The sequence below is a fragment of the Bacillus sp. MT94 genome (genome assembly GCF_058792475.1).
The window spans coordinates 57,672-114,798 of sequence record NZ_JBXAEZ010000005.1; the positions used below are offsets into that span (position 1 = coordinate 57,672).

The following is a 57,127-nucleotide window of genomic DNA, read 5'->3' on the forward strand; positions in this document are numbered from 1 at the left end:
CTTATATATTCCGGCTCAACGTGCACAAATTGCTGATTTAACAAAAAAAGAGCAGCAAGCAGAAATTTTTGCTCTTCTACAAACGATGGGAGCAATTGGATCCGTAATCGGCCCTTTAATCGGTGCAAGTTTTTATAATACTCACCCAGAATATTTATTTATCGTGCAAAGTGTAACCCTTACGATATATGCCGTTGTTGTTTGGACCCAGCTCCCAGAAACCGTTCCACCTATAAGTAAGTCAAAACAAACAGTTGAGGCAAGTTCACCAAAGCAATTTGTTTTTAAACATTACGCCATATTCGGTCTTATGCTTTCTACACTTCCTATTAGCTTTTTTTATGCACAAACTGAGACGAATTATCGTATTTTTGCAGAACATGTATTTCCTAATCTCGTATTCATACTCGCATTCATTTCAACATGCAAAGCCATTTTGGAAATCATTCTACAAATCTTCCTCGTAAAATGGTCTGAACGATTTTCTATGGCGAAAATCATCCTTATTTCTTACGCCTGCTATACGATAGCTGCAGTTGGCTTTAGTTATTCAACGACGATATTGTCGTTGTTCTTCACCTTACTCTTTTTAGTCATTGGAGAAAGTATTGCTTTAAACCATTTATTGCGATTCGTTTCAGAAATTGCACCTCATGATAAACGTGGTTTATATTTTTCAATTTACGGTATACACTGGGATATATCTCGAACGTGTGGACCTGTTATTGGTGCAGTTTTATTAAGTAAATTAAATGGAAGTATGCTGTTTTATATTTGTGCTAGTTTCTTATTAATTGGAGGTATTGTTCAAGCACTGTTTGTTCAAAATTTAGAACGTAAAAAAATCATGAACCAGCCTACACATAATTTATAGGTTACTACTTTTTCAGTAGATCAATATTTCTTATTGGATGAATATTAAAAAACAAAAGTGAAGTATTTCGCATATGAAAGTATGTTTTATATGGCAGGAGACGTTCCTTATTTACAACTAAAAACACCTCACTTCAATAAAGTGAGGTGTTTTTGAAATCACTTAATTTCTTATCCTGCCATTTTATTAATACTATCCTCTGGTGAAAATACAGAAATATGATCTACCTTACCAGTCGATTTTGGAATGACAAATTTCAGCTCATACTGGTTATTTACTTTGTATACATATATTTTATCTTCACCATTCTCTTTAACTGAAGATGGTTTTCCTAATGCTTTTTCAATTTCTTGTAATGTAATCAATTTTAGTTCTGCATGATATGAGCGTACATCAAAAACTTGTGACCCTTTATTAAATCCGAAAACAACATTTTTATTTGTAAAAGTTGCGTACATTCCATTCCCTGCATATTCGGTTTTATTTGCTTGCCCCCACGCTTTTTCAATTTCTTCAATATCCCCTGTATGGGCTCCAAATGGCACATTAGGTACCTTTCCTTCTTTTGCTAGTTCAAACAAATCTTTAACGTGGTTAATTGATTTTTGATTAAGTGTTCTATTTTTCGAATCTGGCTCAGGTGATGGTTTTGTTGTTTTTTCATTACTTGGTTTTGCTTCAGGATTTTTCTGTTCTTCTGAAGAATTGCTTTGTTCATTTTTATTATTTTCCAAGGTTGGATTTGTTTCCTTTTTTTCGTCTGTCCCATTACATGCTGCTAGCGCAAACATACATGCTATAGCCAAAAACAACATAACTATTTTCAAATACCCTTTCATCATTTTACCCCCCTATTGCATCTTATTCATTTCGATAACCAACCCATTACACTACTTTTCAAATTATGTTTGTTCCAAAAAGTCAGTGCTTCATTCTCTCCAAAGGCTTGTACAAAATATGTTACAAAAGCTGTTCCTAAAAAGTAACCAAGTCTGTTATATCCGAAGTAACTACCTCCTGATAAACGGAACCATTCTTTCTCTTTTTCATCTGTCCATCCTTCAACATAATCTTTTAAAAAACGTTTCTTTATTTTCTCTTCATTTTCTTTATAATATTGTAGCCATAGATCACCGTCACTATTATATGAGTAGTAAACAGACTCATTTAAATCTTTAACGATTTTTTTTGATAAATAAGTTGCAACACCTTCACGATACAAACTTACCGACGCATCGGTCCATTCAGCCCTAGTCCAATCCATTCCAGTATTTTGTAGCATAACATTATGATATATATGACCTATTTCGTGAGCAGCAATAACACGAAGATGATTCAAATCTGGAGATAATTTTTCTGCCGCAAAAAATATGTCTCCAATGATTTCCCTTTCTACAAATGCATTTGAACCAAATCCTCCAACGAATACATGGAATTTCATATTTACATCAAAGTTATATTTATTACGATATTCATTTGTTACCTCTTGAATAATGATTGGTAATGATTCTGCAATAATATGAATATCTTCTATTTTTATGGGATATTGTTTAATGGCATTAGAAAGACGTTCTTTCGTTTTAGGACAATGATACTTAAAGTATTCTTCAAATACCTCTGAATGCGAAGTAAAGTATCGATTAAGGGCTTCTAATTCTAAATCGTCACTTTCCCATAATTTTAAAAAACTTGGAATTATATTGTTAATCACTGTATTCATCTCCTTATTTAAACCTTCTCTTCTCAATGATAATATCCTCTATCTATAACTTAAAACATGCTCTCACAACAACTCCTTGAAACAAAAAAAACAGTAGGAAGTGATTACTCTTTTCCTACTGGTTAAAATAAAATTATACGGTAAATCTTAGCTTCTTAAAAAATGTAGCGATAGTATTTTTTACAGTTTCAAAATTATAAGCAAACGTGTTATCTCCACTTAATGATGAAATACATGTTAAACCTGCAGCTTTAATAAAAGCTTTTACATCTACAAGCATAAAATTAGCCTCCATGAATTTAATTACAATCATTATAACAGGTGTTTTACGATGCTAACATGAAAGTAATAAATAAATTTCTATTATTAATTTATCCCGCTATTTGCCGGGCAGTAAGATCCCCACTTCGAAGCAAAGAAGTTAGATGGGGGTAAGGGCTGCCCGTAAAAGCCCGATTGGTAGGGCTAATAATCAGTGGGGATGAACCACCCACTGATTAAAGCTTCACTTTATTTAGCTCAAAGTACACCATTTCAATGTCATATAAAAAAGCTGCCCCAAAAGGACAGCTTTAAATATGTATATTACACTTCGATTGACTTACCGTCTTCAACAATATGATAAAGTAAGTGAGCTAAATGATGAATTGGACCATATTCTTCCTCTTCCTCATCTGTTTCACCTTGGTATTCCAGATCATTTAAGTATAGTGCTAAAAATTGATAGTATAGTTTTAAATCAAATCCATAACACGCAGTTGGTTCTTCATGATCTCCTTCATATTGTAACATTAAGTATTGATCATTTCCTTCTGCATCTTCTGCATCAAAGAATACGAAGAAGCCAACGTTTGTATCTAAATCAAATAAATGACGAGTACCTTTTTCAGTTGCTTTATTGAAGTCCTCTTCACTTAATTTATGTACTGTTGTCGCTTTAGCATTATCTTCTTGATGGAAATTTACTGTGAATGTTTTCAATGCTGACACCTCCTGATTGTATAATACTAGCATAACATATAAAAAGGACTGCTTACAAATGTAAACAGTCCTTACATTCATTTTCGCATTGCTCGTAATAAGAAGCTTACGATGAAAATTAAAATGATCGCACCGATTAAAGCTGGAATAATTGCATATCCGCCAATGACTGGACCAAAACTACCAAGTAATTTCGAACCAACCCAAGAACCGATAATACCAGCAATAATATTACCAATTACACCACCTGGTACATCCCTTCCAGTAATTAAGCTTGCAAACCATCCTAATAAACCACCAACGATTAAAGACCAAATCATATAATAACCTCCTTTATATTTAACCAATCAAAATATAATTAGAAACAATTGCTTACCATTAGTTATGTGACATTTTTCATAAGTTATTCATACTGCTCAACTATAAGATTTTTGAGAATAATACACACCGATAAACTATTTTTCGAACTAACGATTTATCCGACTTTTTATTACACACATTAAGGACAATCTGGCTTCAATATTGTTCGCATAAACTCTTCTTTAAAAGCAGGATAGTTAAAACCAACAGCAATTCTTTGAATCGGCCGATCATCAAACCTTGTTGGTTCAGCTATTTTTCTAAAGTCTGCTACACTTTGGCCCCTAGTCACATCATTTGTCGTACTAATCCACACTGCCGATTTTTTATATTCGAAAATACTATCGTTTATAAACGAGACAAACGGTAGTAAATCGTGTATGGGACTTCCACCAATACCTGGATATTCTTTTTTATAAAAATTCTCATAATAAAAATCAATCATTGGTTTAATGAGTTTCGCCTGTCCAGTTCCTTGTTTATCTATTATATTGGCCATTTCAGGCGTAATAAGCGCACCCTGTGTTACATTTAACGGGTATATAGTAGCGTTTTTCGCATATTTCATAACAATATTTGCTGCAATTGGATCACCATAAAAATTCGCTTCAGATACTGGTGTAACATTACCTGGAAATAGGAAAGCGCCGCCCATTATATAATACGAACAAATACGATCCATTATATTTGGATACAATAAAAATAACGTAGCAAGCGTCGTTAGTCTTCCTGTCGCCACAATTATAATATCTTCTGGACAAGGTTCGATTAATTTGATTAATTCACAAAAATTTTCTCGTTTACAAATTCTCATTTCAGGTGGAATAATAGGACCTAAACCATGATCCCCATGGATTTCAGGGAAAAACAAAGGTTCTTCAGCTGTCATCGGCCTACTCGCACCTTCAATAATTTTCACTTGTGTAGCATAGTACCTTTCTAAAAAATAAACATTTTCCGTAACGATATCTCGTGATACATTCCCGTACTCTGCAACAATACCTAGAATATCTAATTTACATGTTTTATTTGCATAAATTAACGCTACGGCGTCATCAATACCAAAGTCTCCAAAAAAGATGATTTTCTTATTAACTATTCTCACCCCTCTTCAGCATAATCTACTATTATTATTATGTGAAAAAGACAAGGCGGTGAAACAGTGCAAACTAAAAAAGCCGCCTATTTATTGGCGACTTCAATCTTTTTATAAGACAAATATGCTAGTACATTTTTACTTGAATCGTATTTCGGGTTATTTCCTTTTCTTGGCTCTCTCATATGTGTCTTTTCAAATCCAGGAATGTCTGGCATTTTCCCCATAAATTCAAGCATTTCTTCCTCAGTACCTTCAATGCGTACACGAATCATAATAACTATTCCTCAATTCACAGTTTCTCTGTACTAAGTATATCGTACTTCAGAAAGACTGCAACACATTTATCTTTTTAATGTTGTACTTTTTTTACATATAAACATAGCCATTTCAGTATAGAACGAATCTACTTTATTATTTTTAAGTTGAATATTAAAATATTCCTTCATTTCGTTTGGTGCTTTCATCATACATTCTGTTAATTTTTCACGCTTTTGTACAGGGACATCCATCATATTACACCACCAGTCAAAATCAAACTTCTTATCAAAAGTAAGACATGACTGCATTTGCAAACCGTTTTTTTCTAATAAAGTAAGCCATTCTGTCTTTTTTAGAGCTCGTTCATGACTTGGGTCCCGCTTCTTTTCTATAAAATTATAAAATGTATCATATTCATTATTTTCTGGCGAAACATTATCTATTAAGATGAATAATCCATTATCCTCCAACGTACGATTTACTTCATAAATAAATTGAGCCGGATTCGTAAAATGATGGGCTGCAATCCGGCATGTAATTGTATCAAAAAAATGGTCTGCAAATGGTAAATTCTCTGCATTTCCTGCTACAAAAGATACATTTTCATGACCATTCTGCTTTATAAAAACTTTTGCTTTTTCTAACATCTGTTCTGTTAAATCAAGTGTAACTACTTCTTCAAACATAGGTGCTAACATATTTGCCACATGCCCGCCACCAGTAGCAACATCAAGAAGACGATTATTATGACGAGACTCAACTTGTTGAACTACATATTGTAAATCCAGTCCTTTAGCATGTATTTTACTATTTACATATTTATCTGCATTGCTGCCAAACTGTTTTTTCACAAGCTCTTCTTTACTCATATTATCATCTTCTTTCTATTGTTATTTACATATACGACTCATATAATTACTACAATTCTCTTAATGTATTTTCAAATCCTCTTTTCATCTCACTTCTTATCATATTTACCTTTCATTAAAATAATATAATTTTTCACTTTATTATTAAACAAAAAAAAGACTATGGGAACTTCCCCCCTAACCTGAATAAATATTTACTACATTTTTATTTCTTCGTATATATCTATATAATATAAATCCTCTTTCAACTTCATAATAACATCTACTTCGTTATAAGTAGCCTCACGAGCATGTAAACCAAATTGATCCATACCAATCCATATCCACCCAGGTGTAAGATATAAAACATCTATATTAAAATAATCTAACTTAGTAAGCTCCGCTGTAATAAATTTATCTTTATTAGCGATTTGTTTATCTATTAAACCGTATTCTTTCCCATTTTCAAATAGCGATATAAATTTCCCTACAATCGGATGTTCACGAACAATAAAATGATATTCTTTTTCCTCTATATTTACCACAATCAAACGAGAAACAGATAAATCAGGCCCTGAATTCGACATATTTGTTTATTCACCTCCTTATATAGGCTTCTTAAATATGATAACAAATGAATATTCAAATTAAATTAATATAATGTAAAAAATAAAAAAGCTGATTTCCCTTTAGAAATCAGCCTTTATAATTTGATCAACTTTATTCTTTTACAAATTATTATAATGTTTCTTTTTCCTCATCATTTCCAGAAACTAAATTTCCTATAGCATCCGCTGTTACTTCCACTACAAATTCACAAATACCAGCTACAACTTCTCCAATTATTTCATCCATCTTTTTACCCCCTTATTTTATGTAACCTATTTGCATTATAGAAGAAACTGGTAAATACAAACTATCGAAAAAGGTGACATAAACCTTACAGAATTGTAAGCTCTTTCATCCCTTTACTTATCCCCTTTGAAACTCCAAGTATTTTTAGCAGACATATAGGCCATCATAATATGAAGCAAGTAATAATCTAGTGTCAGGAGGCGTTTAATATGTATTACGTAAAATTAATTAAAGGTCAATCTTTCTACGCTTTTGATCATCGTTTCTTAGTGTCTGAAGAAGAAGAGGTTTCAGAGAAAATTTATAATTACTTACGACGTAATGAATTTTTTGAAGTACGTAAAGAAGAATATTCTGCTTAATTACAAAAAGCATTAAGAAAAATATCATCTTATTGTGATATATTCTTAATGCTTTTATGTGAATTTCTTCTTTTCAATAATTATTGTTGACTCTATTAAATAATCTAGTATTTGTCCAAACTAATTATTCACTATTTTCATATTCTAGTATATGAGGAGGTGAAGAATATGACTCATATCATTGATTACCAAGCTACTCAGCCTATAAGTAAAACTGGTGAAACAACTTTTGCAATCCCAGCTTCTCCAAATAAAGCAATTTTAGCAAATTTGAAATTGCGAATTTCAAGTAGAGATTCACGTAATAATCGAGTAGAATTAATCGCTACAATTGGTGTAGAAGGTATAACTGAGACTTCACAAGTTTTATTCCGAATTTTCCGTGATAATATTGAAATTTTTAATGCACAAGTAGGTATTGAATCTACAGATTCTGAACAATTCTACGTACAAACATTTCAAGCTATAGATCAAAACGTTAGCAGTGGAACACACGAATATTCATTAACTGTAGAAAACCTTACTAGTGGTGCAAGCGCAGAAGTTGTTGGCCCACTATCTTTTAGCGCTTTAGCTATTGGACAAGAGCGTAAATGTTGCTAAGTGAATCTAATATTTAATTTTGTACTTGAGAAAAGCGAGGCGTAGTTATACGTTCTTGCTTTTTTATATGTACCCTTACTTTCTATTAGCTTTAATCATAAATTTTTTATGTTTTAATTCACTTATTTCATCAATTAACGCATCAAATTTTTGACAAATCAAAAAGATTGAAATTCAATTATGAAACACGTAATATAGACTCTGACTCTAAAAAAGTTCGTATAAAAATACTACATAAATAAGGAGGTTTTATATACGAGTTTTTCATTTTAAAAGACGGAGAGGTTTTATGTTATGTGGCGTAATAAAAACGTTTGGATTGTTTTAATTGGGGAGTTTATTGCAGGTCTAGGATTATGGCTTGGTATTCTTGGCAACCTTGAATTTATGCAAAAATATGTCCCTTCTGATTTCATGAAATCAGTTATATTATTTATCGGACTATTAGCCGGTGTTCTAGTTGGACCTATGGCTGGCCGTGTCATCGATCAGTATGAAAAGAAAAAAGTTCTTCTTTACGCTGGGTTTGGTCGAGTTTTAAGTGTTATTTTCATGTTTTTTGCTATTCAATTTGAAAGTATCGCATTTATGATTGCATTTATGGTTGCTCTTCAAATTTCAGCAGCATTTTATTTCCCTGCATTACAATCTGTAATTCCACTCATCGTACGTGAGCATGAGTTATTACAAATGAATGGTGTACATATGAATGTTGGTACAATCGCTCGTATTGCAGGTACTTCACTAGGTGGAATTCTTTTAGTTGTGATGAGTTTACAGTACATGTATGCCTTCTCAATGGCAGCATACGCCTTATTATTCCTCTCGACTTTCTTCCTACAATTCGAAGACAAGAAATCAACAACACCAAGTAAACAAGCTGCAAAAGATAATAGCTTTATGGAAGTATTTCGTATTTTAAAAGGAATTCCTATTGCTTTTACAGCACTTATATTAAGTATTATCCCTCTATTATTTATAGCTGGGTTTAATTTAATGGTTATTAACATTAGCGAAATGCAACATGATCCTACGATTAAAGGGTTCATATATACAATTGAAGGTGTCGCATTTATGTTAGGTGCCTTCGTAATTAAACGTCTATCTGATCATTTCAAACCTGAAAAATTACTATATTTCTTTGCAGTTTGTACTGCTTTTGCACACCTTTCATTGTTCTTTAGCGATATAAAATGGATGGCTCTTACATCATTTGGTTTGTTTGGGTTTAGCGTTGGCTGCTTCTTCCCTATTATGTCGACAATTTTCCAAACGAAAGTTGAAAAAAGTTATCACGGTCGCCTCTTCTCATTCCGTAATATGTTTGAGAGGGTTATGTTCCAAATCGTCTTACTTGGCACAGGGTTCTTCTTAGATACAATTGGGTTACAATATATGGTTCTCATCTTCGGAGTCGTTTCATTATTGATTATTTCTATTTCCCTTTCTAAGCAGAAACATTATGAAAAACAGCATTCGCAATCTGCGAATTTATAAAATAAACAAAGAAGTATGGATATAATATTGAATCCATACTTCTTTGTTTTATAATACGCCTATTTATTACGTTTATTGAAATTATCTAAAGGAGTAGCCCTCTTTTATTTCGAATAGATTATAAAGAGTACTCTTTATAAAAGGAGTGGTAAAATGTCTGATGGCATCCAAGTATTTATTGTCCTGCTCTTTGCAATTGCTCTGTTTAGCATCCTAAACTTTTTAGCCATTTCCTTATCTGGACATAGTTTTAAAAAAAGAATCGTGGCAGGTTTCATATTTTTACTACTGACTCCCATTATCTTTTTGACTATCGCAACATTTGCTTCTATATTCGATAAAGCAGGATTTGGCGCAGGTACGTTAGCCTTTATGATCGCAAGCGTATATATAATAAATGGAATAGTGCTTCTGCTTTCCTCTTTATATATCCTCAAAAAAGACATAACATAGGCTATAGTACTAGCATGAATCTGACTTTACACTAGATTCATGCTTATTTAATTTCTCCTAAATTTTTATATGAAATTAAATAATTCTTTAAAAAAATTTAAACTTTATTTATTATAATATCCCTATCGTATTCGCACGTTTATTCAAATTTAAAAGAAAGGAGCACAAAATGAAAAAGGTTCTACTTACAATTCCTATACTAATCATCCTACTTAGTGGATGCAGCAATAACGATATATACGGTTCTTGGGAAGTCGTTGACAATAAAAATGGTGAATGCCCTGTATATTATAAATTTGAAACAGTTGTCAAAAAAGAAAATAAAGAGGAAATTGTGCAAAATTTAGTAGAAATGCAAACCACAAAGAATAAAGACGATTTATATAAAGGCTCATTTGTCAAAAATTCTAATGTATATCACATTGATTATGGTAATTCATTTACATCAGAGCAAACTTTAAAAGTTGCCGACGGTACATTAAATGTATACTTTTTGACAGCTGAAAAATTATGCACGTATAAAAAGAAATGATTACATTTCAGAGGAAACGCAGAAAATATTTTCTGCGTTATTTCACTTTAGAAATCTTCCACAAATACTTAATAAAAACTATAAAATAACTTAAGTTATATAAAATGAATCCTATAATAGACATTTCAATTAACACGTCTACGTTATTTACATCGATACTTTTCAAAATAGGCTAATCCTTCCTCTAAATTTGTCAATCGTTTTAATTTTCATAAAAAAATGATAAAATATAAACATGTGTTTTCAGAATAATTAAAAACGCAGAATGAAAGCACTGTTTTAGGAGGGGTTTTGATGACTTACACGTTAGCAACTAGAATGAAAGCATTCCAATCTTCTATATTTAGTGAATTAGGAGCCTATAAAAAAGAAAAAATTGCAGCAGGTCATAACATGATTGATTTGAGCATCGGAAATCCTGATATGCCGCCCGCTGATTTTGTAAGAGAAACAATGGTACATACAGCGAGTGAGAAAGAGAGCTACGGGTATACATTATCAGGTATTCAAGAATTTCACGAAGCTGTAACTGAATATTACAACAACACTCATAACGTTTTATTAAATGCGGATAAAGAAGTTTTATTATTAATGGGTTCACAAGACGGGCTCGTTCATTTACCTATGGTTTATGCAAATCCAGGTGATATTATATTAGTTCCTGATCCAGGATATACAGCTTATGAAACAGGTATTCAAATGGCTGGTGCAACATCTTACTACATGCCTTTAAAGAAAGAGAATGATTTCTTACCAGACTTAGGAGTCATCCCTGAAGAAATTGCCGATCAAGCGAAGATGATGATTTTAAACTTCCCAGGGAATCCCGTTCCAGCAATGGCTCATGAAGATTTCTTTAAAGAAGTAATCGCATTCGCGAAAAAGCATAATATTATCGTTGTCCATGATTTTGCTTATGCTGAATTTTATTTCGATGGTAATAAGCCAATTAGCTTCCTCTCTGTACATGGTGCTAAAGAAGTTGGTGTAGAAATCAATTCTTTGTCAAAAAGTTATAGTTTAGCAGGTAGCCGTATTGGATATATGATTGGAAACGAAGAAATTGTTCGTGCACTTACTCAATTTAAATCTAATACCGATTACGGTGTATTTTTACCAATTCAAAAAGCGGCATCTGCAGCACTAAGAAATGGCGCTGTATTTTGTGAGAAAAACCGCGATATTTATCAAGAACGGAGAGATACTTTAGTCGATGGATTCCGAACATTTGGCTGGAATGTCGATAAGCCAGCTGGTAGTATGTTTGTCTGGGCTGAAATTCCACAAGGATGGACTTCTCTAGACTTCGCTTATGCATTAATGGATCGTGCGAATGTCGTTGTTACACCTGGTCATGCATTTGGACCTCACGGAGAAGGCTTCGTACGTATTGCACTCGTTCAAGATAAAGAAGTGTTGCAACAAGTTGTTGAAAACATTAGAAATAGCGGCATTTTCACTCTTGAAAAAGTAAATGAATTAGTTAAAAATTAGTTCCCACTCCCCTGCTTAAATTTAGCAGGGGTATTATTAATTGGAGGTACTTTCATATGCATATTAAAGACACTCTTCCCCATCGTTATCCATTTTTAATGACTGATAAAGTAACAAATGTAAAACAAGGTGAATCCGTTACAGGATATAAACTCATTACAAATAACGAATGGTTTATAAATGATAATCAAAAACATATGCCTCATATGTTAATTGTAGAAGCACTTGCTCAGCTTAGTGCATTTGTACATACAAGTGATTCTGAAGGACTAGGATTCCTCTCCTCTTTAGATGGAGTTGAATTCCAAGGAAAAGCATATCCCGGTGATAAACTTGATTTACATTATGAACTAACGCGCAATCGCCGAGGTTTTGTTCTTGGTAAAGGTATTGCAACTGTAAACGACCAGCCTATTGTAACTATAGAAAAACTATTAATATATCAAGCAGATTAAATTGTTCCTTATATCAGTTGGGAATATCTATTCTCAACCAATTAAAAATAAATAGGAAAACATATTACGTAGTTAGGAGCAGGAAAATGGAACGCACTATCGGTATCGATGCTGGAGGAACATTAACGAAAATAGCTTATTTTAACGAAAAAAGGCTATTAACTTTTGAAAAATTTTATTCGCATGAACAACATAAAATAATAGATTGGATTAAAAACAACAATGGCATAAAACAAATATGTATTACGGGTGGTAAATCGAAACTATTACAGCAACTGCTTACAGGTTCATATAAAATAATAGAGCTAAACGAATTTGAAGCTACTCTTGCAGGTGTCCAATACATATTAAAAGAAGAAAAACATGCTATACGCAATTTTATTTTAACCAATATCGGTACAGGTACTTCTATCCATTACGTTTATAATGAACAATATATTCGCGCTGGTGGAACCGGAGTTGGCGGTGGGACTATTATGGGACTTTCAAAATTGTTAACAAATATAGATCATTTTGAAGATGTAATCCCTCTAACAAAAGTAGGATCTAGAAAAGAACTAGATATTACGGTTGGAGATATTTATGGTGGTATTCTTTCCCCTATCGATAATAACTTAACTGCTAGTAACTTCGGAAAAGCAGCCATTACAGAATCAAATAATAGTAGCTCCGATATACTAGCTACTGTACAAGGACTTGTCGGTGAAGTCGTTACTGCATTAAGCCTTCAATTCGCTGAAACAAAAAACATTGAACATATTATTTATATTGGTTCGACTTTATGTAATAACGTACAACTTCAACATATTATTAGTAGCTACACCGAATATCAAAATAAAACACCAATCTTTTTACAAGATGGTGGTAATAGCGGTGCAATTGGTGCATTACTTCATGCTACGAAATAAAAAGCTGACTTTTGTCAGCTTTTTAGAAATGGCACTTCAAATTCAATAATTGATTCCCCGTTCTCTCCAATTCGCTCCACGCTTATTCTATCAATCACACAATTTAACTTCCCATGAAAACTAGGAATCTCCTTCACTACTTCAGCAGCTAACGCGACACTTTCTTTTCTTCCAACTGTTACATGCGGGATGTACGGAATGTCTTCTTTCAAAAATTGTAATAAAGGTCCTGTATATAGAATATTATGTAGTTCCTCTATTTGTTCTTTCCCCTTTTCAACTCGTAAAAACAAATATTCTCTTTCACTTGTAATTTGATTCTTAAATTCAATTTCTATATTCTGTATCGGTTTTGATACATTTATAATATGTAATTTCAGCTCATCATTTGAAATCGAACTTTCAAATGGGAATACAATTGTAATATGCGGTGGAATTAATCCAAATAAAGGATCATGTTTTTGCCTAATGTCCTCGATTTCGCTAATGAACATGTTGTTTAGAAAAAGTAAAATTGTACGCATTTTTATCCCCTCAACTTTTCCTCATTATAATATGTATCATATTCTATGACAGCCTGCCCTTCAACAACTTGTTTTGCTTACCTGTAAAAATAAAAAAACTTCTCAAATGAGAAGTTTTCATATAGCATGATTATTATTTTCCAGCCAAACTTTCCTAAACTTTATATAACAGGCAATTCTCCAAGGAAAAATATACGATACTGCAACAACGTAAAATAATAAACCAATCGTTTGTTGATCTAAATCAACGATAAATTGTCTTGAACCATATCTTAAAAAGACAAGTGCAATAAAAGTAATTAAAAAAGCTGCACTTTTTTTCGTATAAATATTCCCATCATCTCTTCGTTCATAATTTGTTAATACTATAAGCGGTACAGCAAAAAGTACACCAATGAATACCGCTATAATTACTTGTAATATAGCTGGATGTACGGGACCTAAAAACCATACAATACCTGGTGTTAAAAATAGTAATGGCCATAAAATACGTTTTCCCGATCCCTTTATTGGCTTATGCATGGAGCGATAACGACGCCAAAATATTAGTAGTGCAATGCATAAAAAGACGGTTATTAGTGAGGACGTGTCTCCCATATATTTTCCTTCTCCCTAAAAGAATAATCTATCACTATTTTAAACTGTTCGTTCAAATGATACTTTACGAATAAATATACTACTAGTTATGATATAAAGAATTGTTAATCCAATTGAAATAACAATAAAATAAGGGATATCTATTAAAGATACATCATTTGTAAATAACAATCCTTTTATCCCTACTTCTCCATACAGCACACTATTTGTTGAAAGGAAAAGCGACCCACCAATCATGAGACCAATCCATTGAAATCTTTGCTTAAAAATTACTACTACTTGAAAGAAACATGCTATCGTAACATAAAATAAAAATTGTAAAATAAACTGTTGTATTAATTGCTCTCCAAAGTTAACATTTACTAAGTTATATTTTATATCTTGTAAAAACAGTATTTGAAGGAATGAAAACAATGCGGATTGCAACACGATATAACAAATCGCTCCGATAAAATATTGTATTCTCGTTATACCAAATGAAACTGCTAAACGAAATACATCATCTTGAACAATGAAAACACTCCCTACTATAAAAATCATAATTGCAATTGAAGGATTATTGATAATTTCGGGTAAATAACCAACTTTCGCTTCATTTAAATGAGCAGCATATAAAGCTCCTTTTATTAATAAAGCTACAATCCAAAATATTAAAATTGCTTTATAATGAAAATTTATATGTAACCTCAATTGTTTCATTAACGTCGTCATTCCACTTCACTACCAGTCATGTGAATAAATAGTTTTTGTAATGTAATTCTATCAATTACTAAACCTTCTTTTTCAAGAGAGTAACAATCTTCATTAGAAAGCTCTTCCCATATAACAGCAATACCTTTATTCCCATAAATTTCTTTATTTATAACTTTTTTATTAATCAAGAACTCCTCCACTTTACCTTTTTGCCCTGAAATAATATGACCTTGTTGCAATAAATCTTCCACTGTTGATTGAACAACAAGTGCACCTTCTTTTATGATAATTACTTCTTCAATAACATGGGTTACTTCTTCTACCAGATGTGTTGATAATATAATTGTTCTGGGATACTCCCCGTAATCTTCTAGTAGTAAACTATAAAATAACTCACGATGTGCTGCGTCTAATCCCGTAGTTGGTTCATCAAAAATAGTAATTGTCGCTCTGCTTGCTGACCCTTTAATAATTCCTACAACTGTTTGCATGCCATGAGATAGTTTATGGTATTTCTCTGTTATATTAAGCTGAAATTTACCCGCCAGTTCTTCAGCAAACTTCTGATCCCAATTTTTATAAAACATGTTACATATCTTAAAAATTTCTTTTACGCTATAACTTAAATGAGACTCTTCTTTTACTCTAACGAAACAAATATTTTGCATCGCTTTACTATTTTCAAAAACATCTTCACCAAATATTGATACACTTCCACTACTTGAAGTAATTTGTCCTGCTAGTAAATTTAATAAAGTCGTTTTCCCTGCTCCGTTCCTTCCAAGCAAACCATATATTTTATTCTCTTCCAATGAAATCGTTACTTCATTTACAGCTATTTTCTTTTTATACTTTTTCGTTACATCTTTCGTTTCAAGTGCAATCATCCCTCTTTCCCCTCCTTCGTAATCTTTTGAATCATATCCATCAATTCATCTTTTGATATTTCTAGTACTTTCGCTTCTTCCCACACTTTAGGTAAATATTCAGTCATAAAAGTATTTTGTCTTTTTTTTAGTACAACTTCTTTTGCTCCTTTTGCAACAAACATCCCGATCCCTCTCTTTTTATATAAAATCCCCTCATCCACTAATACATTCACCCCTTTAGCTGCGGTAGCCGGATTTATTTGTAACATCTTCGCAAATTGATTTGTCGATGGAACTTGTTCTTCTTCAAGCAATATGTCTTTTAAAATATCAGATTCAATCGTTTCCGCAATTTGTATGTATATTAATTTATTTTGTTCTAGAGTCGGCTTCACATTTTCACCACCTTAGGTTCATAGGTTTATTACTTATGTAATTAACCATATCACATAGAATTATTTTTTCCCATAAATTTCTTTTACAAAAAAGAGAGTCATTCAATTAAGAATGTCTCTCTTTCTAAAAATTCGAAGTTTCAACTCTTGTTCTCAAATTCTTTTCATTTATACCATTTTGACAAAAATTAAACTGTTGTCCCTCAATACATTTTGTACGATCTACTACTTGCCCTAAATGATAGCTTGTATGCTCAACCAAATGTAATAGACTTTGAAGATCAATATGCCTTTTTTCTTCCCAGACCTGTATATATGCTTTGCCCCACTCATCAAATATTTCTTCAACAGTTTTTAACAAAGCTTCAGATCTTATTTGTTTCACTGGAAAATATTCTTCAATTCCATTTTCAAAAACTATATTTGGATCCTTATAACGCCTTGTATTTCTCTGTAAATGTTCACAAATATGTAGTACGATTCCACCAATTGAATTAACAGAGGTCTCTTTTTTCCACAAATCTTCTTCACTAACGAGCCTAATTGCCTGTACTAATTTAGGTAAATAATGATCCTGCATTCTATGATAAGAAATTTTGTATACTAACTCCATCTTCTCCCCTCCATTATTTCAACTGGCTCACTGGATATTTAGCAAATAAAGATTTCCGAAAATCTTTATCTTCCACAAGCATTTTAATTTTTTCATTATTATCGTTAAGAAACTTTACTACTTTCTTTTTATCCCATATATCATCTTCTTTTGGAAAATCATCAAATTTTCCATGCAAGATTGATAGGATTTCCTCCCTTTTCATCATAAATTTTATATTCTCTACCTGAAACTCGTAACTGTTTGCATTTGGCACTAAAACTACAAGATAAATAATGTTAAAGAGAAAATTCTTCTTCATCGTATCTTTCTCATCAAACCAATACGTCTCAATCATTTCTTCTGTAAGAGCCCCACTCTCTTTTGCGCCATAGTTCACTTTTATATTTTCATTTTCTAAACTTATACTTTGAACTGTTCCACCACCGGGTAAATGATTAATAATTGCAACCACATCTGAATTATTACCAACGTATGTCCCAGTATATTTCTTAAAATCATCTGAACTAACATCATATATATCTTTTATTCTTTCTCCATTAGAACAAGCCGTAATAAATAAAAAAATTGTTAGCATAACGATTATGTTATGATGCATATATTTCATTTAGCATCCCCCATTTTTATCGATATTTCGTTAATTACAATATTTACTTTCAAATCCCTTTTTAAATATACGCATTTTAATCAAAATTAAAAATTTTCATTTTTTATGTTTACAATTATCCATTAATTGTATATACTTACTAACGTAAGAAAAAAATTCTAAAAGGAGGTCGAAGGAAATGATGAAATTACAATTACATGCATTAACTTTAGCGTTAACTGCACCTGTGTTTTCTGGACAATTAAATATGAATTCGACCACCCTAATGGAGAATTGAAAATCGTACTTTATTTCATTTAATTCATAAATTCGCCACAGGAGGTCGTATACTTTCCTGTGGCTTTTTCACGCCCAGCCATAGGAGAACTGTATCTTCCTGTGGTTTTTTTGCGCGGTTTTTTAGTCTCTTACATTATTTTTCTAAGAAAGGAGCAACATTCAATGACTATTAGCGTATTGTTTTTAAGTATTACGATTCAAAGAAATACAATTTCCAAAGGGGAAATTCTTCATAATGAGCAAATTGAAAAAGCTATGAATGATGTTAAGGAGCGCCAAGCACTTTACTGTGATCACCTGTAATTCCTTTTCGAAAGGAGGAATTCATTTATGACTTTTCATATTTTCTTTTTTACGACTGTGCTTCAAAAAAATACTTTATCTGAAACTGAAATCAATCGTAAACAACAGTTAAAACAACTGACTGATAAAATAACTGACATTAAAAGTTCATACTACACTCAAATGTATTAAAAATATATTTTAAAGGGGCAATATATTCATGAAATTTAAAGCATTCTTTTTAACAATCACCATTCAAAAACGTAAGCTTTCACAGAAAGAGATTTTACGTGAGCAACACATCCAAAGCATTATGGACGAAGTAAAAGAGCGCCAATCTTCTTATTACACTCGTCTTTTCTAAATCACTTATAAAGGGGTCATAAATCTAATGAAATTTAAAGCATTCTTTTTAACTATCACTATTCAAAAACGTAAACTTTCACAGAAAGAGATTTTACGTGAGCAATACATTCAAAATATTATGGACGAAGTAAAAGAGCGCCAATCTTCTTATTACACTCGTCTTTTCTAAATCACTTATAAAGGGGTCATTATCCAATGAAATTTAAAGTATTCTTTTTAACCATTATCATTCAAAAAAATACATTTTCCGAGTCTGAAATGTTTCATGAGCGACAAATTAATCAGGCTATGGATCATGTAAAAGAAAGACAAAGTCATTACTGTAGTCATCTGTAATTTCTTATTACACTCGTTTTTTCTAAATCACTTATAAAGGGGCAATTATCTAATGAAATTTAAAGTATTCTTTTTAACCATTACCATTCAAAAAAATAAATTTTCTGAGTCTGAAATGTTTCATGAACGACAAATTAATCAGGCTATAGATCATGTAAAAGAAAGACAAAGTCATTACTGTAGTCATCTGTAATTCCAATTCGAAAGGAGGAATTCACATATGAAGTTTCACCTTTTCTTTTTAACGATTACAATTCAAAAAGAAACAATATCTCAAAATGAATTAAAACAAGAAAGACAATATAAACAAGTTATTGATGAAATTCGAGATCGTAGAAGCAAATACTACACTCACCTTTAATCGTTTAACTATATAGAATTGAAAGGAGTCGATTATGATGTTGATAGCACGCTGTAAGGAAATGATTTGGATAGTTCAGAGGGATTCCACATAGTTTTATAGAGCTTATATCACACAAGTTTATCACTGAATTTGATGTATAAAAAATATATAATAAAATTAAATCAACCCACTTTTAATTATTTATTTATAAACAAAAGATACACCACTTAAAAAGCGGTGTATCTTTCTCAGGTTTCACTATTTCCGATTACTTCTCTTTGTCTTAAACAATCTCACTAAGTTCGAAACAACAGTTTTTGTTACTGCATAAACTGGTACTGCTAAAATCATTCCGATGATTCCAGCAAAATTACCTACCCCTAAAATTAGGATAATAATTGTTAATGGGTGAATGTTTAATTTCGAGCTCATAATACGCGGTGAAATAATATTACTTTCAAACTGTTGTACAATTGTTACGATAATAATTACGTATAAGGCTTGCATCGGAGAAACGAACAGTCCTACAATAACAGCTGGTGCTGCCCCAATAAATGGCCCTAAGTTAGGAATGATGTTTGTAAATGCTGCAATAATTCCTAAAACGAAAGCGTACGGTAAATCGATAATTAAATAACCGATAAAAGTAAACGCACCTACAAATATACAAACGAGCGCTTGCCCTTGAATATATGCAGATAATGTTTCGTTCGTTTCCTTAATGATACGAAGCCCCTCTTCACGGTAAGACTCAGGTAATAAACTTACCGCTTTTCCTGGAAAGGCATGTCCATCTTTAAACATGTAAAATAAAATGAACGGTACTGTAAATACAACTAATGCAACGTTCGTGATAATACCAAATAAAGCCGTTGCACTCGACGTAATTGTATTTGGAATATCTTTTAAGTATTCAATCGCATTTTTTTCAATTGTTTCAATGGAAACGTAGTTTTGTGTAGATAACCATTCAAACAACCTATGATGTGATAATTCTTGTATGTATACTTTCCCCTCTTTTATGTAGCTTGGCATATTTTTTACTAAGTCCATTAGCTGTTGTGAAATCGTAGGAACAACTACTCCAACGCCAACCGCAGTTAATGTTATGATAAAAAGATATAACAGTAATATCGCTAAATTTCTAGGTACTTTTTTATTCTCCAAAAAGATTAATACAGGATTAAATATGAAGTATAAAAAAAGCGCGATTAAGATTGGGAAAAACAATGTTGATATGAAGATACCAATCGGTTGAAATAAAAATGATATTTTTGTGCAAATAAATATGATTCCTACAACCATTAGCACTTCTAATGTCCAAAAGTGCACTTTTGATTTCAAAAAAACGGCCTCCTTTAAACTAGCACTTCTATTCATTGTACCAAAATAAGCATGAATTTCACATAATATTTTCCTTTACAATATTCCAAAATACCGATAAATACACTACAATGAGATTACATACAAATTTGCAGGTAAAGGTGATAAAAATGACACAATGCATCATTTGCAGAAAAGATACGAAAGAACTTAGTGAACAATATGTCATTCCAGAAATATTATGTGGATATTATTTCACAAACTCAATTTGTGATACTTGTCATGAACAAATGACAACAAATATTGATCGTCCTTTAATTAGGCATAAATTGAGTCAATTTAAGATTGAACAAATGAAAAGACAAATTGATTCCCCACTCTATACGAATGAGCACGGTGAGGAACTTGCGGCTGCTGAGACTGATGTTGTCGAAGTAAGCGACGAGATTCTTTATTCTAATGCATTAATTATGAAACTATGTAAAAAGCACGATATTTCCTTACATAATGAAATTTGGAAAGAGGAACGTGTAACGAAAGTAGCGAGTTCTATTCAACGTGAATTACTATTAGATAACCGTAAATATAAAATGAGTGTATTAAAAATGGCTTATACATTCGCTGTACAAGCAGTTGATGGCTACTTTGAAGATCAAGATGCAATTGATATTTCTACCATTCTCTCAAATTCAGATTTCGTGGAACTAAAAGAAAAAAGCATTGTACGTGATTTAAGCAAAAGTTCTTTATGGAATACGCTAAATACAAGTAGTGAAAATCATTACTTTATTTTACTTAGCGATAAAGACGGCCTGTTTTGCTTCATTCGTTTGTTTGACATCTTTGATGTTGTCGTTCATTTATCAGAAAAAAGATTTGACCTTCCATCGCCGATTGTCGGTGTAAATAATGTGAATACGCAGAAATTTTATGTCCAAAGTTTAAAACAGTATATGGATGGGCTGTTTAAAGAAAAAGCACCTACTATATAACAGAGACCAGAACATACGGTCTCCTTTCTTGATGAAAAGACACTGTGTTATAATGAGTATGAAAAGAACAATACAATCACATAAACCAATTATAAATTGTATATAAATAAAAAAGACTAGTGTGCGGCTACACACTAGTCCACGTAACTTAGCAGATTGGATTGTTCATTTATCCTATTTGTTTCTTACAAACAAAACAACCCACATTCTATAGGCATAGGTGGGTTGTTATTTTTTGAGCTTGTCTATTAAAACGACGACGAACGTTAACAATGCAACGAGAAACAGTCCACCCTGCAGTAGCAACGCTATTTCACTCACGTATTATCACCCCCCTCCTACTCGGAGAAGTGATAATTGAACAACCAACCGCACCTTAAGTTACCCTTTAATTTTACCATATTTTCTAATAATTTACGATGAAAACCCGCAAGCGAATAACTTGCGGGTTTTTTATCCCGTGTTAACAGGCAGTAAACAAAATGAAGAAATAAATAAGTGAAACTTTATTTCTCACTATTTTTTTAATGCATATGCATCAGCAATCATTTCACCAACAATTTTATTTTCTTCTTTCTTCTCGTCTTTCAATAATGGGAATAACAATTCTGCCACTTCATACGCTTCTTCTAAATGCGGATATCCTGATAAAACAAACGTATCAATTCCTAACGATTCATATTCTTTTATCCTTTTTGCTACTGTATGCGGATTGCCTACAAGTGCAGTACCTGCCCCACCTCTTACAAGTCCGATTCCAGCCCATAAATTAGGGCTTATCTCTAACGACTCTCTCGTACCTTTATTTAAATGGGTCATCCGTTTTTGACCAACCGAATCATATCTTGCAAATGTCTTTTGAGCAAGCTCAATTGTTTCATTATCCACATATTGAATTAAACGTTCTGCCTCTTCCCATGCTTCTTCTTCTGTTTCTCTTACAATTACGTGTAATCTAATGCCAAATCGCACTGTACGCCCCTTCTCTTCTGCAAGTTTTCTTACTTCTTCTATTTTCTCTTTCACTTGCTCTGGCGGCTCTCCCCACGTTAAATATACATCACTATGTTCAGCTGCTACTTCTTTTCCAGCAGCTGACGATCCTCCAAAATATATAGGAGGATATGGTGTTTGAACTGGTGGGAAGACAACTTTACTATCTGTAACTTTAATATGTTTTCCTTCTAAAGAGATCGTTTCACCTTGCAATGTCGATTTCCAAACTTTTAAAAATTCATCCGCTGCTTCATATCTTTCATCATGATCAAGATATAATCCATCTCCTTGTAGTTCAACTGGATCTCCTCCAGCTACTACATTAATAAGCAGCCTCCCATGTGAAATTCTATCAAATGTAGATGCCATCCTCGCTGCAACTGTAGGGGACATTAGTCCTGGTCTCACTGCTACTAAAAATTTTAGTTTTTCTGTTTCAGCAGCAAGAGCTGAAGCTAACACCCAAGGGTCTTCACATCCTTGACCAGTTGGAAGTAAAACACCCGTATATCCTAAATAATCAGCTGCCGCAGCAACTTGCTTATAATAACCATATTCAGCTGCTCTTCCTCGTTTTGTCGTTCCTAAATATCGACCATCTCCATAAGCCGGAATAAACCATAATAATTCCATACCTGTACACACCCCTTATTTATTTTGAATCGTATACTAACACATTCTATATAAATTACCCCTAATAATTTATATGTTAATTCCCTGTCTCACCTTTAAAGTTATCTCGCCATCTTAAAAACTTCACTTCTAGTAAACGTACTAGAGAGTCAGAAAACTTCCCAACAAATGCAAATATAATTATGCCGACAAATACGATATCTGTATTTGAAAATTGCCTTGCATCCATAATCATATAGCCAATACCTTCTGTAGACCCCATAAGTTCTGCTACTACTAAACTCACCCATGCAACACCTAACGATAACCTTGCCCCTAGTAAAAGGTTAGGCAATGCAGATGGTAAAATTAGTTTCGTGATTAATTTTCTTTTACTAAACTCTAACACTCTCGCAACATCAAATAACTTTGAATCCACACCTCTAATACCTAAAAATGCGTTTACGTATAAAGGAAAAAATGCACCATCTGCAATTAATAACACTTTTGATGTTTCACCAAAACCGAACCATAATACGAAAAGCGGTGCAACAGCTAAATGAGGTACAGTTCTTAACATTTGCACAGATGGATCTAAATATTGCTCACTTCTCGTTGAAAATCCAACAATCGTTCCTAAAATGATTCCTAAGCCCCCACCAATAAAGAAACCAGCCGCAGCCCTAAATACACTAATACTTAAATGGCCGAATAACTCTCCTGTTTTAATAAGCTCTTGGAAAGCTAGAAAAATATCTAATGGTGTTGGTAAAACTGTTTTAGAAACAAGACCGAATACACCAGCTAACTGCCAAATTATTAATATAATAACCGGTATAGTAATCGCCCTTACTAAAACTTTTACATTTAACTTTCGCACCTTCTTGACGTTGTTTTTCTCAATCGTTATACTCGCTGGTTTAATAACAGCTTTCGTATTTTCCACTTTACAAAACCTCTTTTCACTTCGCTTTCAATGCTTTTTCTACGAAAGAATTATCCACAACTTTTTCCGTCTTAATTTCTTTCTTTATAGAACCGAGCTTATATTGAAAATCCGCTGTCTTTTGTTGTTCTGTTATTATTTCCTTCGTTACTGGAACTAAAATTGGTTTGTCGTGATTAAACACTTCTTTTACGATCTTCGCATCTATCTTTTTTACAGAAGTATATACTTTTATTGCTTCATCTAAGTTAGCATCTTGCCATACACGTGCTTTCTCATAAACTTTGAGGAATTTCTCAACTAATTCTGGATGTTCTTTCGCAAATTTTGTTCTCGTAATTAAAAATTCTGGTGAAGAGACATTTAATGTTTCACCGTCTGCAATCACCTTCGCACCTTTATTTAACGTATGTAATGATATGAAAGGGTCCCAAATCGCCCATGCATCTACTGATCCTGATTCGAATGCAGGCTGCGCTTCATCTGGTTGTAATTGAATGACATTTACATCTTTTGAATCAATCCCTTCTTTATCAAGTGCTCGATACAATAAATTAAAAGCACTACTTCCTTTTGCTACTGCAATTTTTTTACCTTTTAAATCTTTTACACTCGCAATCTTGCTATCTTTTTGAACGAGAATTCCAGTTCCTTTTCTCGCATAACTTGTATTGGCGATTTCGGTAAATCCAATACCTGCTGCTTGCGCTGAAATGACTGGAGAATTCCCTACTTCACCAAAGTCTAATCGGTTTGATGCGATTGCTTCAAAATAAGGAGGTCCACTTTGGAACTCTGTCCATTTCACTTTAACTCCTTCTTTTTTAAACTCCTCTTCAAACCACCCCTTTTTCTTTGCTAGTAATAGCGGGCTTAATCCTTGTTGTATACCAATTTGTATTGTTACATCTTCTTTCTTACTACTTACTGTACTTTTTTCACATCCTAATAAAAATACTGATATAGCTAAAGCAAAAGAAAGAATTTTAAATTTTTTATACATATAAAATCACCCTTTTCCTATATACTTGTTTGAATCAACCCTCCATATTCAAACTGCTGTAATACTTTCGTTCGAAGTTGTTGGAACGATTGAGAAGTTTTATTTCGCGGATAAGGCAAATTATTTTCAATCACTTTATGTATTTTCCCTGGTTTTGCACTCATAATGATAATTCGGTTTGAAAGATATATCGCTTCGTCTATATCATGTGTAACGAATATCATTGTTGTTTTCTTCTGCTCCCAAATATTCAGCAATACTTCTTGTAAATGACTTCGAGTAAAAGCATCCAGCGCTCCAAAAGGTTCATCAAGTAATAATACATTCGGATCTCTTAATAACGCTCTCGCTATCGCAACACGTTGTGACATCCCGCCTGAAATTTCTTTCGGATACGATTTTTCAAAGCCATCTAACCGAACGATTTCAACCCATTCTCTCACCTTATCTTTCACATACTTATCTTTTAACGACAAATCTGCCGCTATATTTTCTTCAACTGTTAACCATGGAAAAAGCCTATGCTCTTGAAAAATAAAACCTTGTTTCTTGCTCGTTTTTAAGATAGGCTCCCCGTCAATAATAACTTCACCTTCAAAATCATTATCTAGACCTGCAACAATTTTTAGTAATGTACTTTTTCCGCACCCACTCGGACCAATTACTGTAACAAAATCCCCTTTCTCTAATTGAAAATTAATATTCTCTAATACTTGAACAGTACCAGTTTGTTTCAAAAAATATTTTGATACCCCATCAATTGAAACAGTCATTTCTTCTCCTCCTTAAAATGATTCATATAAATGAACAGATTCAGTATTTGTGCAATAAAAAAACCAAAGGCATTTTATCAACAGATAAAATGCCTTTGGTTTCTCCAATCAGCAATACGTTATGGAATTAAGTACATATTATACAAATATTTCCGATAAGTCAACTAGGTTTTAGCGAACATTATTTATTTTTAAAGATATCAGCAGTCCCTTTTATTATTTTTGGAAGGAACGTTTTAATTGTATCCGTTAATAAATGAAGAGCTTCGTTCACATAACCACCTTCGAAATTTCCTAATGGTTCTGGTAATTCATCCTCATCTAATAGGAAGTATTCTCCATTTGGAAGTACCATAATATCGATGATTAAATCTTCGAAGGAAACCACTTCGTCTTTTATTTGTGTGTTTTTTACGATATTAAAATAGGAACCTAAATACTTCCCTTTTATATCTCTCCATACGTATAAATTGTACGGACGATCTTTCCAATAATATGCGATTGTATAACTTCCTTTTGGGATTGTTAACTTAGTATCTTTTGCAGTCATTGTAAATGAATACTGCACCTCGTGAAATAAAACGATACTTTGTGATTGCTTTTCAAGTAATAAACAATTGTGATCTACTATTGTTGAGTTATACCGGATTTTTCTTTCTATAATTTCACTTTTCGATGTAAGTAACTTATTCATTATTTTGTTTCCCCTCATACTAGTTCTATCCTCAATTACATACTTCTTTATATAATGATTTATACAAGTACACAAGAAAAACTCCTTCTTATTTAGAAAGAGTTTTTCACTATCCATGTTTCATATTTTTTCACTTCTAACGGAAACTCATTTGTTTTTATGTAACTAACAGCACTATTACTCATGTTTTAACTTTTCCTTAACCGCATCATAAAATTTTCGTTCTTCATCAACATTTAAGTGCACACGACTTACTGTTTTAGAAAATCCATATAACAACTGTGCTTTCACTGGCTCTTTTAATGTTATTTCAAAAGTAGCAGGTTCTTTTATGAACTCCATAACAGTTGCATCCAATACCTGTTTCCCTTCTTTTGCCGTTAGCAATTCATCCTTGTAAAACGCAATATTATCAATTTGTGTAAATGGTATAACAATTTTCTTTCCTAATCCAATTTGAATGATTACTTGTTCTTCTGTTACGATAAGTGGATTTTTACGCATCGCTTGTATTTCAGCTATAAAATAAATCATCGCGTATACATTTAAAATAAGTAAAATCCATGCTATTACTGGATTCCACTGGTGTAGCAAATAATGAAAACCAATACTTTCTATTAAGGTCGCATGGATGATCATGATATATACACCTATTGCACCAGTCTTTTTGTGATATGAGTATACGTATTCACCTTCTGGTACTTTTTCACGCCACGATAAAAATGCATAATAGATTAACTTACACTCCGTTACAATGATATCTATTAATTTATTTCTTTTCATAGTAGCGTCAAACGCAGCATCAATTGCATAAGAAAATGAAGAGTACTCACTTTTATATTCTTTATATTTTTTTATTATGGTAGGAAGCTTTCTAACAATTTTATATAGAAGGAATAACTCTAAACATACAAAAGCAATTTCTCCTGCAACTATAATATAAGAAACGTATGAAAAATCTTGTAAATAGTCACTTGGAATAATAAATCTTGCAAAAATATAACCAGCTATTACAACAGGAACTATATACGTTAACGAGTACCTTTTTCGAATAATGAAGAAATACGTGATGATTGGAATGACAAACATGCAATCTAATAATGACCCAAGTACAACTTCTTTCGGCGCAGCTGGTACTATTGGAAGAGCATACAATAAATAGTTTGATAGCATAATTAAAGAGACGAGTCCAATCCAAATACCTTTTCGCCTTCGCGATAGTGTAACATTCATACGTTCACTCCTTTATTTAAAAACCTCATTTAAGTGGTCTTTATAAAATGAAATGGCACGTTCAAATTCTTTTACTTCCTCTACTTTCACGACAGTTTCAAGTAATAATTTCATCGCTGACTCGTGATCGTTTACGTTATATTTTGCTAATGATAAAAATACTTTCATCGGATCGTTCTCTGGGAATTTTTTCACCCCAGCTTCTAATACTGTAATTGCCTTTTCATATTCCCCTATACAACGATATGTACTTCCTAGACCAATATAAGCACCGCAAAGGGATTCGCCATCAAGTCCATTTGCGATTGCCTGCTCATAATACGGAACTGCTTCTGTTTCTAGCCCCATTACATCATGTATCCACGCACACTGATACAGTACTTCTGCATCCTTTGTAAAGTTTGTTAATCCTATAAGCATCTCTTTAGACTGCGCATATTTCTTTTCGTTTCTAAGTTTAATAGCTTGCTTTAATAAATGTTCCATAGAATCCACTCCTCACCAATTATTCTGTGTATAGCTCTTGATTGATATACGCTTCACATTCGTGTAAAAGTAAAATTCCCACCAATTAAAGTTTCGCTTACTTATTACTATGCGGATTCATTCTTATCTAAAAACTTAATTTTAAAAAGCAGTGACACGATTACATAATACCTCTAAGCTTTTGACAATTTCTTTCGCTGTTTCATCTTTCCCATTACACAACTTCCCTTTACCATCTTGTCCAATTACATAATGCACAGCTCCGCGCGAATATAAAGAATGTGGTGAATTCGCAATCATTACATTCGCCCTTGCTTCTTTCATTCTATTTTTCGCTCTTTCAAACAGTTCTTCTTCATTTAAATCACTTTCAAGTTTAAAACCAATAAGTACTGTTTCTGGGTCCCATTCTTTTATTTGTTTTAATACTTTTGGAGCCTTTTGAAAGTGAATAATCGGTGCTATATCACTTGAAATTTTTCCGTTCATATTAAGAACATTACCATCTTGATCACAGATCTTCTCCACAATCCAATCTGATCCAGCCGCTGCCATAATAACCGCATCAACCTTTTCATGTGTGATGATACTTTTCATTTTATCTTGTAAATCAACAATCCCTTCAAATGGATGTAATTCTAACCCTCTATGTACATCGCTCGGTTTCTCCGCAAAATAACCGTGTAAATATATAACATGTGCCCCTTTAGCTAGAAGTTCTTCTGCGATTATCCTTCCGATTGTACCTTTAGCCATATTCGTATGCCCGCGTACTTGATCCCATTTTTCTAGACAACCACCGCTCGTAATTAATACCTTTTTCCCCTTCATTGTAACCATCCCTTACTAATTTTTCTTACGAAACCATTCTGTTCCAAAGTCAACTATATCACGCTGTTTCATTAGACGACACGTTGCATTACCTATCTTCCCGTTTTTTACAGTTCCTTTTCGCTCAAACTCCACACCAATTTCTACAAACTTCTCAGATTCGTAATCCATTTCAACAAACTTTTTCCACACTCTTTCACCGTTTTCTATAATAGGTGCTCCTACTTGTATTAACTCACATGCACCAGTACGCACCTCGGATAAATGAACAGACGTATTTGAATCATATCCAACACCAATTAATAATACGTACCCGTCTAAATCGTATATTTTTCTTAATGGAGATTCTTCTCCAAAGCTCATTGATAATGAATGGTTCATTGTTATCTCTACTGCATGTTTTCCCCATGCAGCAAAACTTCCTAACGGATGATTACTACGTACTACATTCGGATATGTACGAAAACATTCAACTATTTCACCCATTCCCCTTGTTGGGGTTATACGTGAATCAAATGCAGGGACGTTATCTCGGATAATTTGCCACCAGTCTTCCGGTACAGGTGGTCTTGACCAATGTTTCGGATCGGACAAATCCGAAGATTGCGTTGGCATTATTATCGTTCCTTCTTCCGTAACAACTTTCATTAATGCTTCTACTACGGCAACCGCACCACCAGATATCCATCCGATAGAACTTAGTGATGAATGAACGATAATTGTCATTCCTTTTTCGATTCCTAATGCTTTTAAATCTTTTGTTATTGTTTCGATTGTATTTGGAAATTGTGTGCTTGCTACTATTTCATTCATTTTCATATTGGTTCCCTCACTAGCCACGTAAATTTAAACTTTTATATAAATATATTATCATATTTTTCTTAATTTTTAACTTAATCATATTCATTACTACAAAAATATGTATATGGGTGTACTGAAGCCTCAAAACTCTATTAAAATCGTAGAGAATGATAAGCGAGAGTTTTATTAAATGAAGAAAAATGTAAATCTTATTTTTTCAAGCTATACTCCATATGCATATTTTTATACTATTTTTCCAAATAACAATGAAATCTTTCGATTCCCATATATTTTTCTCCTAAACTTTTAACTTGAAAACCAATTCTTTTATAAAATTCTACCGCCCCATCGTCTGTCTCTGCTTCTATATAAGTCAATTGATATATCCTTACCACTTCTTTAATCATTTGCAGTGCGATTCCTTTTTGACGATAATCTGAAGCCACTGCTATATGACATACTCGTGCTTTAGTTGCTCCGATTACTTCAATACCTATACAAGCTTTTTCTTCATATTTGTACAAAGTCCCTTTATTACTTTGATAAAATATTACTGCCTTCTTTAAGCTTATTTCATTTGGACCGACCGCATATTGTAGCACATTTAATATTGAATCTTTTTCAATTTGTTCAACACGCTGTAAATTCATATTTTCATCCCTTTCTATGAAAAAAGACTAACTCTTAATAAAAAGAGCTAATCTCATTACGCCGTTATTTTTTCTTCTTTTTTTACAACGACAGCCACATAACTATGAAGTATCATTCCAATAATAACGAGACTCATACCAACCCAAGATAAAGATGACGGAATTGGTGCAGATAACCATATCAGCTCTCCTACTAGCGCAAATAAAACTTCACCAGACTGCGTCGCTTCCACTGTTGCTAGTTTTTGTGGATCATCTTTTACAAGATCTGTTGCAAAGAAAAATAATATTGTCGCGATTAACCCAGAACTAACTGCTACAATAAAACATTGAAAAACTTGGTTACTTGACGGTAATCCGCCAGTTGATACTTCGTAACCAGATAATAAAAACCAAAATGGTAAACTTGCTAATGTCATACCGAGTACTCGCTGAAATACATCTAATTCCCCTTTACAAACTTGCATCATTTTTCGATTTCCAAGAGGATACGCAAATGCTGCAATAAGTACAGGAACTACACATAAAACGGTTTCACGAATACCTAATGAAGAAGCATGTTCTACTTGCATGAGAACAACACCGAATAAAATAATGCCCGACATAACTAATTCCTTCATCGGAAGTTTTTTATGTAGTGGATCCACCGCAAAAAATGGTGTTAACAAAATCCCTGCAACGATTGTAATTTGCCATGTTGATGCAACGAGCCAACCTGGTCCGAACGCTCCAGCAAAACTAAGCGGTGCATAAAAGAGACCAAATCCAACGATACTCCATACTAACCATTCTTTCGGATTGTTTTTCATATATTGAAAGAGTTGCTTTAAGTTCCCTCTATACATAACAATAAGTAATAGCATTGGAACCATAAAATAATACCGTAATGATGCACTCCAAATCCAGCTTCCACCTTCTAAGTCCATTGCCCGGTTTAAAACAAAGGTAAAGGCAAAGAAAAATGATGCCAGTATCCCTATAACAATTGCTTTCATTGTAAAACCCCTTGTATTTAATTTTTAATCTCTATAACATATATTTTAGTATACGCGATGAAAAATCTACATACAAACTTACATTTCACTTTCCATTCACTTGCAATGAAAAAGATAATAATACATTCATTTATTATACTTAATATAAAAACATTAAACAGAAATAATTTTAAAAATAAGTTACTTCTATGGATGTGATAACACTGAAAATATACAGAGCCTCTATACAATCTATTTTATTTGTTCTTTCTTTCGGAGTTTTTTTCCTTCTAATAAGTGTTTTATCTTTAATGGAAGAATTTGATTTACTAGGAATTATTTCAATATTTTTCTCCTTATGGCTACTAAAGTATGCCCTAACCTTATGGAAAACACGTGCAAACGATATAGGTTCCTATTGGGATGATGAAAGAATTGTAGTAGATTTGCATGGGAATAAAGTGTATTGGTATGAAATCAAGGATATTACATACCAAAATTTTCAAGGGTCAAAATCTACCTTAATCTCGACCCACTATACTCACCATGAAAATATACGAATCCGCCATAAAAGATGACTACCAACTATTGCACATTCAATTTACTGGTTTTCTATTGAAAAACCAAAAGATTATCATAAAAATTTAATGATAGCTTGGGAAGAAAAGCAAACAAATAAAAATAAACGCCTCCTTTAATTATTATTTAGGGGCGTTTGTTCATTCAAAAATTAAAGAATATGTAGTTTATATTCTCTATATAATTTCCTCAATCGACTTATATGTGCTTGATGATACCGATTATGATCTGCTATATGCCAAATTCCCCATCTTATAGTCGCATTTTCCCCTTTTTCATACAAAACTTCCCGCGTTAAATCAGTTTCTGTTAGTTTCATACATTCTTCATAAAACAATTTTTGCACTGCTTCATAATCTTGCATTAACTCTTGCAACGTGTATTTTCTTAAACTCGGTATTTCTCCTACTTCATTCAACATAGGACCATATTTATTTTCAAATGCTGTTGGAACATCTTCTCCCTTGAAACGATACACCCAATGTAAATCGACAACTGCTAAATGCTGAAGTAACTGCCCAATACTATTTTCATTATTTTCAGACCCTTTATAGGATAGTTCGTTCTCTTCAGTACCTTCTACTAACCTTTGCAATCTATTAAACGTATCAGCAACCGTCGCATACAAAATCGCTACTTGAGGGTCCAGATTTCTTTCTAAATGGAGATCTTTCATACAAAACTTCCTCTCTTAAAAGAACAACACCATATGTTCATCATCACTATACACACCATTCATTTTTATAGCCCTTTTTTCAATTCCGTACGTTTTAAATCCCATTGATTCATATAATCGTTTGGCTGGTTCGTTCGTTGACACAACCCCTAAATTCAATTGCTCTAGCTTCATCTCTTTTGCCCTTTCAATTGCTTTACGTATTAAATCACGTGCAAGACCACTTCTTCGATTTTCAGTATCTACATACATTGCAACGATATGCCCTTTATGCTTATATGCGTCCTTTTCTTCTGTTAATAAAGTAACAACCCCAACTAAACGATTTTCATTATTAAAAGCACCAAATGTAAAACTACTGTTGGATGAAAGATTACTAGCAACGCGTTCAAGAGGGTTTTCTTGACGTACTGCTTCTTCATAAGTCGTTACAAATGCTTCTGGATTTACTTGTAGTGCTTGTAAACGTAACTCCCAATATTGTTTTGCATCCGCTTTTGTAAGTAATCGAATCATTTTATCTTCCCCTTTTTAATTGACATAATATTTTTATAGGTTATTATTTTTTAATTCATACTCTTCTTTTAATATACTGTAACGATAGCGATGAATGAACTTTCCCTGTCTCAATCGATCATTTCTCATTAACCCTTCGCATACAAATCCGGCATTTTCATAACTCTTTTTAGCTTGTGTATTATCTTCATCTACACGTAACCAAATTTTCTCCAATTCAAACTGGGAAAAACCTATTTGTAACATGCTGTTTAGAGCTGCCATTCCAAATCCTTTACCCCAATAGTCTTTATTTCCAATCGCAATTCCTAGTTCTGCATTTTTATTTGTTTTATCAAAATTTTTAAGGTCTACCCATCCAATATGTATACCTTTCTCAGTAACGATCGCCCTTTGTTCATAACCATTTTTTCGGCTTATACAAGCTTCAATCCAGATTCTCGTATCTCCACGAGTGAACGGAGGATATTGGTCTGGTACGACTAAATGCTTTGTTACATCGCTATCTAACGACCATTGATAGCGATCTTCTACATCATCTAGTGTCAATTCTCTTAATTGAACATATGGTACATTCATTTTTCTCTCCCCTTTTTATTTACCAATAGAAAATCCTTCGAACACTCTTCCACCATACTGTTCTAACGTCATTTCTATAAAATGAATTAATTCATTTTTCTCTCCCGTTTTATAAAAATGATCAAAAGCCGCTACAAATTTGTTTGCATATTGCTCATCATATCTTCTTAGCACTCTAATAAACCATTTTGAACTCCCAAGCCACCTACCATTTACTCTTAATACATATTCATGTACTAAATCCGCTAATAAATTAGCGATAAACAATTCTTCTTCTCTTTTTGTTGCACCAATAAAGTCATCTAAAGTATCCGTAATAAAATATCGCTTCTGCTTAATCGTTTCTTCGGTCCATTTAGCTGGTCCTTTATGTAGTAAATCATTCGCTTCTTTTTTTAATTTCTCAACAATTTCCTTTTCCCCTTTTAATACAACCCCTTCTGAAACTAATTGTGGTAACGACGGTCTCCCTCGATCACAATCCATTTTGAAAAAGGTTTTATATGTTGTAAAATTATGAACAAACACCTCAACAGGCCATCCATTACTATAGAAAGATTCTCTATAACAAGAAGTTAAACTTTGGTCAACTATTACAATATCAAGGTCAGATGTTTTCGTCGCTTCTCCTCGTGCAACGCTTCCGCCGAGTAAAGCTACATCACAATTCGGAAATTGTGATGTAATTATGCCTTGTGCTGCTTCAATGGGTTTCATAGCCGTTCCTCTTTTCTTATTTCATTTTCTTTTTTCAGCTCTTTCTCTCGCTTTTTTTATATAGCTTTCTGCATCTGGTGTTTTACATGATGTTGTACCGTGATCAACCTCTACTTTTCCAATTTCACGTGCGATTTCAATCGCTTGTCGCTCTAAGTCTTCATTACGAATTCCTATTGCGATTAAAGCACTATTCATCGCTTCTTTTTTTCTATTTTTTTCATTATGTATATTTTCTTTAATCTCTTCTAAGTATGGAGAGAAGAAATCATCATGTAACGCTTTATTTTTAATCGATATATTTGCTAATAAAGACCAGCCAGCTCTTCCAATCCATTCATCATTAGACTTTGTCCACTCTTCCATTCTTTCTATTGCAATTGGCGAAGTACATATAGATGTCATAAAAACATCCATTAAACAGTAATAATCAACATCCTGAACCCAACTATTAAGCTGTTCTGCTGTTATATTCTTCGGGTCTAAAATATAAGTTGCTAATGTCATCGCGTCCATATTTTTTGTTTCCCACAATTCAACTGCTAAATCGTGATCTTTTTTTATTTTCTTTTTTAACAATTTTAGATTCGCAAAACTAACTCCGAATAATGGCTCTTTCGCTCCGTGGTTTTTATACGTTTTTCGATTTTGTTCTGTTCCATATTCCTCTAGTTGCTGCATTACTTCCTCAAGTAACATATACCCACCTCTTTATCTTTTATGTTGACTGTATATATGTATGTACGATATATTCTACATTACTTTTTGTTTTTCCTATATTTATTTTTAAAATACGGTATGTGAAATTTCTAAACATTGCACAGCTATACCATTAAAAAACTGTACATGTTAAACATACAGTTTTTTGATGGTATCAATTTTGCGTAGAATAAGATATAAACTACGAAAGAACTTTTAATGGTCCTCTCAATCACCTATTTTTTCAACTAAATTTTTTACATCTGACCACTCTTCTATTGACCCTGCGTCCGGAAAAACTGTAACTACATTAAAATTCGCACCTTTTTCTTTCCCAATTTGTTTAGCTGCTAATAAATTCGCTGCCGCAGAAGTTCCTATTTTTATACCAGTATCTTTGTAAAAACGTGCCATTTCATACAGGGTATCTTCATATGAATAAGTCCATTGTTTTTCTATCAAATTTTCTTCCTGTTCTATGAAATGTTGTTTCCTTCCTAAGCCGAACCCACCTGATCCAGCATATTTCTTTAAATCATTTGGTGGTTGTTCCGAACCATAAGGCAATTCAGCAGGCATTACTAAATGTAGTTCAACATTTTTTGTATAATTCTTTATTGCTGTATAGACTCCCATTAGAGTCCCACCAGTACCAGCAGATGCTACCCATGCATGTATTGGTTTTCCATTCATTTGTGCAATAATTTCTCGCCCTGTACCTTCTATATGACTTACTAGATTTGCATTATTATAATGTTGGAATAAAAAGTATAATTCTGTCTTTTGTTTGCTAATCTCTATTGTTTTCTCAATTACTGCGTAGAACCCTTTACATTTATCAACTAAGATTACGTTAGCACCATAACGATCAAGTTCATTTAATAGAGATTTACCGGTTCCAGAACTTAAAACTAACGTGCATTGAATCCCTAAATAATTACAAATACACCCAATTGACCTCGCTAAGCTTCCACCACTATACTCTAAAATATTTTGTTTTTTGTCCGCTTCTTGTAAATATTTATTAATCATTCCAAGTGCTGCCCTATCCTTAATTGACCCTGTAGGGTTATGCCATTCACATTTAGCATAGATAGAAAGATCCTTCGTTTCTTCGCATTTTAATTTCATGAGAGGTGTATTTCCAACATGTTTAGAAAACTCTTCAAAATGGTTTACTATCATACTTTTATACCTCCTTCATAAATTATGTTTATTACATTTGTTCTTAGCCAAAATACTTTCTACATTTTAATAACTCTCTCAATAAGATCTTCTTATATAAAAATCCCTACAAACACTGTAGGGATTTATGTCTAAATCATTTTGTTACACTCTATTTCATATGAAAATAGTTTCTTTATTCAGATGCATTCATAAGCACAATTCTCCAACCATCTGGATCCTCTATTGTGGTTCCTTTCTCTATCCAATACGGGTTTTCTGGTTCCACCTCATGATAGCCCATATTACTTAATCGATTCACTATCTTTTCAATTTCATCTTTATTAGGCATATAAAAAACTAGTAAATTATCTTTTGTCGGTGCCGGACATGGACTTCCATTAACATGTGTAGTAAACTCCAAATGATACTCTTCATCTGGTAAGCCAAACATAACCCCATCATATCCTTCATGATTGTGAAATTCCCCTATACGTTTTAAACCTAATCCTGTTTCATAAAAATTTATCACTTCTTCAAATTTATCTGTTGGTCTTGCAATTCTAAATTGAACCCAATTCTTCATGCAAATCTCCTCCTTTTCATTTTCCAAAGCTTTATAGTAATTAGTATAGGTTACATATATTCCCTTTAACATCCCTCATTAGTGTGAACTTCCTAAGTTGAAAGACCTATTAGTTAATAAACAATAGGACTTTAGTATAAAATTCATATAAAGTTAGTTATATAAATGTAGAGATGAATTACAAGCTATTACGTATGAAATAGTTCTCCTTGCAGGGCCTTTATATACCGATCAGCAGATCTTTGTACAGCTTTATTCGCATCTTCCACCACACCATGAAATGCATTATATAGTCGACTAAATTGGATATCTTTTACCTTCTCTGCCATATCTCTAACTTTATTCGCTGGTAATGGAATGAGATTGGGATAACTATACATAAAACTTACCCATTTTCGATCCGAAACTACTTGTATAATATCACCTGATAACAAAATGCCTTTCCCTTCATTACCGTCTTTCCAATGTATAACAGTTCCCCCCTTAAAATGGCCTCCTAAGCGATGCAATGTAAGTTCTTCCGATAATATCAGATGCTCCCCAGACCAAAATTTAATTTGCTTACTCGGACGAACCACCCACTCTTTATCATCTTCATGAATATAAATAGGTACATTGAATGTTTCCGCCCATTTAACTTGTGTAGAGTAATAATGTGGATGAGAAAGTGCTATTGCTTGAATACCACCTAAATCATATATACGTTGTATCGTTTTATCATCTAAATAACTAATGCAATCCCACATAACATTTAGAGTTTTACTTTGTATTAAAAATGCTGTTTGTCCAATCGCAAATTTAGGTTTAGTAGTAATGCTATACAAACCGCTTTCTTCTTTTATTATTTCGTTTTTGTATAAATTGCTATTTTGCATCGTTTCTAATGTTGTCCATGACTGCCCAATTGGATTAACATATTGTCTTTCCTCATTACAAATTTTACAGCGCGAAGGTGCTTCTTCATTTTCGGGATACTGTACTCCACATGTAGTGCAAATATAATTATCCATATTCCCACTCCTTTTTTCATGTAATTGTTTCTTTACCAATATTTTAATAAAAAACAAAAATATTCGAATCAATAATTGGAACGAAAATGAAATGATACGAAAGTATGATTAGTCTCCTTTCGTTTTAAGACTTTAGCCTAAGTACTATATTTTTCATTTCTTCTTTCTGTGAAAGTTGCATATCGTTTTTAATAGAAATTCCAAGTAAATTAAACTTTTACCCATTAAATAAGTGAATACATCTTTTCAAAATAAATGAACCTATTCATAGATTTCGTCACACCTTTGACACAGTTGCACTAAGCGATACACATTAGGGGTATAGTATATTTAAAGTAACGATAAAAGAATATTCAATAATTTTATCTTCCTTATCGTTACTAGATTCAATTCGTAACAAATAAAGGAGAGGTTTTAATGGAAATCGTTATTATGCTCTATGATGGAATTACTGCATTAGATGCTATTGGTCCATACGAAGTATTTGCTGCAGAAAGCAACAACAACATAAAATTTGTTGCTAAAACGAAGGGATTAATAAAATTAGATTCGAAAATGGGCTATTTACATGCTGATTACAATTTTAATGAAATTACTTCAGCAGATATTCTTATTATTCCCGGATGTCGTCCACCAAACTTTACACAACTTATGAAGGATGAAGAAACTCTTAATTGGATTCTCCAAATACATAAAACGACAAAGTGGACTACAACTGTATGTACGGGCTCCTTAATCTTAGGTGCTACTGGTCTACTAAATGGTGTTAATGCTACTAGTCATTGGAGCTGTTTTAACTTACTTCGTTCTCTCGGAGCTGTTCCAACTGAAGAGAGATTCGTGCGCCATGAAAAAATAATAACAGCTGCTGGTGTATCTGCAGGTATTGATATGGCCCTTCAGTTAATAGCTTGGGAATTTGGAGATGAAAAAAGCAAAGCAGTTCAACTCATGTTAGAATACGACCCTCAGCCTCCCTTTGATACAGGTTCTCCTAAAAAAGCGCATGCATCCTTATTAGAAGATTTAAATTTGATGATTGAAAGTTTAAATAATAAAGTTTAAATTCATCCTATTTTTCAAAACTGCAATTGATATACAATCTTGCATACTTTTGAGTAAACTTTTTTACACTTGTAAAAAAGTTTTTTTGCATTTCCCTACCTATAATTGCTAATATAGTAGAGTAGAACTTTTATAGAGAGAAGGAAAATTATGCACAATGGAATTCGAATGACAACTTTAGTAAAAAGGGCTATGTTAGTTTGTGCGGGGGTATTATTCACATACGAAGCGGCTTTGGGATCAGTACATACTGCTCTAGCTAGTACAGAGGATGAAGCAAAATCTGTTCAACTTGTAAGTGAGATTCAAACATCTCTTGCTCCGAAAGAAGCTCCTAAACATTATAACGGGCAAGTTAGAAAAGTCGCTTATTTAACATTTGATGATGGTCCTGGAAAATACACAGCTGAGCTTTTAGATATGTTAAAGAAAGAAAATGCAAAAGCAACATTCTTCCTAATTGGTTCAAACGTAAAAGCTTTCCCTGATCTTGTAAAACGCGAAGATGCTGAAGGCCACTACGTTGGGATGCACAGTATGACTCATAACTACAAGAAACTTTACACAGAAGGTCATTACGTAGATGAAATGAAGGAAGACCAAGGCTTAATCGCTGGTGTTTTAGGTAAATCACCAGTATTAACTCGTCCATCTTACGGCTCTATGCCAGGATTAAACGAAGCTCTTCGCAACAAAGTTGTAGAAAATGGCTTAAAAGTTTGGGATTGGACAATTGATTCTTTAGACTGGAAATACAACAAAATGCAAGTTGATGCTGCATCTGCTAAAATTGTAGAGAACGTGTTACATGGTGCTACAAATCCAACAGAAGTTATCCTTATGCATGATATTCATCCACAATCAGTAAAAGCAGTACCTGGAATTATTAAAGGACTGAAAGAAAAAGGATATGAATTAGAAGCATATAATGAGAACGAACATTTCCCATTAAACTTCTGGCATGATAATCGTATGTAATGAAAAGACTTGATTCCCTTTAGCTGGGAATCAAGTCTTTTTGTCGTTTTGGGAATTTCTCTTCGTATATTCGACTCAAATTCCCCCTTCTCTAATATCAATAAAAATTCAAAATCACATGTTATACTAAAATTTAGTTTAAATAAGTAGGTGCCATATGATCGTATATACAGTACAAACTGAAGAAGCTTGGAAACAATTTAAGAAACTTGATTATTTAGAAGGTAATAAAGAATTCATCGATCCAGACGATTTATATTCATATGACTGGATGGTGCGCGTTGCTAAAACAAGATTGCCTCATTACGAAGGTAACTATCCTATTTGGGTCTGGGAAGCAAATAATCACCCAAATCGAAATCATAAAGCTTGGGGTAGAACAAATTCAAAAATGGTAATTTTAACACTAGATGTACCGAAAGAATGGGTACTATGGAGCTATTTTGACTATTGGTGCTGCGCTATGACTGATGGATCAATATATTTACATACAAAAAATAAGTGTACTTTAGATGAATGGTATACATATATGGATAAAAAATACGAGATAATATTTGATTTCGATTATTTATTATCTCATCCTGATTGGTGTCTAGGTAAAGAGGATTCGTTAGAAAAACAAGGTGTTATCGGCAACATCCCCCTTTCCTTCGTAAAAAAAGTAAGGCGTTTTCGCGCTAAGGAAGATACATCTATTAATGAAATCAGAAGTGATAACTGGGATAGTAGAAAAGAAAACCGTATTAAAAAGATGAATCGAAAATTAAGAAAAAGAATCGAAAAACAAAAAAGATTGCAAAAGCGACTTATACGAAATTAAAACAGATTTATCAAAATATATTAAGAAATTATGGATTGAATATAAAATTTCAACCCTTTTTATATTATCAACACTTTAGCACATATTAACCATAAGGAGTGATATGTATATGGAGTTTCTCTCATCTGAATATTTGTCTGCCTTGCTTGCCATCATTGTAATCGATTTAGTGTTAGCCGGAGATAATGCCATCGTAATTGGATTAGCAGCAAGAAGATTACCGAAAGACCAACAAAAAAAAGTTATCATATGGGGTACTGTCGGGGCGATCGCTATTAGAGCCCTCGCTACCTTAGTTGTCGTTTGGTTATTAAAAATACCTGGTTTACTCCTAATTGGCGGTATACTTCTTATATGGATCGCTTACAAGTTGATTGCTGAGGGTAAAAATCATGATATTAAAGCCGAAGAAGGATTTTGGTCTGCTATTAAAACCATTATTATCGCTGATGCGTTAATGGGCATTGATAATGTACTCGCTGTTGCAGGAGCTGCCCATGGTAACTTTTCTTTAGTAATCATTGGATTATTAGTGTCTATTCCTGTAGTCGTATGGGGCAGCACATTGATTTTAAAATGGGTGGATCGTTTTCCTGTCATCATTACGATTGGAGCAGCCGTTTTAGCTTATACTGCTGCAAAAATGATTGTAGATGAGAAATGGTTTGCTGGATTTTTCGAAAGTAACCCTTTCATTAAATGGGCATTTATCATTATTATCATCGTCGGTGTAGTTTTCTTCGGAAAAGCAAAACAAAAAGCAACAGCTAGTTCTGTCTAATAATGATGGTATATTTACAAATAAAAAGCGCTATTCATATGAATAGCGCCTTTTATTATTTAGCTTCCCCTTCCGGAGTCGTTTTTACCTTCGTTTTGTTTTTATCACGATTGTTATAGTTATACTTCGAACGATCTACTGGAGTGAATCCTTCCGGTGTGTAGAATCGTAATAAGTCACCATTTACGACTTGGTCAGAGTATTTTAGTGAGTTTTGAACCATTTGTTCATTTTTCTTTATTTCATCTGTAAATTCTACAGGTTTTCCAGTTGTTGTATCATAGTATTTGCCGTTTAGTGCAGTAACAGTTGGGCTTACGTAGTTACCGTTACGGAACGCAACGACTTGTTTATGCTCTGGTGATAATAAATCTGAACCGAATTGAACATAGTTTTTCGTATCTGTACCTAGTAAGTGTAATAACGTAGGAAGAACGTCAATTTCACCGCCATATTGATGTTGTACGCCACCTTTCACCCCTGGTACACGAACGATTAAAGGCACACGTTGTAACTGTGCATTTTCAAATGAGTTCATTTCTTTACCCATTACTTTTGACATTGCTGCATTATGATTATCTGAAATACCGTAATGGTCTCCGTACATAACGATAATTGAGTTATCATATAAACCAGATTGTTTCAAGTAATCGATGAAGCCTTTTACAGATTCATCTAAATAGCGTGCTGTTTGGAAGTACGTATCTACTGATGAATCACCTGTTGTTGCTGGTTCAATCGTTGCTTCTGCCTTATCGATTGGATAAGGGAAATGGTTCGATAACGTAATAAACTTCGTATAGAAAGGCTGTTTCAACGTTTGTAATAACGGAATAGATTCATTAAAGAACGGTTTATCTTTTAATCCGTAGTTTACTACATCTTTTTCATTCATATCGTAGTATGACGCATCAAAGAATTTATTAAAACCAAATGATTTATAAATATCGTCACGGTTCCAGAATGTTTTGTAGTTACCGTGGAATACTGCTGATGTGTATCCTTGTTGTCCTAAAATAGCTGGTGCTGATTGATACGTATTATGAGATTTCGTTGTAAAGACAGAACCTTGCGGTAAACCAAACATTGAATTCTCTAACATAAACTCCGCATCAGATGTTTTCCCTTGTCCTGTTTGATGGAAGAAGTTATCAAAGTATAGTGTATTCGCATCTTTTGTAAATGAGTTTAAGAACGGTGTAACTTCTTGACCATTTAATTTGTAATCAATTAAGAAGTTTTGGAATGACTCTAAATGAATATAAATTACGTTCATTCCCTTTCCTTTACCGAAATACTCAGGATTTGGACTTGCATAAGTTGAGGTTAAATAATTTCGTACTTCTGTCATATTATCGCCATCAGCTAATGCTCGTTCTGTCGATGCTTTCGCACTTTGAATTCCATCATAAATTGTGTAGTTGTATGCCCCTAAATATTTCACAATATAATTACGGTCAAACGTTCTTGTTAATAATTCAGGACGGTCAGACTCTGCAAGACCTAAGTTAACACTGAATAATAAAATACCTGCTACAAATACTAGAGATAATTTATGCTTCGCAACACGAATTGGTTTTGGATTTGCAAATTTTGTTGCGACTAACACAATTAATATAATCGTGTCTAAAAAGTATAGTGGATCATAAAGATGTAGCAACGCAAGAATACTACCACCTAAATCTCCAAAGTTATTCGTTTGTGTTAATGTCGGGAACGTAATAAAGTCACTGAAAAAGCGATAGTATACTACGTTTGCGTATAAAAGAATCGACAATAACAAGTTGATAACGATTAACCAAATATAAGATCGTTTCCCTTTTGCAAATAATGCAAGTCCTAAAAATAGAACTGCTGAACTAAGCGGGTTGAAAAACAGCAAGAATTTTTGGATTGTGTTTGAAATTCCTAAATTAAATTCCGTTACATACGCGGCATATGTTTTGAGCCAAAATAAAATAACGGCAAACAGAAAGAATCCAAAATGATTGCTTAACACACTTTTGCTCTTTAATAAGAACTGTTTCATTTCTCCACCTCTTTTAATCATCCAAGGCTTATTTTTTATAAGTCTGTCTCTCTATTCAAATTTTCTTCTTCAAATAGATTATCTTTATTTAACTATATGAAGAATATTAGTAATTATAATTTGAAGCTAGTATTTATTCAACTATTTCTTTTTAAACATTTTGACCTTGGTTTCTATTTAACAAAATAAATTTGTAACATTTCCTGTTTTCTCCCAAGATTAATCCACTAATTATGACATCCCATACTATATACCTTTATAAACTCATTCGCAAACTATTCTATCTCCAATTTTGGTACATATTTCACATGACAAAATAATGTTATTTAATTATATTGCTCACCTTACATTCCCCTGCTTCAACTAAATCTTAAAGTCATTACATCTCTTCCGTACATGAAAAATCCTCATGTTCACTAATATTATATTTGAATAATTATTCATTTGCCCCACCAGTGGTGTTATGTTTTCTCGACAAAAAAACTCGCTCTAAAAAGAGCGAGTTTTTTCATGATATATTATTGACCTTTGTACATTGCATCTACTTGTTTTTGAAGTTCTTCATTTTCTAAGTACTCATCGTAAGTTGCCTCTTTATCGATTACACCGTTTGGTGTTACTTCGATAATGCGGTTTGCAATTGTTTGTACGAACTGATGGTCATGAGATGTGAATAACATTGTACCTTTGAAAGCAATTAAACCGTTGTTTAATGCAGTGATAGACTCAAGGTCTAAGTGGTTCGTTGGATCGTCAAGTGTGATTACGTTCGCACCACTTAACATCATTTTAGATAACATACAACGAACTTTTTCGCCTCCAGATAATACAGAAACGTTCTTCTTAACTTCTTCACCTGAGAATAACATACGGCCTAAGAAACCACGTAAGAAGCTTTCTGACTCATCTTGTGGAGAGAATTGGCGTAACCAATCAACTAAGTTATAGTCACTGTTCTCAAAGTATTTAGAGTTATCTCTTGGGAAGTAAGATTGAGATGTTGTAACACCCCATTTGAATGAACCGCTATCTGGCTCCATTTCACCCATAAGGATTTTAAATAATGTTGTCATCGCGATATCGTTACGACCGATAAATGCAACTTTATCACCTTTATTTAAAGTGAAGTACACATTATCTAACACTTTTTCGCCATCAATTGTTTTAGAAAGGCCTTCAACAGTTAATAAGTCATTTCCTATTTCACGCTCAGGTGTGAAGCCAACGAATGGGTAACGACGTGATGATGGTCTAATATCATCTAATGTAATTTTATCTAATAATTTTTTACGAGAAGTTGCTTGTTTCGCTTTAGATGCGTTTGAGCTAAAGCGTGCAATGAAGTTTTGTAACTCTTTTACTTTCTCTTCTTTTTTCTTATTAGCATCTTGTGTTAATTTTAAAGCTAATTGGCTTGACTCATACCAGAAGTCATAGTTACCAACATAAAGTTGAATTTTACCGAAATCAAGATCAGCCATGTGCGTACATACTTTATTTAAGAAGTGACGGTCATGGGATACAACGATTACTGTATTTTCAAAGTTCATTAAGAAGTTTTCTAACCATTGAATCGCTTTTAAGTCCAAGTGGTTGGTAGGCTCATCTAGTAATAGAATATCAGGTTTACCGAATAATGCTTGAGCAAGTAATACTTTTACTTTCTCTGCACCAGTCAATTCTGATAATTTTTTGTCATGAAGATCTTCACCAATACCAAGACCTTTTAGAAGGATTGCAGCTTCTGACTCAGCTTCCCAACCGTTAAGCTCAGCGAACTCACCTTCAAGTTCTGCAGCACGCATTCCATCTTCATCACTAAAGTCTTCTTTCATGTAAATAGCATTTTTCTCTTGCATTACTTTGTAAAGTTGCGTGTGACCCATAATTACTGTTTCTAATACTGGGAACTCTTCATATTCGAAGTGGTTCTGTTTTAATACTGCTAGACGCTCACCTGGCGTAATATGTATATCACCTGTTGATGGTTCAATTTCTCCAGATAAAATCTTTAGAAATGTTGATTTACCAGCACCGTTTGCTCCGATTAAACCGTAGCAGTTACCTGGCGTGAATTTTATGTTAACATCTTCAAATAATTTGCGATCCGCGAAACGCAAACTAACGTTACTTACTGTAATCATTTGTGTCCTCCTACTAATACCGCTTATTTCAGCGTTTTCTCACCGATTGTCTTAAAAAATCGCATATTACGACTCAATTATTGTAGACTATAGCTATTATATAGTAGAAGCTGGATGAATAGCAACGGTTGATTACTATTCATCCCTTTTCTATCTTGAATAAAATGTACGTTTTTAACGAAATAATATTATATAGAAGCATATTTCATAATGAACAGAGATATGAAAGATGAAAAATTCGCAAAATATAAAGATGTGATGGACAAATTTATTAAATAAGAAGAATCCCCTTTTAAAAGGGGATTCTTTACTTTCTTTTACTTAATTTTTTCGTATAATTCTTCATTTTATTCGTTAACCCTATTAACGCAGGTATCAATATTGGCATCACAATAATAGCTAATAATAACAGTGCAACACCAACAACAGATGCTACTTGTATAAGCGTCAATACACCTGAAGGGATTAATGCAGCAAATGTACCACCTAAAATAAGTGCCGCTGATAATACGACTCCTCCTATGTGACGAGATGCATTTACAATTTTCGTTGCTGGGTCCCCCTCTAGCTCATTGTATCTCATCATTACGAAAATGCTATAATCCACACCTAAAGCGACTATCATTATAAAACTAAAGAATGGTACATTCCAGCTCAATGACTCTACGTTTAGTATGTGTGTACTAATTTGTTCACTTATACCAAGTGATGCAAAATAAGCTAATATTAAAGATCCAATAATGAAGATTGTATTTAAAAATGACCGTGTAATAACGAGTAATACAACCGCAATTCCAATTAACATAATTGTAGCTGTACGTAAGAAATCTTGGCCCGTTACTTCTTTTAAATCAACGTTTCTTGCTGTTGTACCGCCGATCGCTTTTTTTGTTGATTTTAATTCTGTACCATTTAATGTACCGTCTATCGTTTTATTAATTTCTTCAATGATTGGCATCGCTTCTTTTGAATACGGATTTACGTCTAAAATGATTGTCATTTTAGCAGTCTTTCTATCATGTGACATGTACGTATTCAATGCTTTTTGGAAATCTTCTCCCTCTAAAACTTCTTTTGGAATATAAAATTTCTCAGAGCTTTTTGATTCATTCAATTCTCCTAAATATTTCTGAGCATCCCCTAGTCCGTTACTTACCTTTTCGAGCCCTTCTGTACTTTTAGATAATCCTGATTGTAATTGCCCCATCTGTTCTTGCAAGTCTTTCAGCCCGGTTAATAACTGGCCTTGCCCATCATTTATTTTTGTTAATCCGGTTTGTAACTCAGATGACTTGTTCGCAATTTGTTTAGAACCTGAAGCACCTTCATCTAATCCATTTTTAAGATCAGCTGCTCCTTTTTGTAATTTAGTAACTCCATTGTTCATTTCTTTTAAACCGTTATCCACTTTCAATAACGATTGATTCGCTTCTTTAAATGAGCCCATCGCCGCTTTATGATGCGTTGCTAATTGATTTAATTCATTTGAAAGCACACCTAATTGCTTCTGAGCCTCTTTAGCAATTCCTATCGTTTGTAGTATGTTCGGATCATTTGCTAATTCTGGTTTCGTTTGAATAAAATTGGTCATTAACACTTCAATTTGTTCATAACCTTTTTTCGCACCATCAATTGCTTGAGAAATACTTCCAAAGTATTGATCGTAAGAGCTTAAACCTTTTTCTAACTGTGCATAACCAGCATGAAGTTGTGAAGTTGCATTAGATAAAACATTTATATTTTCATTTACTGAAGTTAATCCACCCTCAATTTGTTGCGCACCTTGTGCTCCGTCATTTATACCACTTGATAGTTGATGTAAAGCTGTTCCTAATGCCGTTACACCGTTTTTCGCTTCGTTTGTTCCATCAATTAACTTTTGAACGTTTGCAAGACTATTTGAGTCTTTACTACCCATTTTATCTTTCGCAGCAGTTAACCCATCATTAATGTCCTTTATACCACCATTGGCATCTCCTAACCCCGTATTTAGTTCTCCAGCTTGTTTATTTATATATAGTTCTTTTATCCTTTCCCCAGTTGGACGCGTCGGTGAATATACTTCTGACACACCTTTCACTTTCAAAATCTTATCAGTTAGTTCATCTAAAGTTTGAAGAGAACTCGCCTCGTCTAACTTGTTATCCGATTGAATGACTAACGTACTTGGTGAAGAAAAACCAGGTGGAAAATGTTCTTCTATTACGTTAATCCCCTTTTTCGATTCATATTTATTATCTACTTCAAATAAATCATTGTAATTTAGTGTGTTAGAATATTTCATTAGGAAAGGAATCGATATCACAAATACAATGATTAAAGCTGCGAATGGTCTTACTACTGAGTTTTTCGCAAGAAATCCCCATAAACGACTATCCTCATGACCTTTAAATGTTTTTACTGGATAAAACATTCCTTTTCCTAAAAGCACCATAAAAAATGGATTTAACGTAGTTAATACGAGTAATAATACTGCGACACCAATTGCTACGGCTGAAGTAGATTGATATAATTTAAAACTCGCTAAAGCAAGAGATGCAAAACCAATTAGTACTGCTATCCCACTATATAAAACGGTTTTCCCTGCCGATTTAAACGTTTCTTTCGTAGCTAAAAATGCATTTTCTTGTTTACTTAATTCTTCCTTAAACCTTGTATATAATAAAATGTTATAGTCTGTTCCAACCCCAAACAGGACAACAACTACAAACACTTGTGTAAAGTTAGAAAACGGAAAATTAAATTGATCTACTAGATGGGCAATAATCCCCATTGAAACTAAATATGATACACCCACTGTAAGCAGAGAAACGATTGGAACAATTGGTGAACGAAATACAATGATTAATACAACTAAAATGAAAATGATAGAAATAACTTCTGTCTTTTTCACTCCCTCTTGAGAGGATGTAAGAAAATCACCCGCTATTAAATCACTTCCTGTTAAGTACGTTTTAACTCCCTTCGGTTTAATTTTATTATGAAGCCCATTTGCAATTTTTGATATTTCACCATGTTTTTTATCTACAGAAATTTGCGTTAAAATGGTCGTATTGTCTTTAGATATCAATTGTTTTTCCAAGTCTTTATTATCTAAATGTGAAACAACTTCCTTAATTCCTAATTGCTCTTTTTCATTTTGTAAAGCGTTGATTGTTTTTATTATTTCATCTTTTTGCTCAGTTGTTAAAGCTGCTTTACTTCCACTATTAAAAACAGCTATAACATCATATTTTTCTGTCCCGTCTTTATCCATCTCTCTTATCATTTTGTCAGCGATACTACTTTGCTCTGTATTCGGAATCGTAATATGCCCTTTTTCTTTCACTAATTTATCCATATTAGGCATCGTTACGATCATTGTAATAGTAATAACTATCCATAATAGAAAAGATAAACTTCTCCAATTTTTTAGCTTACTCATTTTAATCATCTCCCGTTTTGAAAGTATAATGTTAGTTCCGGAATGAATATTCATTCCTATCATTCTATTGATTTATTCTATAGACCCTATTAAACTAATCTTTTCCGGAATGAATGTTCATTCCTTTGGTTGCACAAATACCCTCTCCTACTTTCATTTTTTAAATCTATTTAGGAATGAATATTCATTCCTGTCCTTATAAAGCTATAGAATCAAATGATTCTAATAGCATTCCAAGAGCTTTCTTCCAATTCTTTTACTAACTCTTTCGAGTATTCTAATTGCCCTGTTGCAATTACTTTCGTTAATGCTTCTAGCGGCTGATATACAATAATAATTAAAGCAACTGGAGGCAATGGACGAAGAAAACCTTTTGCGATTCCATCTTCAATAATATTCATAAAGAAGCCTATAAAATCGTCAAATATTTTCTTACTTTGTTCATCAAGAAAATAACTGTCACAGTGAGAATTTGTAAATAAAAAAGCGTCCACATTGTTTCTCGCAAATTCAAATAAACGGTTGTACGTATGACTAAACTGTTCACGAATATTTGCTTCAACAGGAAAATCTGTTTTTATCATTTCAGAAAGCTCTAACATACTTTTTGAAAATAATGAGTTAACTAGTGCCTCTTTATTTTCAAAATAGCGATAAATAGTACCCGCACCGACTTTTGCCTTTTCAGCGATCATTGGAATTGTCGTACCATCGTAACCACGCTCTGCAAAAAGTTGCATCGCAGCATCAAAAATATCCTCTTGTTTGTTTTTAGCCATTTTTTCCACCTCTATTTTTAGGAATGAAAATTCATTCCGTTTTTAATTATAAATTACAAGGACTAAAAGTCAAGTGCGTAACTACGTATAGTTGCAATTTTAATCCCTTGTTTGTGAATCAATTTATATCAGCGGTTTTTAGAATACATCCACTTACCGACAAAAACGAGAACCAAAGAGAAAACCGTCCCAAATTTTGTTTGGGACAGCCCCATTTCCTATTTAAAGCTTAAAAGAAATCATAAATAAAAGCTTTACGTACTGGAACTATATTCTCAAATGCTTGTATTTCCTCTTCGCTTCCGCTAATGAATTCTAGTTCATTAAGTTCTAACGGACGCTTGTAGCCAAACATTATTGTAGATAATGCGTTAATATCCAGCTTAATTCCTTTATCTATTGTTTCCTCTTTCATAATTGTTATTTTATGATTCGCAAGCCTCACTGATACGTTGTTCCACGGAGCAAATGCGTCTGTAATGTGTAGAATCACTTCTTGCTGTACATTGTTCCAGCTCAACTCATATTGTTTTAAGAACTGCTCTACATCTACAATTCTTCCCATAAAATATGGTTTTATTTCTGTCTTCACGCGTGGCTCTTGCAATGAATATAGCAACGGTTCGTTTTCACTTACTGTCATTTCAAGTTCTTTAATCATAGAATCATGCTGGCAAATAAAGTTCCACAGACCATTTCGTGCTTCATTATGCAGTGGTACAAATTCTTCTACTGTCATTTTATAGTTTTCTATTTTGTATAACATGTAACCGGCTGCCTTTTTATTTTCATCATAGTAAATCGCTAATGTTAAATCATCATAAACCGCTTGAAACCACCAGTTCTTCTCTCGAACTAACATACCTGAAAAACGTTCTGCAAATGCTTCATAGAGCTTCTCGACTTCTTCTGGATGATTTTCTTTATTGAAACGTTTCACAGTGCCATTTACTTGTTTTTTCATCACTAAATCGCTCTTAGTCATATGACATGTGACTAAATTCGCACAAAGTTCCCAGCCGTATTTACGGTAAAATGAAACCGCAAATGGATGTAACATAGAGACTGTATAGCCATCTTTTTTCATCGTTTGAAGTGAATATTGAAGTAGCTCTTTTACATACCCACTTCTTCTATACTCAGGATACGTCGCTACCCCTGCAACGCCACCCATTTTAAATTTTTCTTTACCTATGTAAATATGAAACGGAATAAGATGTAGTTTTGCTGCTAAGTCTTCCCCTTCCATAATGCCGTATATTTCATGACTTTCCTTCATCTTTGTAAGTTGCTGCTGTAATCGTTCCTCATCTACTTTATATTGAAAAGCGTATTCTGATAAACATAATGCTTCTCTGAACTTATCTTCTTTTAATTGTATGACATTCATATAATTCTCCTCCATTCCCTGTTTGAATTGTATCACAATTCTTTCTATTGTAGTTCGGTAAGTGAAATTAGAAAGACGTTTTAACAAAAAAAGCAGATACATCACGTATCTGCTTTCCATCCTTATTATTTAGCTAACTTTTGAAGTTCATCAAAGAATGTAGGATATGATACACCTACTGCTTCTGCATCTTCAATAATTGTTTTTCCTTCTGCCAGGCAGCCAGCAATCGCAAGCATCATTCCGATGCGATGATCACCATAACTATTTACTGTATTGCCTTTTAGAGCTGATTTTCCGTAAATGATTATGCCGTCATCAGTTGCTTCTATGCGAGCTCCTAGTTTCGTTAACTCAGCAACGACTGTATCAATACGATTTGTTTCTTTTACTTTTAATTCGTGTGCATCTTTAATTACTGTAATTCCTTCCGCTTGCGTTGCCGCTAATGCGATTACAGGAATCTCATCGATTAATCTAGGGATAATATCTCCGCCAATTTCAATTCCTTTTAATGAAGATGTTTCAATTGTAATATTTGCAGCTGGTTCTGATGCCCCTTCGTTAATTAGATCTACAGTGAACGTAGCACCCATTTTCTCTAAAACATCAATAATACCTGTACGAGTTGGATTCATTCCTACATTTTGTAATACTAGTTTACTATTTGGGATGATTGCACCTGCTACTAAGAAAAATGCTGCTGATGATACGTCACCTGGCACTTGAATGTCTGTTGCTGTTAATTTTTGTCCACCTGACAGCTTCACTGTTTTCCCTTCGCGAGTTACTTTAACACCAAATGCTTCAAGCATTCTTTCCGTATGGTCGCGTGAAATATGTGGTTCTGTAACAGCTGTTACACCTTCTGCACGAAGACCTGCAAGTAAAATAGCTGACTTTACTTGTGCACTTGCAACAGGAGAAATATATTCAATTGCTTTTAAATCTCCGCCACGTATTGTTAGCGGTGTAAATGTTCCTTCTTCTCTGCCGTCAATGTTTGCACCCATTTGTTTTAATGGGTTTGTTACACGCTTCATCGGTCTTTTTGCGATAGACTCATCACCTTGTACGCAAGAGAAAAATGGTGTGTTAGCTAATATACCTGACATTAATCGAATTGTTGTACCAGAATTACCAACATCTAATACAGCTTTCGGTTCTTGTAAACCTTCTAATCCTTTACCAACTACAATAACTTCATCACCGTTTTGCGTAATTTCTACTCCCATTTCTTTAAAACATGAAATAGTACTTAAACAGTCTGCACCGGGCAAGAAACCTTTAATTGTTGTTTTCCCTTCTGCAATCGAACCGAACATAACAGCACGGTGTGAAATGGATTTATCACCTGGGATTGTAATATTGCCATTCAATCCGTTATTAACAGGTTGTATTGTTCTTTCTTTCACGTTTTTCACCTTCTCATTTAAATTGTTTCATAAGTTTGGTATTCTTCTTCTCCAAGCGCTAGCTTTGCTTTCATACGATCTTCTTCCCTTTGGAAACTAATACGTAATACCCCAAGCAGTCCTTCACGCGCTTCTAATATTTGCAAGTTCGTAATACTAATTTCCTCGCGCGCTAAAATACTCGTAATATGAGCCAATGCCCCCACCTTATCTAATACATCAACGTATAAGTCGTGATAGGCAGGAATTGCACCACTCTTTCTTACTGGTAAAGAATCACGGTATTCTTTCGCATCTGCAAAATAGTTTTGAATCTCGCCTGCATCTCCGGTAGAAACTGTCTTATATAAACCTTCCATTTCAGAGATCCACTCTTTTAATAATACCATTAAATGCTCTCGATTTTGCTTTACAATATCACTCCACATTTTAGGACTACTAGATGCGATACGTGTAATGTCTTTGAAACCTCCAGCAGCGAGTTGATGAATGAGCGGATTATCTCCTGCATGTTTCTCAACTTGCTTTACTAAACCTGCTGCGATAAGATGCGGGAAATGACTAACAATCCCTGTTACATAATCATGTTCTTCTGTATTTAAAACAAGAAAATGAGATCCTGTTCCTTTTAACCATACTTTAAGGTCTTCCACTTGTTCATTTGGTATATGATTCATCGGTGTTAAAATGTAAAATGCATTTTCAAATAAATGCGCCTTTGCGCTTTCAACTCCCGTTTTATGAGAACCCGCCATCGGATGTCCCCCAATGAAAGAAACTTCCTTTGAAAATAAAGTTTCCGCTTCGTTCATAATAGACCCTTTTGTACTACCAACATCAGTCACTATAACATCTTCTCGTAAACGGAATGACGCAAGTTTGTGTAATAGCTTCTTCGTTTCTTCAACTGGAGAAGCAAAAACAATTAAATGTGCCTCTTCACATGCACGCTGTAAATCAACTGCTATTTCATCTACTACGTGTAATTCTTTTGCACGCTCTACTTGCTCTTGAAATATATCGTACCCTGTTATCGTTACATCGTGCTCTTTCTTAATTGCTAAGGCGAGAGAGCCTCCTATTAAACCTGTTCCAATTAATACTACCTTTTTACGCATTTGTCTCATCTCGAGACTTACTTTTTTTGTTTTCAAAGTGTTGTTTTAACACTGAAATCACTCCTTCATTTTGCTCCCTTGTTCCAACTGTAATACGGACACCATTTGGGAATGGACGAATAATAAACCCTGCATGTGCACAAGCTTCATAAATCTCTCCAGCATTCTCTACCGGTAAGAAGATGAAATTAGTTTGTGACGAATAAAATGGTATTTCGTTTTCCTTACAGAAACTCTCGTATTGCTGTAATCCTTCTGTATTCACGTGAACTATTTCTTCAATAAACTCGTTATCACCAAAAGCAATCGTCGCTGCTTTTTGCGCTAATGAAGATACGTTAAATGGTAAACGTACGACATTTAATTTCTCAATTAGCTCTTCCTGTCCGATCGCATATCCAACGCGGAAAGAAGCTAATCCGTATGCTTTAGAAAACGTTCTAAGTACAAGAATGTTTTTATGTTTTTCTAAAAGCGGTAATGTCTCAGGGAAATCTTTTGCTGTTACGTATTCATAGTACGCTTCATCAATGACAATTAACGTATTTTCACTAATGCCTTCAATAAATTGAGTTAATTTTTGCTCATTCACATATGTGCCCGTCGGGTTGTTCGGATTACAAATCCATACGATTTTCGTATTATTATTTACCGCTGACAAAATTTCGTCTAAATCGTATACACCATTATTTAAAGGAATTTCTTTCACTTCACAGCCTTCAATAATCGCATGATGACGGTATTGCGGGAATGTTGCACCTGCTGTTACAATGTTATCTCCCGCTCGTAATACGGCGCGACTTATTATTTGAATGATTTCATCTAAACCACTACCACAAAGTACTTGTTCCATTTGCACATGCAACTTATCCGCGATTGTTTGACGGAGCGTCGTAGCACCTCCGTCAGGATATAAAGCATGTTCCAACCAAGATTTTTGCAACTCTTCTAAAACTTTCGGTGAACAACCGAATGGATTTTCATTCGATGCTAATTTCACAAACGAATGATCTCCGTACACTTCTTTCATTTGTTCTGGTGATTTACCTGGTTTATATGGTTGTAATGATGATAGTTGATCTTTTACTTGCACGTTAAACCCACCTTTTTATTAAAATTCTTTTGCGTAGTTATTGTGTTGCATAATGTTTTGTTTTAATAATTCCATACGATCTTTTCCGAATTGTTCGACTAGTGCATCTGCAAGTTCCCATGCTACAACAGATTCAGCTACTACACCCGCTGCTGGTACTGCGCAACTATCAGATCTTTCAATACTCGCTTGGAATGCTTCCTTCGTATCAATATCAACGCTTGCTAACGGTTTGTATAATGTAGGAATTGGCTTCATAACGCCTCTTACGACAATTGGCATACCTGTTGTCATACCGCCTTCTAAACCGCCGGCATTATTCGTTTTTCTCGTGTATCCTTTTTCTTCATCCCACAGAATTTCATCATGCACTTTACTTCCTGGTTGTCTTGCCGCTTCAAAACCTACGCCAATTTCAGCACCTTTAAATGCATTTATACTCATAATTGCACCAGCAAGTTTTGCATCTAATTTACGATCGTAATGAACGTAACTACCAACGCCAATTGGCATACCTTCTGCAATAACTTCCACAATACCACCTATTGAATCTCCGCTACTTTTTGCGTTGTCAATCGCATCCATCATTTCTTGCTCTACTTCTTTATCTAAACATCGAACTGGTGAGTTTTCAGTTATCGTTTGAATTTCTTCAATCGGTAAGTTTGAAATATGTTTTGCTTTTACTCCACCAATTTCAAGAACATGTCCTGCAATTTTCACGCCTAATTCGCTTAAAATTTGTTTTGCAACTGCACCAGCAGCTACACGAACTGTCGTTTCTCTTGCAGATGAGCGCTCTAATACGTTTCTTATATCACGATGACCATATTTAATTGCTCCATTTAAATCCGCATGTCCTGGACGTGGTTTTGTAATTGTACGTTTCATGTCTTTACTTTCTTTTTCAGAAATTGGCTCAGCACCCATTACTTTCGTCCAATGTTTGAAATCATCATTTTTTACGATTAACGTAATCGGTGATCCAAGTGTCATCCCGTGACGAACACCACTTACAATTTCAACTGTATCTGTTTCAATTTGCATGCGTCTTCCGCGTCCATGACCTTTTTGTCTTCTTAATAATTCTTTATTAATATGTTCCGCCGTAAGTGTCAAACCTGCTGGTACACCTTCTAAAATAACTGTTAACTGCGGTCCATGTGATTCTCCAGCTGTAATGTATCTCATTTCTCTTGCCCCTTTACTATTTTTTTGTACAAAAAAGTCCCTACTGAGCGCTCAGTAGGGACGATGTTTATCGCGGTACCACCCTAGTTGTAGACAACTGTCGTCTACCTCTCTTCTTCTTTAACGATCGTTTGACCGTCTTCCCCTCCATAAGTTGTCGAGAAAGATGCTCCAAGGCTGTAATTCATGCTTACCTTTGTACTGATTCACACCAGCCATCAGCTCTCTTTAACAGTGAGATAAGCACTACTGTTTCCTCTTCAACGCATATATAATATGGAATTAAGATAATTTATTTTTGAAACCTTTTAACTCATCCATGAATCTATGGAATTCTGGAATGTCCATTTGTTGTGCAGAATCTGACAATGCAACTGCTGGATCTGGATGAACTTCAGCCATTACTGCATCTGCGCCAATTGCAAGTGCCGCTTTCGCTGTTGGTAATAATAAATCTCTGCGTCCAGTTGAATGTGTTACATCAACGATAACTGGTAAATGTGTTTCTTTCTTTAAAATTGGTACTGCAGAAATGTCTAATGTGTTACGTGTTGCTCTTTCGTATGTGCGGATACCACGCTCACAAAGAATAATTTGATCGTTACCTTGCGCAATGATGTATTCCGCTGCATTAATGAACTCATCAATTGTTGCTGCTAATCCACGTTTTAATAATACTGGTTTGTTAACTTTACCTACAGCTCGTAATAAATCGAAGTTTTGCATGTTACGTGCGCCAACTTGAATTACATCAACGTAGTCTAATGCCATTTCAACATCGTTCGGATTTAAAATTTCACTAATAATTGCTAAGTCGAACTCGTCTGCTACTTGGCGTAAAATTTGTAGTCCTTCTA

General features: G+C 33.6%; 69 protein-coding genes and 1 other annotated feature (2 of these 70 only partly in view). Of the genes, 22 read left to right on the forward strand and 47 right to left on the reverse strand.

Annotated elements, in window-relative coordinates:
- On the forward strand, positions 1–874 hold the 3' portion of the coding sequence (locus AC1Q51_RS18430) for an MDR family MFS transporter (protein ID WP_090977774.1). 341 nt of this gene lie to the left of the window's left edge; 874 of the gene's 1,215 nt are visible here — the last part of the coding sequence; its start codon lies off the left edge, out of view; the stop codon is at positions 872–874.
- Positions 875–1,044: 170 nt separating this feature from the next.
- On the opposite strand, the gene AC1Q51_RS18435 is transcribed toward AC1Q51_RS18430, so the two are convergent.
- The 9 genes from AC1Q51_RS18435 to AC1Q51_RS18475 all read right to left on the reverse strand — a co-directional run bounded on the left by AC1Q51_RS18435 (position 1,045) and on the right by AC1Q51_RS18475 (position 6,727).
- Positions 1,045–1,716 carry a YjgB family protein gene (locus AC1Q51_RS18435; RefSeq protein WP_002094054.1) on the reverse strand — a complete coding sequence of 224 codons (672 nt, stop codon included), beginning with the start codon at positions 1,714–1,716 and terminating at the stop codon, positions 1,045–1,047.
- A gap of 23 nt (positions 1,717–1,739) precedes the next feature.
- A complete protein-coding gene (locus AC1Q51_RS18440; protein WP_199717223.1) occupies positions 1,740–2,594 on the reverse strand; it encodes an aminopeptidase in 855 nt (284 codons plus the stop codon).
- Positions 2,595–2,727: 133 nt separating this feature from the next.
- On the reverse strand, positions 2,728–2,874 hold the full coding sequence (locus tag AC1Q51_RS18445; RefSeq protein WP_000959548.1) for a hypothetical protein: 147 nt from the start codon (positions 2,872–2,874) through the stop codon (positions 2,728–2,730).
- Positions 2,875–3,179: 305 nt separating this feature from the next.
- Entirely contained in the window at positions 3,180–3,575 is a 396-nt protein-coding gene (locus AC1Q51_RS18450; RefSeq protein ID WP_025118014.1) for a hypothetical protein, read from the reverse strand.
- A 77-nt stretch (positions 3,576–3,652) separates the two neighbouring features.
- A complete protein-coding gene (locus AC1Q51_RS18455; RefSeq protein ID WP_025118015.1) occupies positions 3,653–3,895 on the reverse strand; it encodes a GlsB/YeaQ/YmgE family stress response membrane protein in 243 nt (80 codons plus the stop codon).
- Between the two features lie 179 nt (positions 3,896–4,074).
- Positions 4,075–5,040, reverse strand: coding sequence for a nucleoside hydrolase (locus tag AC1Q51_RS18460; RefSeq protein ID WP_001223685.1), 966 nt, complete (start codon positions 5,038–5,040; stop codon positions 4,075–4,077).
- Positions 5,041–5,117: 77 nt separating this feature from the next.
- On the reverse strand, positions 5,118–5,306 hold the full coding sequence (locus AC1Q51_RS18465; protein ID WP_000621885.1) for a DUF3970 family protein: 189 nt from the start codon (positions 5,304–5,306) through the stop codon (positions 5,118–5,120).
- 69 nt (positions 5,307–5,375) lie between these two features.
- Positions 5,376–6,161 carry a class I SAM-dependent methyltransferase gene (locus AC1Q51_RS18470; RefSeq protein WP_090977764.1) on the reverse strand — a complete coding sequence of 262 codons (786 nt, stop codon included), beginning with the start codon at positions 6,159–6,161 and terminating at the stop codon, positions 5,376–5,378.
- A 197-nt stretch (positions 6,162–6,358) separates the two neighbouring features.
- The gene (locus AC1Q51_RS18475) at positions 6,359–6,727 is read right to left on the reverse strand and encodes a hypothetical protein (RefSeq protein ID WP_000071476.1); all 369 of its coding nucleotides are present in this window, start codon (positions 6,725–6,727) and stop codon (positions 6,359–6,361) included.
- Between the two features lie 477 nt (positions 6,728–7,204).
- On the opposite strand from AC1Q51_RS18475, the gene AC1Q51_RS18480 reads away from it, so the two are divergent.
- The 8 genes from AC1Q51_RS18480 (at position 7,205) to coaW (ending at position 13,299) form a co-directional block, all read left to right on the forward strand.
- On the forward strand, positions 7,205–7,357 hold the full coding sequence (locus AC1Q51_RS18480; protein ID WP_000291905.1) for a YqbF domain-containing protein: 153 nt from the start codon (positions 7,205–7,207) through the stop codon (positions 7,355–7,357).
- A gap of 168 nt (positions 7,358–7,525) precedes the next feature.
- Positions 7,526–7,960 carry an exosporium protein ExsC gene (exsC, locus tag AC1Q51_RS18485; protein ID WP_000148797.1) on the forward strand — a complete coding sequence of 145 codons (435 nt, stop codon included), beginning with the start codon at positions 7,526–7,528 and terminating at the stop codon, positions 7,958–7,960.
- 294 nt (positions 7,961–8,254) lie between these two features.
- Complete coding sequence (locus AC1Q51_RS18490) at positions 8,255–9,457, forward strand: MFS transporter (RefSeq protein ID WP_000269261.1); 1,203 nt, start codon at positions 8,255–8,257, stop codon at positions 9,455–9,457.
- Positions 9,458–9,610: 153 nt separating this feature from the next.
- Positions 9,611–9,910, forward strand: a complete 300-nt coding sequence (locus AC1Q51_RS18495) for a hypothetical protein (RefSeq protein WP_001279472.1) — start codon at positions 9,611–9,613, stop codon at positions 9,908–9,910.
- Between the two features lie 169 nt (positions 9,911–10,079).
- A complete protein-coding gene (locus tag AC1Q51_RS18500; protein WP_000757024.1) occupies positions 10,080–10,442 on the forward strand; it encodes a hypothetical protein in 363 nt (120 codons plus the stop codon).
- A gap of 294 nt (positions 10,443–10,736) precedes the next feature.
- On the forward strand, positions 10,737–11,936 hold the full coding sequence (locus AC1Q51_RS18505; protein ID WP_000222704.1) for an LL-diaminopimelate aminotransferase: 1,200 nt from the start codon (positions 10,737–10,739) through the stop codon (positions 11,934–11,936).
- A 56-nt stretch (positions 11,937–11,992) separates the two neighbouring features.
- A complete protein-coding gene (locus AC1Q51_RS18510; protein ID WP_000547673.1) occupies positions 11,993–12,391 on the forward strand; it encodes a 3-hydroxyacyl-ACP dehydratase FabZ family protein in 399 nt (132 codons plus the stop codon).
- Between the two features lie 86 nt (positions 12,392–12,477).
- Positions 12,478–13,299, forward strand: coding sequence for a type II pantothenate kinase (coaW, locus tag AC1Q51_RS18515; protein ID WP_000442499.1), 822 nt, complete (start codon positions 12,478–12,480; stop codon positions 13,297–13,299).
- Positions 13,300–13,313: 14 nt separating this feature from the next.
- Here coaW and AC1Q51_RS18520 read toward each other — a convergent pair whose 3' ends face one another.
- The 7 genes from AC1Q51_RS18520 to AC1Q51_RS18550 form a co-directional block, all read right to left on the reverse strand.
- Positions 13,314–13,823, reverse strand: a complete 510-nt coding sequence (locus AC1Q51_RS18520; protein ID WP_001259198.1) for a 2'-5' RNA ligase family protein — start codon at positions 13,821–13,823, stop codon at positions 13,314–13,316.
- A gap of 117 nt (positions 13,824–13,940) precedes the next feature.
- Positions 13,941–14,420, reverse strand: coding sequence for a CcdC family protein (locus tag AC1Q51_RS18525; RefSeq protein WP_000502962.1), 480 nt, complete (start codon positions 14,418–14,420; stop codon positions 13,941–13,943).
- Between the two features lie 39 nt (positions 14,421–14,459).
- Complete coding sequence (locus tag AC1Q51_RS18530; protein WP_000209601.1) at positions 14,460–15,131, reverse strand: DUF4052 domain-containing protein; 672 nt, start codon at positions 15,129–15,131, stop codon at positions 14,460–14,462.
- A complete protein-coding gene (locus AC1Q51_RS18535) occupies positions 15,128–16,000 on the reverse strand; it encodes an ABC transporter ATP-binding protein (RefSeq protein ID WP_492331636.1) in 873 nt (290 codons plus the stop codon). The genes AC1Q51_RS18530 and AC1Q51_RS18535 overlap by 4 nt, the downstream gene beginning before the upstream one ends.
- Positions 15,997–16,377, reverse strand: coding sequence for a GntR family transcriptional regulator (locus AC1Q51_RS18540; RefSeq protein ID WP_000805185.1), 381 nt, complete (start codon positions 16,375–16,377; stop codon positions 15,997–15,999). Before AC1Q51_RS18540 ends, AC1Q51_RS18535 begins: the two co-directional genes overlap by 4 nt.
- A gap of 124 nt (positions 16,378–16,501) precedes the next feature.
- Positions 16,502–16,990, reverse strand: coding sequence for a DinB family protein (locus tag AC1Q51_RS18545; RefSeq protein WP_000424636.1), 489 nt, complete (start codon positions 16,988–16,990; stop codon positions 16,502–16,504).
- 13 nt (positions 16,991–17,003) lie between these two features.
- A complete protein-coding gene (locus AC1Q51_RS18550) occupies positions 17,004–17,597 on the reverse strand; it encodes a DUF4825 domain-containing protein (protein WP_086409237.1) in 594 nt (197 codons plus the stop codon).
- A 441-nt stretch (positions 17,598–18,038) separates the two neighbouring features.
- Between AC1Q51_RS18550 and AC1Q51_RS18555 the strand changes: the two genes are divergently transcribed.
- From AC1Q51_RS18555 to AC1Q51_RS18585, 7 genes are read left to right on the forward strand one after another with little or no spacing between them, the layout of a single operon-like run.
- A complete protein-coding gene (locus AC1Q51_RS18555) occupies positions 18,039–18,179 on the forward strand; it encodes a YrzI family small protein (protein WP_000156197.1) in 141 nt (46 codons plus the stop codon).
- Positions 18,180–18,206: 27 nt separating this feature from the next.
- Entirely contained in the window at positions 18,207–18,350 is a 144-nt protein-coding gene (locus AC1Q51_RS18560) for a YrzI family small protein (protein ID WP_000142729.1), read from the forward strand.
- A gap of 28 nt (positions 18,351–18,378) precedes the next feature.
- Positions 18,379–18,522 carry a YrzI family small protein gene (locus AC1Q51_RS18565; RefSeq protein WP_000668965.1) on the forward strand — a complete coding sequence of 48 codons (144 nt, stop codon included), beginning with the start codon at positions 18,379–18,381 and terminating at the stop codon, positions 18,520–18,522.
- 27 nt (positions 18,523–18,549) lie between these two features.
- Positions 18,550–18,693 (forward strand): YrzI family small protein, encoded by a 144-nt coding sequence (locus AC1Q51_RS18570; protein WP_000668968.1) that lies wholly within the window; start codon positions 18,550–18,552, stop codon positions 18,691–18,693.
- A 26-nt stretch (positions 18,694–18,719) separates the two neighbouring features.
- A complete protein-coding gene (locus AC1Q51_RS18575; RefSeq protein WP_000669797.1) occupies positions 18,720–18,860 on the forward strand; it encodes a YrzI family small protein in 141 nt (46 codons plus the stop codon).
- 52 nt (positions 18,861–18,912) lie between these two features.
- Positions 18,913–19,053 carry a YrzI family small protein gene (locus AC1Q51_RS18580; protein ID WP_000669802.1) on the forward strand — a complete coding sequence of 47 codons (141 nt, stop codon included), beginning with the start codon at positions 18,913–18,915 and terminating at the stop codon, positions 19,051–19,053.
- Positions 19,054–19,080: 27 nt separating this feature from the next.
- Positions 19,081–19,221, forward strand: a complete 141-nt coding sequence (locus tag AC1Q51_RS18585) for a YrzI family small protein (protein ID WP_000668497.1) — start codon at positions 19,081–19,083, stop codon at positions 19,219–19,221.
- 240 nt (positions 19,222–19,461) lie between these two features.
- On the opposite strand, the gene AC1Q51_RS18590 is transcribed toward AC1Q51_RS18585, so the two are convergent.
- On the reverse strand, positions 19,462–20,547 hold the full coding sequence (locus tag AC1Q51_RS18590) for an AI-2E family transporter (protein WP_000837894.1): 1,086 nt from the start codon (positions 20,545–20,547) through the stop codon (positions 19,462–19,464).
- 149 nt (positions 20,548–20,696) lie between these two features.
- Between AC1Q51_RS18590 and AC1Q51_RS18595 the strand changes: the two genes are divergently transcribed.
- The gene (locus tag AC1Q51_RS18595; RefSeq protein ID WP_098235389.1) at positions 20,697–21,518 is read left to right on the forward strand and encodes an HNH endonuclease; all 822 of its coding nucleotides are present in this window, start codon (positions 20,697–20,699) and stop codon (positions 21,516–21,518) included.
- A 228-nt stretch (positions 21,519–21,746) separates the two neighbouring features.
- Here AC1Q51_RS18595 and AC1Q51_RS18600 read toward each other — a convergent pair whose 3' ends face one another.
- The 12 genes from AC1Q51_RS18600 to AC1Q51_RS18655 all read right to left on the reverse strand — a co-directional run bounded on the left by AC1Q51_RS18600 (position 21,747) and on the right by AC1Q51_RS18655 (position 31,538).
- Positions 21,747–21,839 carry a putative holin-like toxin gene (locus AC1Q51_RS18600; RefSeq protein ID WP_001289320.1) on the reverse strand — a complete coding sequence of 31 codons (93 nt, stop codon included), beginning with the start codon at positions 21,837–21,839 and terminating at the stop codon, positions 21,747–21,749.
- Positions 21,840–22,034: 195 nt separating this feature from the next.
- On the reverse strand, positions 22,035–23,147 hold the full coding sequence (ssuD, locus tag AC1Q51_RS18605; RefSeq protein WP_098237025.1) for an FMNH2-dependent alkanesulfonate monooxygenase: 1,113 nt from the start codon (positions 23,145–23,147) through the stop codon (positions 22,035–22,037).
- A gap of 76 nt (positions 23,148–23,223) precedes the next feature.
- A complete protein-coding gene (locus tag AC1Q51_RS18610; RefSeq protein WP_098237026.1) occupies positions 23,224–24,072 on the reverse strand; it encodes an ABC transporter permease in 849 nt (282 codons plus the stop codon).
- A gap of 16 nt (positions 24,073–24,088) precedes the next feature.
- Positions 24,089–25,075 carry an aliphatic sulfonate ABC transporter substrate-binding protein gene (locus tag AC1Q51_RS18615; protein WP_098237027.1) on the reverse strand — a complete coding sequence of 329 codons (987 nt, stop codon included), beginning with the start codon at positions 25,073–25,075 and terminating at the stop codon, positions 24,089–24,091.
- A 17-nt stretch (positions 25,076–25,092) separates the two neighbouring features.
- A complete protein-coding gene (locus tag AC1Q51_RS18620; protein WP_000218578.1) occupies positions 25,093–25,848 on the reverse strand; it encodes an ABC transporter ATP-binding protein in 756 nt (251 codons plus the stop codon).
- A 181-nt stretch (positions 25,849–26,029) separates the two neighbouring features.
- The gene (locus tag AC1Q51_RS18625) at positions 26,030–26,542 is read right to left on the reverse strand and encodes a ribonuclease FAU-1 family protein (RefSeq protein WP_097924029.1); all 513 of its coding nucleotides are present in this window, start codon (positions 26,540–26,542) and stop codon (positions 26,030–26,032) included.
- Between the two features lie 177 nt (positions 26,543–26,719).
- On the reverse strand, positions 26,720–27,775 hold the full coding sequence (locus AC1Q51_RS18630; RefSeq protein WP_001103387.1) for a hypothetical protein: 1,056 nt from the start codon (positions 27,773–27,775) through the stop codon (positions 26,720–26,722).
- A 12-nt stretch (positions 27,776–27,787) separates the two neighbouring features.
- On the reverse strand, positions 27,788–28,261 hold the full coding sequence (locus tag AC1Q51_RS18635; protein ID WP_000400637.1) for a tetratricopeptide repeat protein: 474 nt from the start codon (positions 28,259–28,261) through the stop codon (positions 27,788–27,790).
- Positions 28,262–28,402: 141 nt separating this feature from the next.
- Positions 28,403–29,092, reverse strand: a complete 690-nt coding sequence (locus tag AC1Q51_RS18640) for a phosphopantothenoylcysteine decarboxylase domain-containing protein (RefSeq protein ID WP_000676727.1) — start codon at positions 29,090–29,092, stop codon at positions 28,403–28,405.
- Positions 29,093–29,107: 15 nt separating this feature from the next.
- The gene (locus AC1Q51_RS18645; protein ID WP_161114651.1) at positions 29,108–29,911 is read right to left on the reverse strand and encodes an AAC(3) family N-acetyltransferase; all 804 of its coding nucleotides are present in this window, start codon (positions 29,909–29,911) and stop codon (positions 29,108–29,110) included.
- A gap of 230 nt (positions 29,912–30,141) precedes the next feature.
- Positions 30,142–30,543: a GNAT family N-acetyltransferase gene (locus AC1Q51_RS18650; RefSeq protein ID WP_023522256.1), complete on the reverse strand. Its 402-nt coding sequence runs from the start codon at positions 30,541–30,543 to the stop codon at positions 30,142–30,144.
- Between the two features lie 56 nt (positions 30,544–30,599).
- Positions 30,600–31,538: a DMT family transporter gene (locus AC1Q51_RS18655; RefSeq protein WP_000644593.1), complete on the reverse strand. Its 939-nt coding sequence runs from the start codon at positions 31,536–31,538 to the stop codon at positions 30,600–30,602.
- Between the two features lie 188 nt (positions 31,539–31,726).
- On the opposite strand from AC1Q51_RS18655, the gene AC1Q51_RS18660 reads away from it, so the two are divergent.
- Positions 31,727–32,095 (forward strand): hypothetical protein, encoded by a 369-nt coding sequence (locus AC1Q51_RS18660; RefSeq protein ID WP_257129873.1) that lies wholly within the window; start codon positions 31,727–31,729, stop codon positions 32,093–32,095.
- A 152-nt stretch (positions 32,096–32,247) separates the two neighbouring features.
- Here the strand turns inward: AC1Q51_RS18660 and AC1Q51_RS18665 are convergent, their stop codons facing one another.
- From AC1Q51_RS18665 to AC1Q51_RS18700, 8 genes are all read right to left on the reverse strand, one after another.
- A complete protein-coding gene (locus AC1Q51_RS18665; RefSeq protein ID WP_000653846.1) occupies positions 32,248–32,772 on the reverse strand; it encodes a DinB family protein in 525 nt (174 codons plus the stop codon).
- A 15-nt stretch (positions 32,773–32,787) separates the two neighbouring features.
- Positions 32,788–33,288, reverse strand: a complete 501-nt coding sequence (locus tag AC1Q51_RS18670; protein ID WP_000620322.1) for a GNAT family N-acetyltransferase — start codon at positions 33,286–33,288, stop codon at positions 32,788–32,790.
- A 33-nt stretch (positions 33,289–33,321) separates the two neighbouring features.
- Entirely contained in the window at positions 33,322–33,867 is a 546-nt protein-coding gene (locus tag AC1Q51_RS18675; RefSeq protein ID WP_075720278.1) for a GNAT family N-acetyltransferase, read from the reverse strand.
- A gap of 15 nt (positions 33,868–33,882) precedes the next feature.
- On the reverse strand, positions 33,883–34,584 hold the full coding sequence (locus AC1Q51_RS18680) for a nucleotidyltransferase domain-containing protein (RefSeq protein ID WP_075720276.1): 702 nt from the start codon (positions 34,582–34,584) through the stop codon (positions 33,883–33,885).
- A 21-nt stretch (positions 34,585–34,605) separates the two neighbouring features.
- Entirely contained in the window at positions 34,606–35,283 is a 678-nt protein-coding gene (locus AC1Q51_RS18685) for a DNA alkylation repair protein (protein WP_075720274.1), read from the reverse strand.
- A 228-nt stretch (positions 35,284–35,511) separates the two neighbouring features.
- The gene (locus AC1Q51_RS18690) at positions 35,512–36,468 is read right to left on the reverse strand and encodes a PLP-dependent cysteine synthase family protein (protein WP_098235385.1); all 957 of its coding nucleotides are present in this window, start codon (positions 36,466–36,468) and stop codon (positions 35,512–35,514) included.
- A gap of 175 nt (positions 36,469–36,643) precedes the next feature.
- The gene (locus AC1Q51_RS18695) at positions 36,644–37,033 is read right to left on the reverse strand and encodes a VOC family protein (RefSeq protein WP_000800663.1); all 390 of its coding nucleotides are present in this window, start codon (positions 37,031–37,033) and stop codon (positions 36,644–36,646) included.
- A 188-nt stretch (positions 37,034–37,221) separates the two neighbouring features.
- Entirely contained in the window at positions 37,222–38,043 is an 822-nt protein-coding gene (locus tag AC1Q51_RS18700; RefSeq protein WP_000371021.1) for an MBL fold metallo-hydrolase, read from the reverse strand.
- A gap of 417 nt (positions 38,044–38,460) precedes the next feature.
- On the opposite strand from AC1Q51_RS18700, the gene AC1Q51_RS18705 reads away from it, so the two are divergent.
- From AC1Q51_RS18705 to AC1Q51_RS18720, 4 genes are all read left to right on the forward strand, one after another.
- A complete protein-coding gene (locus tag AC1Q51_RS18705; RefSeq protein ID WP_075717741.1) occupies positions 38,461–39,108 on the forward strand; it encodes a DJ-1/PfpI family protein in 648 nt (215 codons plus the stop codon).
- 150 nt (positions 39,109–39,258) lie between these two features.
- Positions 39,259–40,086 (forward strand): peptidoglycan-N-acetylglucosamine deacetylase, encoded by an 828-nt coding sequence (locus AC1Q51_RS18710; RefSeq protein WP_000551449.1) that lies wholly within the window; start codon positions 39,259–39,261, stop codon positions 40,084–40,086.
- A gap of 157 nt (positions 40,087–40,243) precedes the next feature.
- Entirely contained in the window at positions 40,244–40,906 is a 663-nt protein-coding gene (locus AC1Q51_RS18715) for a DUF3841 domain-containing protein (protein ID WP_097923909.1), read from the forward strand.
- Positions 40,907–41,015: 109 nt separating this feature from the next.
- On the forward strand, positions 41,016–41,687 hold the full coding sequence (locus tag AC1Q51_RS18720) for a TerC family protein (protein WP_000395169.1): 672 nt from the start codon (positions 41,016–41,018) through the stop codon (positions 41,685–41,687).
- Positions 41,688–41,742: 55 nt separating this feature from the next.
- Here the strand turns inward: AC1Q51_RS18720 and ltaS are convergent, their stop codons facing one another.
- From ltaS to AC1Q51_RS18770, 10 genes are all read right to left on the reverse strand, one after another.
- Positions 41,743–43,716, reverse strand: a complete 1,974-nt coding sequence (gene ltaS, locus AC1Q51_RS18725; protein ID WP_000808748.1) for a lipoteichoic acid synthase — start codon at positions 43,714–43,716, stop codon at positions 41,743–41,745.
- A gap of 518 nt (positions 43,717–44,234) precedes the next feature.
- On the reverse strand, positions 44,235–45,860 hold the full coding sequence (locus AC1Q51_RS18730; protein WP_000633860.1) for an ABC-F family ATP-binding cassette domain-containing protein: 1,626 nt from the start codon (positions 45,858–45,860) through the stop codon (positions 44,235–44,237).
- Between the two features lie 307 nt (positions 45,861–46,167).
- The gene (locus tag AC1Q51_RS18735) at positions 46,168–49,284 is read right to left on the reverse strand and encodes an MMPL family transporter (protein ID WP_000040248.1); all 3,117 of its coding nucleotides are present in this window, start codon (positions 49,282–49,284) and stop codon (positions 46,168–46,170) included.
- A 212-nt stretch (positions 49,285–49,496) separates the two neighbouring features.
- Positions 49,497–50,063: a TetR/AcrR family transcriptional regulator gene (locus AC1Q51_RS18740; RefSeq protein ID WP_001107300.1), complete on the reverse strand. Its 567-nt coding sequence runs from the start codon at positions 50,061–50,063 to the stop codon at positions 49,497–49,499.
- 229 nt (positions 50,064–50,292) lie between these two features.
- On the reverse strand, positions 50,293–51,453 hold the full coding sequence (locus AC1Q51_RS18745; RefSeq protein WP_492331637.1) for a GNAT family N-acetyltransferase: 1,161 nt from the start codon (positions 51,451–51,453) through the stop codon (positions 50,293–50,295).
- A gap of 125 nt (positions 51,454–51,578) precedes the next feature.
- A complete protein-coding gene (aroA, locus tag AC1Q51_RS18750; RefSeq protein WP_492331638.1) occupies positions 51,579–52,868 on the reverse strand; it encodes a 3-phosphoshikimate 1-carboxyvinyltransferase in 1,290 nt (429 codons plus the stop codon).
- Positions 52,869–52,885: 17 nt separating this feature from the next.
- Complete coding sequence (tyrA, locus tag AC1Q51_RS18755) at positions 52,886–53,986, reverse strand: prephenate dehydrogenase (RefSeq protein ID WP_075717745.1); 1,101 nt, start codon at positions 53,984–53,986, stop codon at positions 52,886–52,888.
- On the reverse strand, positions 53,979–55,079 hold the full coding sequence (hisC, locus tag AC1Q51_RS18760; RefSeq protein ID WP_075717735.1) for a histidinol-phosphate transaminase: 1,101 nt from the start codon (positions 55,077–55,079) through the stop codon (positions 53,979–53,981). Before hisC ends, tyrA begins: the two co-directional genes overlap by 8 nt.
- 18 nt (positions 55,080–55,097) lie before the next feature.
- Entirely contained in the window at positions 55,098–56,270 is a 1,173-nt protein-coding gene (gene aroC, locus AC1Q51_RS18765) for a chorismate synthase (protein ID WP_001269431.1), read from the reverse strand.
- A gap of 53 nt (positions 56,271–56,323) precedes the next feature.
- Positions 56,324–56,543, reverse strand: a binding site (T-box leader).
- A 9-nt stretch (positions 56,544–56,552) separates the two neighbouring features.
- A protein-coding gene (locus tag AC1Q51_RS18770; protein WP_001273575.1) for a bifunctional 3-deoxy-7-phosphoheptulonate synthase/chorismate mutase crosses the window boundary here: on the reverse strand, positions 56,553–57,127 show its 3' portion. It continues 502 nt past the right edge of the window; the window shows 575 of its 1,077 coding nt (coding positions 503–1,077); its start codon lies off the right edge, out of view — the gene reads right to left on this strand; the stop codon is at positions 56,553–56,555.

What these genes read in the sequence shown, in the direction of transcription:
- AC1Q51_RS18570 (WP_000668968.1), top strand. Translation starts at nt 18,550, where the DNA reads ATGAAATTTAAAGCATTCTTTTTAACTATCACTATTCAAAAACGTAAA.
- exsC (WP_000148797.1), top strand. Translation starts at nt 7,526, where the DNA reads ATGACTCATATCATTGATTACCAAGCTACTCAGCCTATAAGTAAAACT.
- AC1Q51_RS18615 (WP_098237027.1), bottom strand. Translation starts at nt 25,075, where the DNA reads ATGTATAAAAAATTTAAAATTCTTTCTTTTGCTTTAGCTATATCAGTA.
- AC1Q51_RS18665 (WP_000653846.1), bottom strand. Translation starts at nt 32,772, where the DNA reads ATGAAAGATCTCCATTTAGAAAGAAATCTGGACCCTCAAGTAGCGATT.
- AC1Q51_RS18745 (WP_492331637.1), bottom strand. Translation starts at nt 51,453, where the DNA reads ATGAATGTCATACAATTAAAAGAAGATAAGTTCAGAGAAGCATTATGT.
- AC1Q51_RS18630 (WP_001103387.1), bottom strand. Translation starts at nt 27,775, where the DNA reads ATGAATGTTACACTATCGCGAAGGCGAAAAGGTATTTGGATTGGACTC.
- AC1Q51_RS18640 (WP_000676727.1), bottom strand. Translation starts at nt 29,092, where the DNA reads ATGAAGGGGAAAAAGGTATTAATTACGAGCGGTGGTTGTCTAGAAAAA.
- ltaS (WP_000808748.1), bottom strand. Translation starts at nt 43,716, where the DNA reads ATGAAACAGTTCTTATTAAAGAGCAAAAGTGTGTTAAGCAATCATTTT.
- AC1Q51_RS18625 (WP_097924029.1), bottom strand. Translation starts at nt 26,542, where the DNA reads ATGAATAAGTTACTTACATCGAAAAGTGAAATTATAGAAAGAAAAATC.
- AC1Q51_RS18500 (WP_000757024.1), top strand. Translation starts at nt 10,080, where the DNA reads ATGAAAAAGGTTCTACTTACAATTCCTATACTAATCATCCTACTTAGT.
- AC1Q51_RS18670 (WP_000620322.1), bottom strand. Translation starts at nt 33,288, where the DNA reads ATGATTCGATTACTTACAAAAGCGGATGCAAAACAATATTGGGAGTTA.
- AC1Q51_RS18440 (WP_199717223.1), bottom strand. Translation starts at nt 2,594, where the DNA reads ATGAATACAGTGATTAACAATATAATTCCAAGTTTTTTAAAATTATGG.
- AC1Q51_RS18455 (WP_025118015.1), bottom strand. Translation starts at nt 3,895, where the DNA reads ATGATTTGGTCTTTAATCGTTGGTGGTTTATTAGGATGGTTTGCAAGC.
- AC1Q51_RS18685 (WP_075720274.1), bottom strand. Translation starts at nt 35,283, where the DNA reads ATGTTACTTGAGGAAGTAATGCAGCAACTAGAGGAATATGGAACAGAA.
- AC1Q51_RS18740 (WP_001107300.1), bottom strand. Translation starts at nt 50,063, where the DNA reads ATGGCTAAAAACAAACAAGAGGATATTTTTGATGCTGCGATGCAACTT.
- AC1Q51_RS18715 (WP_097923909.1), top strand. Translation starts at nt 40,244, where the DNA reads ATGATCGTATATACAGTACAAACTGAAGAAGCTTGGAAACAATTTAAG.
- AC1Q51_RS18535 (WP_492331636.1), bottom strand. Translation starts at nt 16,000, where the DNA reads ATGATTGCACTTGAAACGAAAGATGTAACGAAAAAGTATAAAAAGAAA.
- AC1Q51_RS18720 (WP_000395169.1), top strand. Translation starts at nt 41,016, where the DNA reads ATGGAGTTTCTCTCATCTGAATATTTGTCTGCCTTGCTTGCCATCATT.
- AC1Q51_RS18585 (WP_000668497.1), top strand. Translation starts at nt 19,081, where the DNA reads ATGAAGTTTCACCTTTTCTTTTTAACGATTACAATTCAAAAAGAAACA.
- AC1Q51_RS18530 (WP_000209601.1), bottom strand. Translation starts at nt 15,131, where the DNA reads ATGACGACGTTAATGAAACAATTGAGGTTACATATAAATTTTCATTAT.
- AC1Q51_RS18565 (WP_000668965.1), top strand. Translation starts at nt 18,379, where the DNA reads ATGAAATTTAAAGCATTCTTTTTAACAATCACCATTCAAAAACGTAAG.
- AC1Q51_RS18655 (WP_000644593.1), bottom strand. Translation starts at nt 31,538, where the DNA reads ATGAAAGCAATTGTTATAGGGATACTGGCATCATTTTTCTTTGCCTTT.
- AC1Q51_RS18580 (WP_000669802.1), top strand. Translation starts at nt 18,913, where the DNA reads ATGAAATTTAAAGTATTCTTTTTAACCATTACCATTCAAAAAAATAAA.
- tyrA (WP_075717745.1), bottom strand. Translation starts at nt 53,986, where the DNA reads ATGCGTAAAAAGGTAGTATTAATTGGAACAGGTTTAATAGGAGGCTCT.
- AC1Q51_RS18660 (WP_257129873.1), top strand. Translation starts at nt 31,727, where the DNA reads ATGGATGTGATAACACTGAAAATATACAGAGCCTCTATACAATCTATT.
- AC1Q51_RS18525 (WP_000502962.1), bottom strand. Translation starts at nt 14,420, where the DNA reads ATGGGAGACACGTCCTCACTAATAACCGTCTTTTTATGCATTGCACTA.
- AC1Q51_RS18470 (WP_090977764.1), bottom strand. Translation starts at nt 6,161, where the DNA reads ATGAGTAAAGAAGAGCTTGTGAAAAAACAGTTTGGCAGCAATGCAGAT.
- AC1Q51_RS18645 (WP_161114651.1), bottom strand. Translation starts at nt 29,911, where the DNA reads ATGAAAATGAATGAAATAGTAGCAAGCACACAATTTCCAAATACAATC.
- AC1Q51_RS18635 (WP_000400637.1), bottom strand. Translation starts at nt 28,261, where the DNA reads ATGGAACATTTATTAAAGCAAGCTATTAAACTTAGAAACGAAAAGAAA.
- AC1Q51_RS18680 (WP_075720276.1), bottom strand. Translation starts at nt 34,584, where the DNA reads ATGAAACCCATTGAAGCAGCACAAGGCATAATTACATCACAATTTCCG.
- aroC (WP_001269431.1), bottom strand. Translation starts at nt 56,270, where the DNA reads ATGAGATACATTACAGCTGGAGAATCACATGGACCGCAGTTAACAGTT.
- AC1Q51_RS18555 (WP_000156197.1), top strand. Translation starts at nt 18,039, where the DNA reads ATGACTATTAGCGTATTGTTTTTAAGTATTACGATTCAAAGAAATACA.
- AC1Q51_RS18705 (WP_075717741.1), top strand. Translation starts at nt 38,461, where the DNA reads ATGGAAATCGTTATTATGCTCTATGATGGAATTACTGCATTAGATGCT.
- AC1Q51_RS18700 (WP_000371021.1), bottom strand. Translation starts at nt 38,043, where the DNA reads ATGGATAATTATATTTGCACTACATGTGGAGTACAGTATCCCGAAAAT.
- AC1Q51_RS18490 (WP_000269261.1), top strand. Translation starts at nt 8,255, where the DNA reads ATGTGGCGTAATAAAAACGTTTGGATTGTTTTAATTGGGGAGTTTATT.
- AC1Q51_RS18520 (WP_001259198.1), bottom strand. Translation starts at nt 13,823, where the DNA reads ATGCGTACAATTTTACTTTTTCTAAACAACATGTTCATTAGCGAAATC.
- AC1Q51_RS18560 (WP_000142729.1), top strand. Translation starts at nt 18,207, where the DNA reads ATGACTTTTCATATTTTCTTTTTTACGACTGTGCTTCAAAAAAATACT.
- AC1Q51_RS18595 (WP_098235389.1), top strand. Translation starts at nt 20,697, where the DNA reads ATGACACAATGCATCATTTGCAGAAAAGATACGAAAGAACTTAGTGAA.
- AC1Q51_RS18730 (WP_000633860.1), bottom strand. Translation starts at nt 45,860, where the DNA reads ATGATTACAGTAAGTAACGTTAGTTTGCGTTTCGCGGATCGCAAATTA.
- AC1Q51_RS18690 (WP_098235385.1), bottom strand. Translation starts at nt 36,468, where the DNA reads ATGATAGTAAACCATTTTGAAGAGTTTTCTAAACATGTTGGAAATACA.
- AC1Q51_RS18475 (WP_000071476.1), bottom strand. Translation starts at nt 6,727, where the DNA reads ATGTCGAATTCAGGGCCTGATTTATCTGTTTCTCGTTTGATTGTGGTA.
- AC1Q51_RS18695 (WP_000800663.1), bottom strand. Translation starts at nt 37,033, where the DNA reads ATGAAGAATTGGGTTCAATTTAGAATTGCAAGACCAACAGATAAATTT.
- AC1Q51_RS18445 (WP_000959548.1), bottom strand. Translation starts at nt 2,874, where the DNA reads ATGCTTGTAGATGTAAAAGCTTTTATTAAAGCTGCAGGTTTAACATGT.
- AC1Q51_RS18545 (WP_000424636.1), bottom strand. Translation starts at nt 16,990, where the DNA reads ATGGAGTTAGTATACAAAATTTCTTATCATAGAATGCAGGATCATTAT.
- AC1Q51_RS18575 (WP_000669797.1), top strand. Translation starts at nt 18,720, where the DNA reads ATGAAATTTAAAGTATTCTTTTTAACCATTATCATTCAAAAAAATACA.
- AC1Q51_RS18650 (WP_023522256.1), bottom strand. Translation starts at nt 30,543, where the DNA reads ATGAATTTACAGCGTGTTGAACAAATTGAAAAAGATTCAATATTAAAT.
- AC1Q51_RS18465 (WP_000621885.1), bottom strand. Translation starts at nt 5,306, where the DNA reads ATGATTCGTGTACGCATTGAAGGTACTGAGGAAGAAATGCTTGAATTT.
- AC1Q51_RS18550 (WP_086409237.1), bottom strand. Translation starts at nt 17,597, where the DNA reads ATGAAATATATGCATCATAACATAATCGTTATGCTAACAATTTTTTTA.
- coaW (WP_000442499.1), top strand. Translation starts at nt 12,478, where the DNA reads ATGGAACGCACTATCGGTATCGATGCTGGAGGAACATTAACGAAAATA.
- AC1Q51_RS18675 (WP_075720278.1), bottom strand. Translation starts at nt 33,867, where the DNA reads ATGAATGTACCATATGTTCAATTAAGAGAATTGACACTAGATGATGTA.
- AC1Q51_RS18735 (WP_000040248.1), bottom strand. Translation starts at nt 49,284, where the DNA reads ATGAGTAAGCTAAAAAATTGGAGAAGTTTATCTTTTCTATTATGGATA.
- AC1Q51_RS18480 (WP_000291905.1), top strand. Translation starts at nt 7,205, where the DNA reads ATGTATTACGTAAAATTAATTAAAGGTCAATCTTTCTACGCTTTTGAT.
- AC1Q51_RS18620 (WP_000218578.1), bottom strand. Translation starts at nt 25,848, where the DNA reads ATGACTGTTTCAATTGATGGGGTATCAAAATATTTTTTGAAACAAACT.
- AC1Q51_RS18510 (WP_000547673.1), top strand. Translation starts at nt 11,993, where the DNA reads ATGCATATTAAAGACACTCTTCCCCATCGTTATCCATTTTTAATGACT.
- AC1Q51_RS18710 (WP_000551449.1), top strand. Translation starts at nt 39,259, where the DNA reads ATGCACAATGGAATTCGAATGACAACTTTAGTAAAAAGGGCTATGTTA.
- AC1Q51_RS18505 (WP_000222704.1), top strand. Translation starts at nt 10,737, where the DNA reads ATGACTTACACGTTAGCAACTAGAATGAAAGCATTCCAATCTTCTATA.
- ssuD (WP_098237025.1), bottom strand. Translation starts at nt 23,147, where the DNA reads ATGGAATTATTATGGTTTATTCCGGCTTATGGAGATGGTCGATATTTA.
- AC1Q51_RS18495 (WP_001279472.1), top strand. Translation starts at nt 9,611, where the DNA reads ATGTCTGATGGCATCCAAGTATTTATTGTCCTGCTCTTTGCAATTGCT.
- AC1Q51_RS18435 (WP_002094054.1), bottom strand. Translation starts at nt 1,716, where the DNA reads ATGATGAAAGGGTATTTGAAAATAGTTATGTTGTTTTTGGCTATAGCA.